At 63.3% G+C, this 57671-nt stretch carries 44 protein-coding genes and 12 pseudogenes (1 of these 56 running past the window's edge); 33 read left to right on the top strand and 23 right to left on the bottom strand.

The annotated features are described in order from the left end of the window. The 8 genes and pseudogenes from L0Z65_RS17705 to L0Z65_RS17670 all read right to left on the bottom strand — a co-directional run. Window positions 1-728: the 5' portion of an amino acid ABC transporter substrate-binding protein gene (locus tag L0Z65_RS17705; protein ID WP_392341705.1), read on the bottom strand. The gene continues 49 nt to the left of window position 1, outside the view; only the first 728 of its 777 coding nucleotides appear in the window; its start codon is at window positions 726-728; its stop codon lies beyond the left edge, outside the window. 245 nt (window positions 729-973) lie between these two features. Continuing rightward, window positions 974-1138 (bottom strand): hypothetical protein, encoded by a 165-nt coding sequence (locus L0Z65_RS17700; RefSeq protein ID WP_392341703.1) that lies wholly within the window; start codon window positions 1136-1138, stop codon window positions 974-976. Window positions 1139-1172: 34 nt separating this feature from the next. Next, a complete protein-coding gene (locus tag L0Z65_RS17695; RefSeq protein ID WP_392341702.1) occupies window positions 1173-3335 on the bottom strand; it encodes an AMP-binding protein in 2163 nt (720 codons plus the stop codon). A gap of 151 nt (window positions 3336-3486) precedes the next feature. Then, window positions 3487-3702, bottom strand: a pseudogene (locus L0Z65_RS17690) (AMP-binding protein); the annotation flags it as partial. 478 nt (window positions 3703-4180) lie between these two features. Further along, window positions 4181-5209: pseudogene (locus L0Z65_RS17685) on the bottom strand (condensation domain-containing protein); the annotation flags it as partial. A gap of 577 nt (window positions 5210-5786) precedes the next feature. Next, a complete protein-coding gene (locus L0Z65_RS17680) occupies window positions 5787-6341 on the bottom strand; it encodes a hypothetical protein (RefSeq protein ID WP_392341700.1) in 555 nt (184 codons plus the stop codon). Between the two features lie 17 nt (window positions 6342-6358). Then, window positions 6359-6745 (bottom strand): hypothetical protein, encoded by a 387-nt coding sequence (locus L0Z65_RS17675; RefSeq protein WP_392341698.1) that lies wholly within the window; start codon window positions 6743-6745, stop codon window positions 6359-6361. Window positions 6746-6886: 141 nt separating this feature from the next. Continuing rightward, window positions 6887-7798 carry a polysaccharide pyruvyl transferase family protein gene (locus L0Z65_RS17670; protein WP_392341696.1) on the bottom strand — a complete coding sequence of 304 codons (912 nt, stop codon included), beginning with the start codon at window positions 7796-7798 and terminating at the stop codon, window positions 6887-6889. A 311-nt stretch (window positions 7799-8109) separates the two neighbouring features. Between L0Z65_RS17670 and L0Z65_RS17665 the strand changes: the two are divergent. Further along, window positions 8110-9355 (top strand): annotated as a pseudogene (locus L0Z65_RS17665) (glycosyltransferase family 4 protein). Window positions 9356-9478: 123 nt separating this feature from the next. On the opposite strand, the gene L0Z65_RS17660 reads toward L0Z65_RS17665, so the two are convergent. Then, a complete protein-coding gene (locus L0Z65_RS17660; RefSeq protein WP_405112662.1) occupies window positions 9479-9775 on the bottom strand; it encodes a helix-turn-helix transcriptional regulator in 297 nt (98 codons plus the stop codon). After that, window positions 9772-10356, bottom strand: a complete 585-nt coding sequence (locus L0Z65_RS17655) for a hypothetical protein (RefSeq protein ID WP_392341695.1) — start codon at window positions 10354-10356, stop codon at window positions 9772-9774. Before L0Z65_RS17655 ends, L0Z65_RS17660 begins: the two co-directional genes overlap by 4 nt. A 974-nt stretch (window positions 10357-11330) precedes the next feature. Here L0Z65_RS17655 and L0Z65_RS17650 point away from each other — a divergent pair. The 9 genes from L0Z65_RS17650 to L0Z65_RS17610 all read left to right on the top strand — a co-directional run bounded on the left by L0Z65_RS17650 (window position 11331) and on the right by L0Z65_RS17610 (window position 19344). After that, window positions 11331-11960 carry a hypothetical protein gene (locus L0Z65_RS17650; RefSeq protein ID WP_392341693.1) on the top strand — a complete coding sequence of 210 codons (630 nt, stop codon included), beginning with the start codon at window positions 11331-11333 and terminating at the stop codon, window positions 11958-11960. After that, a complete protein-coding gene (locus L0Z65_RS17645) occupies window positions 11953-12162 on the top strand; it encodes a hypothetical protein (RefSeq protein ID WP_405112658.1) in 210 nt (69 codons plus the stop codon). The genes L0Z65_RS17650 and L0Z65_RS17645 overlap by 8 nt, the downstream gene beginning before the upstream one ends. Window positions 12163-12191: 29 nt before the next feature. Further along, window positions 12192-12512 carry a helix-turn-helix transcriptional regulator gene (locus L0Z65_RS17640; protein ID WP_392341689.1) on the top strand — a complete coding sequence of 107 codons (321 nt, stop codon included), beginning with the start codon at window positions 12192-12194 and terminating at the stop codon, window positions 12510-12512. Beyond that, on the top strand, window positions 12509-13375 hold the full coding sequence (locus tag L0Z65_RS17635; RefSeq protein ID WP_096873606.1) for a hypothetical protein: 867 nt from the start codon (window positions 12509-12511) through the stop codon (window positions 13373-13375). The genes L0Z65_RS17640 and L0Z65_RS17635 overlap by 4 nt, the downstream gene beginning before the upstream one ends. Window positions 13376-13756: 381 nt before the next feature. Then, window positions 13757-14971: a calcium-binding protein gene (locus L0Z65_RS17630; RefSeq protein ID WP_405112654.1), complete on the top strand. Its 1215-nt coding sequence runs from the start codon at window positions 13757-13759 to the stop codon at window positions 14969-14971. Beyond that, window positions 14952-15626, top strand: coding sequence for a calcium-binding protein (locus L0Z65_RS17625; RefSeq protein WP_405112651.1), 675 nt, complete (start codon window positions 14952-14954; stop codon window positions 15624-15626). Before L0Z65_RS17630 ends, L0Z65_RS17625 begins: the two co-directional genes overlap by 20 nt. After that, on the top strand, window positions 15562-16029 hold the full coding sequence (locus L0Z65_RS17620; protein ID WP_405112649.1) for a hypothetical protein: 468 nt from the start codon (window positions 15562-15564) through the stop codon (window positions 16027-16029). The genes L0Z65_RS17625 and L0Z65_RS17620 overlap by 65 nt, the downstream gene beginning before the upstream one ends. A 208-nt stretch (window positions 16030-16237) precedes the next feature. Next, the gene (locus tag L0Z65_RS17615) at window positions 16238-18019 is read left to right on the top strand and encodes a type I secretion system permease/ATPase (RefSeq protein ID WP_096873607.1); all 1782 of its coding nucleotides are present in this window, start codon (window positions 16238-16240) and stop codon (window positions 18017-18019) included. Next, on the top strand, window positions 18016-19344 hold the full coding sequence (locus tag L0Z65_RS17610) for an HlyD family type I secretion periplasmic adaptor subunit (RefSeq protein ID WP_392341681.1): 1329 nt from the start codon (window positions 18016-18018) through the stop codon (window positions 19342-19344). The genes L0Z65_RS17615 and L0Z65_RS17610 overlap by 4 nt, the downstream gene beginning before the upstream one ends. A gap of 323 nt (window positions 19345-19667) precedes the next feature. On the opposite strand, the pseudogene L0Z65_RS17605 reads toward L0Z65_RS17610, so the two are convergent. Next, window positions 19668-20574, bottom strand: a pseudogene (locus L0Z65_RS17605) (replication initiator protein A). A 604-nt stretch (window positions 20575-21178) separates the two neighbouring features. Between L0Z65_RS17605 and L0Z65_RS17600 the strand changes: the two are divergent. Next, window positions 21179-22594 (top strand): AAA family ATPase, encoded by a 1416-nt coding sequence (locus tag L0Z65_RS17600; RefSeq protein ID WP_392341679.1) that lies wholly within the window; start codon window positions 21179-21181, stop codon window positions 22592-22594. Window positions 22595-22696: 102 nt separating this feature from the next. Continuing rightward, entirely contained in the window at window positions 22697-23824 is a 1128-nt protein-coding gene (locus L0Z65_RS17595) for a ParB/RepB/Spo0J family partition protein (RefSeq protein WP_392341742.1), read from the top strand. An 86-nt stretch (window positions 23825-23910) separates the two neighbouring features. On the opposite strand, the pseudogene L0Z65_RS17590 reads toward L0Z65_RS17595, so the two are convergent. Continuing rightward, window positions 23911-25216: pseudogene (locus L0Z65_RS17590) on the bottom strand (UDP-glucose dehydrogenase family protein). A 281-nt stretch (window positions 25217-25497) separates the two neighbouring features. Then, window positions 25498-26509 (bottom strand): annotated as a pseudogene (locus tag L0Z65_RS17585) (NAD-dependent epimerase/dehydratase family protein). A gap of 154 nt (window positions 26510-26663) precedes the next feature. Between L0Z65_RS17585 and L0Z65_RS17580 the strand changes: the two are divergent. After that, the gene (locus L0Z65_RS17580; RefSeq protein WP_392341740.1) at window positions 26664-26951 is read left to right on the top strand and encodes a glycosyltransferase; all 288 of its coding nucleotides are present in this window, start codon (window positions 26664-26666) and stop codon (window positions 26949-26951) included. A 29-nt stretch (window positions 26952-26980) separates the two neighbouring features. Beyond that, entirely contained in the window at window positions 26981-27709 is a 729-nt protein-coding gene (locus L0Z65_RS17575) for a glycosyltransferase (RefSeq protein WP_405112694.1), read from the top strand. An 8-nt stretch (window positions 27710-27717) separates the two neighbouring features. Here the strand turns inward: L0Z65_RS17575 and L0Z65_RS17570 are convergent, their stop codons facing one another. Beyond that, window positions 27718-28476, bottom strand: coding sequence for an ABC transporter permease (locus L0Z65_RS17570; RefSeq protein WP_338064450.1), 759 nt, complete (start codon window positions 28474-28476; stop codon window positions 27718-27720). Window positions 28477-28743: 267 nt separating this feature from the next. Between L0Z65_RS17570 and L0Z65_RS17565 the strand changes: the two genes are divergently transcribed. The 8 genes and pseudogenes from L0Z65_RS17565 (at window position 28744) to L0Z65_RS17530 (ending at window position 37300) form a co-directional block, all read left to right on the top strand. Beyond that, a complete protein-coding gene (locus L0Z65_RS17565; protein ID WP_392341736.1) occupies window positions 28744-30174 on the top strand; it encodes a sugar transporter in 1431 nt (476 codons plus the stop codon). Between the two features lie 17 nt (window positions 30175-30191). Beyond that, window positions 30192-30850, top strand: a pseudogene (locus L0Z65_RS17560) (ABC transporter ATP-binding protein). A 160-nt stretch (window positions 30851-31010) separates the two neighbouring features. Further along, a pseudogene (gene glf, locus L0Z65_RS17555) lies at window positions 31011-32163 on the top strand (UDP-galactopyranose mutase). A gap of 107 nt (window positions 32164-32270) precedes the next feature. Then, window positions 32271-33083, top strand: coding sequence for a hypothetical protein (locus L0Z65_RS17550; protein ID WP_405112689.1), 813 nt, complete (start codon window positions 32271-32273; stop codon window positions 33081-33083). A gap of 60 nt (window positions 33084-33143) precedes the next feature. Further along, entirely contained in the window at window positions 33144-34430 is a 1287-nt protein-coding gene (locus L0Z65_RS17545) for a glycosyltransferase family 2 protein (RefSeq protein ID WP_392341733.1), read from the top strand. Window positions 34431-34606: 176 nt separating this feature from the next. After that, entirely contained in the window at window positions 34607-35959 is a 1353-nt protein-coding gene (locus L0Z65_RS17540) for a glycosyltransferase (RefSeq protein ID WP_392341732.1), read from the top strand. 4 nt (window positions 35960-35963) lie between these two features. Beyond that, on the top strand, window positions 35964-36284 hold the full coding sequence (locus L0Z65_RS17535) for a hypothetical protein (protein ID WP_392341730.1): 321 nt from the start codon (window positions 35964-35966) through the stop codon (window positions 36282-36284). Next, window positions 36281-37300, top strand: coding sequence for a hypothetical protein (locus L0Z65_RS17530; protein WP_392341728.1), 1020 nt, complete (start codon window positions 36281-36283; stop codon window positions 37298-37300). Before L0Z65_RS17535 ends, L0Z65_RS17530 begins: the two co-directional genes overlap by 4 nt. A 145-nt stretch (window positions 37301-37445) precedes the next feature. Here the strand turns inward: L0Z65_RS17530 and L0Z65_RS17525 are convergent, their stop codons facing one another. Continuing rightward, window positions 37446-38888: a calcium-binding protein gene (locus L0Z65_RS17525; RefSeq protein WP_392341727.1), complete on the bottom strand. Its 1443-nt coding sequence runs from the start codon at window positions 38886-38888 to the stop codon at window positions 37446-37448. A gap of 879 nt (window positions 38889-39767) precedes the next feature. Next, a complete protein-coding gene (locus L0Z65_RS17520) occupies window positions 39768-40544 on the bottom strand; it encodes a sulfotransferase family 2 domain-containing protein (protein ID WP_102906844.1) in 777 nt (258 codons plus the stop codon). Between the two features lie 500 nt (window positions 40545-41044). Between L0Z65_RS17520 and L0Z65_RS17515 the strand changes: the two genes are divergently transcribed. From L0Z65_RS17515 to L0Z65_RS17490, 6 genes and pseudogenes are all read left to right on the top strand, one after another. Continuing rightward, entirely contained in the window at window positions 41045-42286 is a 1242-nt protein-coding gene (locus L0Z65_RS17515; RefSeq protein ID WP_392341726.1) for an ABC transporter transmembrane domain-containing protein, read from the top strand. Next, window positions 42174-42515: pseudogene (locus L0Z65_RS17510) on the top strand (ATP-binding cassette domain-containing protein); the annotation flags it as partial. The gene L0Z65_RS17515 and the pseudogene L0Z65_RS17510, both read left to right, overlap by 113 nt. Window positions 42516-42926: 411 nt before the next feature. Next, window positions 42927-44234, top strand: coding sequence for an HlyD family type I secretion periplasmic adaptor subunit (locus tag L0Z65_RS17505; RefSeq protein WP_082035105.1), 1308 nt, complete (start codon window positions 42927-42929; stop codon window positions 44232-44234). A 171-nt stretch (window positions 44235-44405) separates the two neighbouring features. Further along, window positions 44406-45524, top strand: coding sequence for a GDP-mannose 4,6-dehydratase (gmd, locus tag L0Z65_RS17500; protein ID WP_392341725.1), 1119 nt, complete (start codon window positions 44406-44408; stop codon window positions 45522-45524). A 4-nt stretch (window positions 45525-45528) separates the two neighbouring features. After that, a pseudogene (locus L0Z65_RS17495) lies at window positions 45529-46521 on the top strand (GDP-L-fucose synthase family protein). Window positions 46522-46647: 126 nt separating this feature from the next. Further along, window positions 46648-48071, top strand: a pseudogene (locus L0Z65_RS17490) (mannose-1-phosphate guanylyltransferase/mannose-6-phosphate isomerase). A gap of 31 nt (window positions 48072-48102) precedes the next feature. Here the strand turns inward: L0Z65_RS17490 and L0Z65_RS17485 are convergent. Then, a complete protein-coding gene (locus L0Z65_RS17485) occupies window positions 48103-48579 on the bottom strand; it encodes a peptidase G2 autoproteolytic cleavage domain-containing protein (protein WP_392341724.1) in 477 nt (158 codons plus the stop codon). Continuing rightward, window positions 48567-49355: a DUF2793 domain-containing protein gene (locus L0Z65_RS17480; protein WP_392341722.1), complete on the bottom strand. Its 789-nt coding sequence runs from the start codon at window positions 49353-49355 to the stop codon at window positions 48567-48569. Before L0Z65_RS17480 ends, L0Z65_RS17485 begins: the two co-directional genes overlap by 13 nt. 270 nt (window positions 49356-49625) lie before the next feature. Between L0Z65_RS17480 and L0Z65_RS17475 the strand changes: the two genes are divergently transcribed. Next, the gene (locus tag L0Z65_RS17475) at window positions 49626-51821 is read left to right on the top strand and encodes a calcium-binding protein (RefSeq protein ID WP_392341721.1); all 2196 of its coding nucleotides are present in this window, start codon (window positions 49626-49628) and stop codon (window positions 51819-51821) included. Between the two features lie 85 nt (window positions 51822-51906). Here L0Z65_RS17475 and L0Z65_RS17470 read toward each other — a convergent pair whose 3' ends face one another. The 4 genes from L0Z65_RS17470 to L0Z65_RS17455 are packed head-to-tail and all read right to left on the bottom strand — an operon-like array spanning window position 51907 to window position 53362. Next, complete coding sequence (locus L0Z65_RS17470) at window positions 51907-52098, bottom strand: hypothetical protein (RefSeq protein WP_405112680.1); 192 nt, start codon at window positions 52096-52098, stop codon at window positions 51907-51909. Next, window positions 52095-52343 (bottom strand): calcium-binding protein, encoded by a 249-nt coding sequence (locus L0Z65_RS17465; protein WP_392341718.1) that lies wholly within the window; start codon window positions 52341-52343, stop codon window positions 52095-52097. Before L0Z65_RS17465 ends, L0Z65_RS17470 begins: the two co-directional genes overlap by 4 nt. A 31-nt stretch (window positions 52344-52374) precedes the next feature. Further along, a complete protein-coding gene (locus L0Z65_RS17460) occupies window positions 52375-52539 on the bottom strand; it encodes a M10 family metallopeptidase C-terminal domain-containing protein (protein WP_392341717.1) in 165 nt (54 codons plus the stop codon). After that, window positions 52520-53362: a hypothetical protein gene (locus tag L0Z65_RS17455; RefSeq protein WP_392341715.1), complete on the bottom strand. Its 843-nt coding sequence runs from the start codon at window positions 53360-53362 to the stop codon at window positions 52520-52522. Before L0Z65_RS17455 ends, L0Z65_RS17460 begins: the two co-directional genes overlap by 20 nt. A gap of 217 nt (window positions 53363-53579) precedes the next feature. Here L0Z65_RS17455 and rfbC point away from each other — a divergent pair, with 217 nt between their 5' ends. The 4 genes from rfbC to rfbA all read left to right on the top strand — a co-directional run bounded on the left by rfbC (window position 53580) and on the right by rfbA (window position 57193). Further along, the gene (gene rfbC, locus L0Z65_RS17450) at window positions 53580-54134 is read left to right on the top strand and encodes a dTDP-4-dehydrorhamnose 3,5-epimerase (protein WP_096873589.1); all 555 of its coding nucleotides are present in this window, start codon (window positions 53580-53582) and stop codon (window positions 54132-54134) included. Window positions 54135-54137: 3 nt separating this feature from the next. Further along, window positions 54138-55190 (top strand): dTDP-glucose 4,6-dehydratase, encoded by a 1053-nt coding sequence (rfbB, locus tag L0Z65_RS17445; RefSeq protein WP_392341713.1) that lies wholly within the window; start codon window positions 54138-54140, stop codon window positions 55188-55190. A gap of 267 nt (window positions 55191-55457) precedes the next feature. Further along, entirely contained in the window at window positions 55458-56306 is an 849-nt protein-coding gene (rfbD, locus tag L0Z65_RS17440; protein ID WP_392341712.1) for a dTDP-4-dehydrorhamnose reductase, read from the top strand. Further along, window positions 56303-57193, top strand: coding sequence for a glucose-1-phosphate thymidylyltransferase RfbA (rfbA, locus tag L0Z65_RS17435; protein ID WP_102898524.1), 891 nt, complete (start codon window positions 56303-56305; stop codon window positions 57191-57193). Before rfbD ends, rfbA begins: the two co-directional genes overlap by 4 nt. A gap of 383 nt (window positions 57194-57576) precedes the next feature. Here the strand turns inward: rfbA and L0Z65_RS17430 are convergent. After that, window positions 57577-57671: pseudogene (locus tag L0Z65_RS17430) on the bottom strand (antibiotic acetyltransferase); the annotation flags it as partial.

The raw sequence follows: 57671 nt of genomic DNA, 5'->3' as shown, positions 1-57671 counted from the left end.
GTCTGCGAGATCTCGGCCAGCTTGCCGCTCTCGCGCAGCGTGCTCAGCGCCGCATCCACCCGGTCGCGCAGCGCCAGGCTGTCCGCGTCCTGACGGAAGGGCAGCGCATTGCGGATCTCGGAGAAGGGCGCGCCCGCCAACGCCAGCGGCAGCGGGCTTTCCTGGATCAGCTGGGCCGAGGACACCCGGTCCATCACAAAGGCATCGACCCGCCCCAGGGCTGTATCCTGGGCGATATTGGCTTCATAGGTTTTGATCTCGATCTTATCGGCCTCTGGCAGTTCCCGCAGCAGTTGCTCGAAGTTGGAACCGAGGTTCACCGCCACGGTCTTGCCCGCCAGATCAGCGGGGCCTGCGATGCTGTCCTCATTGCCGCGTTTCACCACCACCTGGGCGCCGTCGATGACATAGGCTTGGGTAAAGGCAAATTTGGCGCTGCGCTCCGGCGTGATGGTGATCTGGTTGGCGATGGTGTCGATGCGGTCGGATTCCAGCGCGCCGATCAGACCGGAAAACGACATGGTGACAAATTCCACCTCCAGGCCGGTTTCCTCGGCCACGGCGTTCATCACATCCACCTCAAACCCCTGCAGCACGTCCTGACGCACAAAGGTGAAGGGAAAATAGCCACCCGACATGCCCACACGCAGCGTGTCAGAGGCAAAAGCGGACGATGCGGCAGTCAGGCTCGCAGCGGCGGCCGCGGCCCAGGCAAATGTTTTCATCATGTCAGAGATTCCTTTTCTTTTCCGCCCCGACCTAATCCCCCTGACGTCGGGGACCAAGATGTCGCGGCACTGACCATGGCAAATAAGCCCGCCTGTTCGCAGGCAGGCCACGGGCGGGGGATCGGTTCACATGACAGACGCCGTAAAGCGGGAGTTTGTTCCCCCCGCGGGCGTGTTTTTGCGGATTTGTTCTGATCAGGGCAGAGAAAAATCCAGGATCCACGGCGGATCCGCTGCCGCCTTGGTCAGGCCTGTCCTTTGATCCCTGATTCATGCGGATCCGGACGCTGCATGATGCGGGCCATATGCCGGGCCATATCCTGCACATTCGGCTCCTGCAGGATCGACAGATGGGAGCCCGGCACCTCGATCAGCTCAAACCCTGCCGCCGCCACCGGCGCCCAGCCCAACCCCTGACGCAGCCCCTCGGGACTGTCAAAGAGATCATCGCCGAGCCCGGAACACGGTCAGCGGTGTGGCCAGCGGTTCCGGCGTGTAGCGTTCCACCGATTGCTGGTTGGCCGCGATCAGCGCCTCGATCGACAGCGCGCCACCGCCGCCGGTCCATTCCAGCCGCCGCCGTTCAAAGGAGTTGCGCAAGGTCTCAATCCGGTGGCGGGCCACATGGCCCAGATAGGCCGGTCCCATGCGCCGGAGCAGCCCCAGATGGGCGCCCAGTCTGGCCCGCCCCTGCACCCGGCTGCGCCCGGCCGGGCCTTCGGCATCAAACAGCGCCACCAATCCCAAGTCGCGCCCCGCCGCCAGCAGCTGACGGGCCAGTTCAAAGGCAAAATAACTCCCCAGGGACACTGCCGCCAGATGCACAACTCCGCTGGGGTAATGGGTCTGGATTTCCTCCAGATACAGTTTTGCGGTGGCGCGCACCCCGGTGGGGGTGCGGCTGTCCAACAGGCCGATGCTCAGCCCATAGACCGGCTGGTCCGGGCCAAGCGCAGCAGCCAGCGGGCGATAGAACTCCTCGTTGCGCCCCAGCACATGAACGCCAAACAACGGCGCGCGCGCGCCACCGTCCTGAATGATCACCAGATGATCGGGCAGGGTGTGGCCCTCCGGTGTTTCCGGGCTGTCACCGCCCTCATCTCCCAGGCTCAGCGCGTCCGCCAGCGCCCGCGGGCTGGGGGTCAGATGCAGCGCCGCCAGGCTCAACCGCTGGCCCAGTTCCGCCTCGATCCGGCCAATCAGCCGCATCGCCAGCAGAGAATGGCCGCCGCGATCATAGAAACTGTCATCCACGCCCAGATCGGGCTGGCCCAGCAGATCCGCCATCATCGCCATCAGCTGCTGCGCCAGTGGCGAGGGCGGGGCGCTGGTGTCAATCGCCGCGCCGCCGTTGCGGCGCAGGCGCAGGCGCAGGCCGCTTGAGGCCTGTGTCGGCGCGGGCAGGGCGGCCATGTCGATCTTGCCCCCGGCGGTGCGGGGAAATGCCGCCACCGGCACCAGCGCCGGGCGCATATGGGCAGGTAGATCGCGCTGCACCACCTGTTGCAGCGCCGCCAGATCCGGGCGGGTATCGCCAGCGCTTTCTTCGGTGCCAGCTTCTCCGGCCTCCCGAAGGCCCCGCACCCAACAGCAGAGCTGCGCCGCAGGGCTGTCCTTGCCATGCACCGCCACCAGCGCCTGCAGCTCCGGATAGGCGCGCTCCAGCACCTGCTCCACATGGCGCAGATCAATGCGAAAGCCGCGCAGTTTCACCTGCCGGTCCTGCCGCCCGAGAAAGGCCAGCGTGCCATCCCCGCGCCAGGCCGCGCGATCACCGGTGCGATAGATCCGGGCGGCGGGGCAGCTGGCGTGGTGCCCGCCGCCCGTATTCTGCGGCGCAAAGGGATCGGGTCGAAACGCCTTTGCGGTGTCCTCCGGGCGGTCGATATAGCCATCGCTCACCGCCGGGCCGCCGATCCACAGATCCCCCGCCACCCCCGCCGGGGCGAGACTGCCATCCGCCGCCAGCACATAGGCGCGGGCATGGGCGGTGGGGCGGCCGATCGGGACATCTTCATGCGCCTTCACAGGGCGCCCCTGATCCAGACCCGGATCATGCAGCGTACAGGTGATGGTGGTTTCCGTCGGCCCATAGCCATTGAGCCAGCGCACCCCCGGCACCAGCTGCTGCCAGCGTGCCAGGGACTGTGGGTTGACCTGCTCGCCGCCGACGATCACCAGCCGCACCGAAGGTGGCAAGCTGCGGCCACTGTCGGCCATCACATCACAGAGCACATGCCAGAAGGCGGTCGGCAGATTGAGCACCGTCAGCTCCAGCGCCGCCACCCGGTCCAGAAACAGCCCCGGTGCCCCGATCATATCCGGCGCACGCAGCACCACGCAGGCCCCGGACAGAAGGCTCGGCAGCACCTCTTCAATGGCGACATCAAAGGACAGGCTGGCAAATTGCAGCATCCGGTCATTGCTCTGCAACTCAAAGGCGGCGGTGATGGCGCTGGCATGGGCCAGCAACGCCCGCATTGGCACCCGCACCCCCTTGGGTTTGCCGGTGGACCCGGAGGTATAGATCACATAGGCCAGCCGCCCCGGATCCGGGGCTGAGCCGCAGCGGCCTGTCCGGCTGTTCCGATAGCTCAGATCCCGCATCAGGGGCCACCCAGACCAAGCCCTCCGGGGTTAGGGCGGCATCGTGCCTATGTGCAGATTGCCCTTTGTTAGAGCCAATATCAGGCCCTGATACCGTGCCATAGTCCGGCCCACCAATGCCCAGCCTGGTGCCGCTGTCCTCCAACATATGGGCAATCACCGCCGCCGGGTAGGTCGGGTCCACCGGCAGGAAGGCCGCGCCGACCTTCAGCACCGCCAGCATGGCAATGATGAACTCCGGGCTGCGCGGCAGGCAGATGGCAATGATATCCCCGGCCATGGCTCCCTGCGCCTGCAAGGCCACCGCCAGATGATCCGCCCGGGCCTGTAGATCGGCATGGCTCAGAACCGCGCCCTCGGGGGCCATCTGCAGCGCCGGGGCCTCCGGCATCCGCGCTGCCGTGGCCTCCAGCCGGGTTGCCATGCAGGGCGGGGCTGCCGCCATCTCCCGCGCCAGAACCTGCGCCAGCGCCGGATCCGGGCGACCCTGTTGCAACAGCTGCACCGCCTCGGCCTCCGGCAACATTTCCAGATCGCGCAGCGCCATATCCGCAGGGGCCGTGGCCAGGCTCTGCAGCAGCTGACACAGATGGTCCAGCATGTGTTCCACCTGGCTGGCTAAGCAAAACTTCGGGGTCATATTCCAGCATCAAAAGCGGCTGGGCATCACCATAGACCGCCAGCGTCAGCGGCATCGCCCCCTCTTCGCGCAGCTCAACGCGGCGCTGGGTCCAGGGGTTATCCGGGTCATCTCCCCCCAGGCTGCGCATCCGCGCATTCAGGCTGTCGCGTTCAAACATCACCATGGTGTCAAACAGCGGCACGCTGCCCGGCAGCCCGCACCAGCGGCGCATATCCGCCAGCGAGGCCTGTTCATGCGGGCGCAGCGCCACCGCATCGCGCCGCAGCGCCGACAGCAGCCCGTCCACAGTTGTGGCCCCGGACAGATGCAGATGCAGCGGCACCGTATTGATCAGACAGCCCACCGTGCGCCCGCAGCCTTCCAAAAGATAGCGCCCGGACCGGGTGACCCCGAAAACAGCGCTTTCCCGGCCGCTCCAGCGCGCCACCAGCAGCCCCCAGGCGGCATGGATCATATTGGCCAGGGTGGCTGGTCCTGCGTCATTCTCTGTCGCAACCCCACCGGCCCGCTGCACCAGCGCGCGGCGCAGCTCGGCCGGCAGCTGCCGCCGCAGGATCTGCTTGCGCCCATGGTCCGCATCCGGCGGTGTCCCAGCAGGTCGATCATCCGGCCCGGTCAGCCGGGCAATCTGGTTCGGAGTTTCAAACCCGTCCAGATGCGCCCGGAAAAACGCCTGGCTGGTCGGCTGTTCAGACACCTGCGCCACGGCGGGGCTAAAGGCCTCAAAGCTGGTCACAGGCGCCGTGGCGGCAGGCAGCTCGCCCCCGATCAGCGCCGCAAAGACATCTTCCAGCACCACCGCCATACTGCGGCCATCGACCAGCACATGGTGAATGGTCCAGACCATCACCGATCGGTTCGCCCCCAGCCGCGCCAGCATCACCCGCCAGGACACCGCCTGTTCCAGCGCGCAGCCCCGATTGCGATCCTCGCTGAGAAACTGCTCCAGCCGCGCCGCCTGATCCTCCGCCTCCAGCCCCTGCCAGTCCTGTGTCTCCACCCCGATCTGATCGGTGGCCGCATCCACATCCGCGACCTGCAAGACCGGCAGCGGGCGGCCCTGCCACAGCACCGCACTGCGCAGCACCGGATGACGCGCGCAGACCTGCTGCCAGGCCACCTGCAGGGCCCTCGGATCTGGCGCTTCGGCGTCCAGATGCACCACGATCTGTTCCAGATTGACCCAAGGTCTGCCCGCGGCGGCGCTTTCATACAGCAGCCCCTGCTGCATCGGGGTCAGCGCGATTTCCTGACCGCTGCTGTGACCATGGTTGCGCTCTCCGGATCCTTCGGCGGGGGGGGCGGAGCCAGGTCCAAAGGAGGCCTTTGTCGCAGCCCGAACGTCGGGTTGGGCCTGCGATTGGGCTAGGCGATGGAACCTGTGGCTGGGCCTGCGAAAGATCACTCATGATGCCCCCTACCTGACACCGGGTTTGGGCCAACCCGGGCCATACCTCTTCATGCTGTGCCGCCCCCGGATCACCCGGGTATCACGTCACTCTTAATATCCACTTTTTAGCGGTCCCCTCAGGCCAGGATCACCCCCATGATCCCAACCGCAGACCCAAGGATACCAGACCCGGGGACGGGCAAGCAACAAAACACCACCGGATTGCACTCACATCTCTGCCCGCCGCCTCATGCCTGCAGCCATGAGGCCCGCGTCTGTGAATAGATCAATCCTCTTAATCTATCTTATGTTAAATTAAGGCATATAGGCCTGATATCTGCAGGCGACAGATGCACAAAAAGGCCGCTCGTGAGAGCGGCCCTTTGGTGTTCACAGTTCCGGTCGGGCGTGGTGCGGATCACTCCGCCGGGGTTTTGTGCGGCACCAATGCGCCCAGCACCTCGTTCAGCGCCGCCGCGTCGCCGCCGCGCAGGCAGGTCAGCGCGGTCCGTGGCAGACGGCGTTTGGCGCGCAGCAACGGGGTCACCGGACGCTTGCTGTCATGGGACAGCTCAGCACTGATCAACCGCGCCCCGAAAGCATCCTGCAACCGCGTCACATGGGCCAGATCCAGCGGATGGTCGCCATGGATGGCATAGATCCGCGCCGCCGTATCACAGCCTGCGCAGGCATCGCGATAAGCGCCGCTCCAGTCCAGCTTGCGCGCGGCCGGGAACCGGGTCTCGCCGGGGATCAGATCTTCGGCCAGCGTGGTGATCGGCTGCAACGCCACCACGTTTTCCGCACCGATCAGATCGGCAAAGGCCATGGCACCAAAGGCCCCCATGCCGGAGCCCAGCACATGCACCTTGTCAAACCCGGCCATCCAGGCGCGGGTGTCCGGTGCCTGGAAATACTGCTCCAGATCCAGCGGACGGTACCAGTTCTGCTGATGCGGCAAGACCGACAGCACCGCATAGCCGGATTTGATCAGGAAACGTTCACCAAAACCCGGACGCAGGGGTCCTTGCGGTCCAGCGCCTGGCCTGCCCCTTCAAAGGTGACCACCAGCTCCCGCGCGCCCTCCGGATGCAGCCGCCGCATGGCATAAGACGGGGTCAGCGTGGTGGTGGGCCACAGCCCCTCCGGCAGCACCTCATCCGGGTCCTGCGGGCTGCGGATCGCGCCCAGATGGCTGCGGCTGTCCACTGCGGGCACCGGCTGAGGCTCCTCCGGCACGATGGTGTCGACCTCCAGGCCATGTTCGGCCAGCGCCGCCACATATTCGGTGTGGCGCTGGCGATAGGTCGCCTTCATCTTGTCCAGCATCTCGGGCGACAGATATTCATCCAGCACCGCCTTCAGCCCTTTGCGCATGAATTTCTGCGTGTTCAGCGCTGAGCAGGCCGAAATGTTCGGTCAGCTCCGCCACCCGGTTGTCATGCTTGAGGAAAATCGCTCAGCTGGCCCGCCTGCAGCGCCGCCACGCCGCCATGGAAACGGTCGCCGATATAGACATCATGCAGCATCGCCGCCTGCCGCCAGGCGCGCAGCCTCAGAGAAATAGTAATAGCGGTTGAAATCGACCTTATGACCGCATTTGCGGCTCAGCCAGCGATTGAGCTCTTCCGGCTGGGCAATATTGTTGCCCTCATTATAACCAAACCGGTCCTTGATGAATTTGCCATAGGCAAAGATCTCATCCTGGAACACATAAGAGGCCTCGATCTTGTCGAACGCCTTGGCCAGTTCGGTGCCGCGTTCAACGATGGCTCCCTCCCGCATGGAGAAATGGCCCGCGGTCATCACATTGGCCTGACGCCCCTTGGCCTGGGCCGCGGTGCCGTCAATGGCCATGATCGACTGCGGATAGACATAAAGACTGGGGCAGCCCAGCACGGTGGTGTTCTCCAGCCCGTTCTGCGCCAGCCACTCTGCCGTCTGGGTGCCACGTACCCCGAACAGATTGGCCCGCTCATTGAGCAGCGCCAGAAGATCGCGGTTGCCCGGCATCAGATCCTCAAACGCATGGCTGCCCTGCATCCCGGCGCCCAGTACCACAAAAGGCACCCGCCCATCCAGCGCCTCAAGCGCGGAAAACAACCGGATACCATCGTGGTTGGGGCGGATGAAATTGGCCAGCGACACCACGATCATGTCGAAATGCGCGGCCATGACTTCGGCATAACCGTCGCCGAGGTTTTTCTGCAGATTGGCGATATTGCCCACCGCAGACCCCTCGGGATCCTTGCGCAGGCTGCGGGCCGGGGCTTCGGCATGAATGATATTGCCGCGATTCCCGGTCAGCTTATGCGCCGGTTTCAGGCCAAACAACGTGTCCGTCACGGTTGGTGGCACGCCCAGGATACTGGACAGCGCCGGATCCGGACGATGGGCCGAAAGCACGGGAGCGTGGAAAAGGATTCTCATATATCACCAGATGTTACTCACCATGGGCCCCTGTAAAAACCGGGGTCATGGCCTGTTGGGAAAGGGGGTCGGCAACCACGCCAAGGCGTCTCCGGCAGCCGCAGCCCCCGGGATTGCTGCGTTGCGCGCATGTTAGCGCCGTGACCTCTGGGAACAAGCCCGGAAAGCCGCGCGCAGACCTCGGGTGGTGAAACCCTGCCCATGGTTTCGCCCTGGGTTTCGCCCTGGCGCGCCCCCTGCCCCGCGATCTGTGCCTGTGCCCACCTGTCGAAAGGGTTGCGCCCGCAGCGCTCTCGCGGCATGGATAGATCATGAAATTTCTCTTTGTGCACCAGAACATGCCCGGCCAGTACCGGGAGATGATCCAGTGGCTGGCCGATCAGGGCGAGCATGAGATCGTGTTTTTGACCCAGCGGAACGATGTGAAGCTGCCCGGCGTCTCCACCGCGACCTACAAAAGCCACCATCAGCCCGCCGCCGATGCCTATGGGCTGTCCAAGGATTGGGAGGCCGCGGCTAAGCAATGGCATTGGCGCCGCCCTCGCCGCGCGCCAGCTGGAGGCCAGAGATGGTTTCAAGCCCGATATCATCATCGGTCATACCGGCTGGGGGGAGCTGACTTTCATGAAAGAGGTCTGGCCGGATGTGCCGATTATTGGCTTCTTTGAATATTTCTACCGCACCACTGGCGGTCTGGTGGGCTTTGACCCGGAAAATCCCCCCGGCGAACACGCCGGGTTTTTCGCCCATGCCCGCAACACCGTGCCCTTTGCCAATATCGATGTGGTCGATCTGGGCCACAGCCCGACCTATTGGCAGCGCGACCGCTTCCCCAAAAGCTTTCACGACAAGATCTATGTCAGCCATGACGGCATCCGCACCGATCGGCTGCAACCGGACGCCAAGGCCAGCATCGGTCTCGGCCGTCTGCCCAAGCCGCTCAGCCGCGACGATGAGGTGATCACCTATATCGCCCGCAATATGGAACGCGCACGCGGTTTTCACGTGATGATGCGCGCCCTGCCCAAGATCCTGTCGGAACGCCCCAATGCGCGGATCCTGATGATCGGCGGCAATGAGACATCTTACGGGCGCGAAAGCACCCATCCCGCAGGTCTGCGTGGCGAGATGGAGGATGAGCTGGGCGACAGCGTCGACTGGAGCCGGGTGCATTTCCTCGGCCGGGTGCCTTACGGCGATCTGTGCAAGATCATCCGCATCAGCCGCTGCCATATCTATCTGACCATGCCCTTTGTGCTGAGCTGGTCGTTGCTGGAATCGATGTCGATGCAGGCCACGGTGGTGGCGGCTGATGTGGAACCGGTGCGCGAGGCGGTGACCCATAATGAAACTGGCATGCTGGTGGATTTCTTTGACCCCGGCGCGCTGGCCGATCAGGTGGTGGATGTGCTGGCCAATCCCGGCGCCTATGCCCATCTGGGCCCCAATGCCCGCGCCCATGTGGTGGAAACCTATGATTTCCTGACCCGCTGCATGCCCGAGCACGCCCGCCAGATCAACGCGCTCCTGCCTGCCAGCAAACAGCTGAAGATCTGACCCCTCACAGCGGGACTGGCAAGACCGATCCCGGGGTGATCTGCGTCGACCAGAGGCCCAGCCCCCCAGCATGGGTGCCCGGCCGACGCAGTCCCGACCTGCCCAGTCCCGCGCATTGCGGGATCAGGACAGGAATTGCTCCGACGCCCAGATCGCTGCCTGGGTGCGGTTCTTGGCGCCGATTTTGCGAAAACAGGTGCGCAGATGCACCTTCACCGTGGCCTCGCAGATGCCCAGCTCATTGGCGATGGATTTATTGGTGGCGCCATCAATCAGCTTGGTCAGGATCAGCCATTCGCGCCCGGACAGCCCGCAGGCCGCCGCCGAGGCCGGCATGCGGCGCAGGTCCTGTCCCGGATGCGCTGCCAGCCCGGCCTCAGCCGGGGCTGGGCTGGCCTCCCCGTTGAGTGTTCCGTTCATTTTCCCAGTGTCAGAGCCTGTTTTGCGAGCAACCCCGCTGCAGCGGTCTCCCCCCCAGCTCCCAGCCCCGAGGATGTCCCAGGGATTGCCCCGGGGATTGCCCCAGAGATCACCCCTGAGGTCGCTCCTGAAGCGGCCCCCTGCCCCAGGGTTTCACCCGCGCGGTCGCCCCCTGATGTGGTCACATCCGCCGCCCGCAGCGCCGCAGAGATATCCGATGGCACAATCCGATAGCCGCTTTGCACCACCCGCAGCGCCGCAATCAGCGCCTCTGCGGATTTGCGTTGCGGGATCACCGCCTCAGCATAGGCGCTGAGCGCAGTCTGCATGCTGGTGGAACATTCCCGCCCCATGATCAGGATCAGCAGAGAGGCGTCATTGCCCTCTTTGAACTGGCGCAATTCCTCCACCAGTTCCGGTCCCGTTTCATGGCTGTAGTATAAAACCAGATCGTCGACCCCCAACCCCGCAAGCGTTGACAGCTCATCGCAGCAGAGTCCGATCTGGTAGTCATTGCTCTGGCAAATGGCCAGAAACATGTCGCGCAACAAGCGACTTTCGCCCACAATATGCACAGGCATGATATACCCCCATACTCTTAAAAATCTGATCCAAACACGATCAGATGGTCTCAATGAATGATCTCCGGAACAGGGAGGTCACCGGGCCCTGGGTGCGGGTTTGGAACATCCCGCCCTGGCCCTCGCGGTGCGGCTGCGACCCCCGTCACAGATGGCACCCCGGTCTTGTCTTATGTGTCTGTCCTGTCCTTTCGATCAGATGACGGCCGGTTTTACGGCCTCGTCTGCCAGGGGGATCCCTCAGCAACCCTTCAGTGATCCCTCAGCCAACGGCCCGGCCAGCGGTGTGATCGGGACTTGCAAAATGACGGGCCCCAATACCTCTGGCCCCTGCCTCCAAATCGCAGCCCATATCGGCGCTGCACCGCTTTGCGGCACTCCAAAATAGCCCGAATCCATCCGTTTTTGTTAAAAAACTTACCTCCTGGAGAGATGTTGGCGCCACCATACATCCCTCCTAAAGTATTGTTTTTGATATAGGCTTTTGTTTTATCAACAGGAATATCCTCATCTGGCCTGACTCCAAAGATGTGGGAATTTCTCAATTTCAGGCCAGTTTTCGCAGGAATCAACAACCTAAGCATGTGTTTTTGGATCAAATCCTCCCGCCAAAGATGGAATCACTCTCCCTTTGCCCCCGCATGGGCGGCGCTCATACCTCTTCTGAGGTAGGTCTCTCAGACCGGGGCTCACAACCGGCGGATCTCCGCCAAAATGCAACCAATTGAAAAATATAAACATTACAGGAAACTCAAAAGGTGGCCTACCCTGTCACTTGTGGATTACCTAGGGTCATCCTGCTAGATATTGATGAAATCTCAATGTCCTGTGGGTTCTCCTATTGGTTGATCATCTGGCAGCCCCCGGATGGCCCGGAATCGCCTCGTCCGAAGGGGTACCCCCTCTGCGCAATTTGACCGCGGCGGCGATATGCTAGGCTGAGACATATTCGTTTTGATATGCCGGGGGGCAACATGAATGTGTTCGGGGGCGCCGTGATCCACACGGGCGAGATCGCTTTTGCGCGATCGTTTCAAAGACAAGTTTCATCCATCACCACCACGGCCATAGCTGAGATCGATTGCACCGGCTGCACCGGGTCCGCATCTGCCGGGCCAGGCCGTTTGCTGCTGACCACCTGCGAGACGGCCAATGGATCTCAGGCCAGTGATGCTCAGACAGGTCCAACGCAGGACAGCCGCAGCAAAGGCACGCTGCAGGCCCTGCTGCGCAGCGGATCGCTCTGCCATTGCACCCAACTGCATGATCCGCAGGAAAATCCCAACAGCTGGCCGGACTGGCTGGATCCTGCCGCCCTGCGCGCGGATGCCTCTGGTCACAGATCGGGCCGCTGGGTGGTGTTTTCCTGCCGTTTTGCCGATGGCAGCGAAGACCGGATCGCGCTGCATCTGGAGGGCAGCCAGCATGATGCCCACTGCATCGAGATCCTGCCTGCGATCTGGCCGCTGGCCCGCGAGGATGCGCTGCGCGAGAGGCTGACCCGCGCACCGGAGCCCAAAACCGCGCGCGACACCTCCGAGGCGATGCTCTGGACCATTTCCACCAAAAGCGACAGCGCGGTTCTGGTGCTGGATGGTGCCTAGCCGCTTGCTGGACTGCAATGAGGCCGGCTGTGACATGCTGGCGGCGGGCAATCTGCTGCGCAACAGCGACGGCGTGCTGCGTTGTGCCAACAGCAGCGAGACCCGCGCGTTTTACGCCGCGGTGCAAGACTGCGCCAAAACACCGGTTGAGGCCTCCGCTGCAGCGGTCATACGCCACGCGGCAGCGCCAGTCAGGAGCTGATCCTGTTCCTGCAGGATGCCAGCACCGGCATGCGGCTGCCGGTCTCGCTCACCTGTTATCTTTGCGCCGACACCCGCCATCCGCTGGTGGTGGCCATCCTGCCGCGCCAGCCCGACCAGCAGCGGATTGAGATGCTGGCCCAGAAAATGGGCCTCTCCCCGTGCGAGGCCCGGGTGGCCGCACTGATCCAGCTCGGCCTCTCGAACCGCGAGGCGGCCCATATTGCAGGCATCAAGGAACAGACCTTCAACACCTATGCCAAGCGGGTGCTGTCCAAGCTTGAGGTTGCCGGGCGCACCGAAATGGCGCAGCGGCTGACCTGGCAGGCCTCTCTGGGGAGAGCGTCATGAACAAGGTGACCCATGAGAGCCTCACCCAGGGGCCACCCGCACCGGTCGCGCCGACCTCCGCCTCGATCGGCGCCGCAGCTCTGGCCGCTCAGACCCGCCGCACGACCGAGGCGCGCGGGGACAAGATGCCCCAGACCGCAGAGGCCCCATCAGACCGACATTCAGACAGACATATGGAGAGCGCCACGGACAGCACAGACAAAAACGGCCCAGATCAACGCCTAGATCAAAACCCGGCAGATCCGGGCCAGACGGAGACAAGTCAGACGGAAGCGGGTCAGACGGAGGCAGATCAGACGGATACCAGCCTGACAGATACGGGGTCCGCCGGGTCGGCTCTGGCGCCGGGCGATCTGGAGCAGCTGGCCGCGCATCTGCGTGGCGGTCCCCAGCCGTTGGGCACCCGGGGCGATCTCATCGAACTGCACAAGCGGATCACCGGGATGTTTGCCACCCTCAATGAGGGGCTGGGCGAGATGTACGCCCAGAAGGCGGAGGCCGACCGCAGGGCACTGAGCGCCCGTATGGACACGCTGGAAGAGGCGGTGAACCGGATGGAAGGCGCGCTGCGTATCGAACTGGAGCCGGTGCTGCGCGACAGCTTTGCCAAAGCGCTGGCCAAGGACACCGCCGCCCGCCGCCGCAGCCTGGGGCAGCGGCTGAAGCGCGGGATCACCAAAGGTGGTGGCTTGGCCCTGATCCTGGCCCTCGGTCTGGCCGCGGGCACGCTCTATCACAGTCGGATCGCCACCACCTCAGGCACCGTCTGGAGCGCGGCTCAGGTCCATTGGGCCAGCTTTGTCGCCTTTGTTGAAACCACAACGGCTGATCCGGGCCAGTCACTGAACAGCACATCTGAATAGACTCTAACAAAGGAAAAAGAGTCTCCCTTTTTCGGGGGCGCCATATCTCTTGCAGGCAGGATCGCTGTCCCAAACCCCTGCCTGGCACAGAGAGCCGTAGAGAGACCCCGTCTGGCTGCTAAGCCTGTCCCACAGATCTCGCAGCGGAGCCAGCCATGCCTCTGACACAGCGCCCCCGAAAACCGACAATTTGAGGAAAATTTGTCCCCATTTGGGGGCATCCGCCCCGCCCGATTTGCGGTGCAATCACCATCAGAGACCCAAGCGGTCTTGTGTCACTGACCAGGTTCCACACCCAATTTTTCCTGGTCAGATTTCTAAAGGGGGTCGCGTCGGGGGGCGCATCAGACTTCCGGTATATTAATTAGGAGGATGTTTAAGATGGGTAGACCAGACGAAGGTTCCGACTGGGAAGTCTGTAATCCTGAATGCGAAATCGAATTCAGCGATGACAAGTTCAATCCCAATTACAACGATGGCACCACCGAGCGTGGTGGTCGCGATGGCAATGTCATCAACCTGAATGACCATGATGCCGGCGACAATGCCGCAGCCGGCGGCGGCAATGATGCTGTCTATGGCAACGCGCGCAACAACCGGCTCGAGGGTCAGTCCGGGCAGGACTATATCGAAGGCCGCGGCGGCAATGACGCCATCAGCGGCGATGGCGGCAATGACACCCTTTATGGTGGCAATGGCACCAATGCGACCCGCGACGGCGATGACTGGATCGATGGCGGCGATGGCTGCGATTACATTGACGGTGAAAACGGCAATGACTCGCTGCTCGGTGGCAAGGACCAGGACACGGTCTTTGGCGGCAATGGCGACGACCAGATCTTTGGCGATGACGGCGACGGCGACGAGACCAACGGCGACGCGGAAGATTACCTCTATGGCGATCTGGGCGACGACTGCATGGACGGCGAAGGTGGCGATGACTGCATGTGGGGTGACCGCGGCGGCCGCGCTGGCGAATCCCGTTTTGACGGGGACGACACCATGTATGGCCGTGGCGGCAATGACCGGATGAACGGTCAGGGCGGTGATGACCGTATGGCCGGTGGTCTTGGTGACGACCTGGTGATTGGTGGCTCCGGCGATGACGAGATGTTCGGTGACGAACGTCAGGCGCAGGGCGACGATCTCGACTTTGGTGCTGACAGCGGTCCGGTTGGCAAAGGCCCCAATGAAGATGGCCATGACTGCATGCTGGGTGGCTCTGGCCATGACACCATGGATGGTCAGGGTGGCCGTGACACCATGTTCGGCGAGACCGGCGACGATCTGATGCAGGGCGGCCGTGGCCGTGACCTGATGGATGGTGGCGAAGGCCGTGACGACGTCAACGGGGATGCTGGCAAGGACACGATCCGCGGCGGCAGCAACAACGACGTCCTCGAAGGTGGTGCCCAGGGTGACCTGATCTTTGGCGACCATGCCCGGGTCAAAGGCTATGATATCGATTGGGATTGCTGCGACGACGACGACAATACGGCGGTTTCTTCAGCGCACACCAGCGATGAAACCGATCTGCGCGGCGTTGACTGCCCCGATTGCTACACACCGCAGGACTATGGCGAGGTCGAGCAATGACCGCATTCGCGGTGGCTCTGGCCATGACACCATGTACGGCGAAGCCGGCAATGATGTCATCATCGGTGGCCGTGGCTTCGACCTCGGCTATGGTGGCACCGGTCGGGACCGTCTTTATGGCAACCAGGGCAATGACACGCTCTATGGCAACGAAGGCGATGACTGCGTCCACGGCAATGTCGGCAACGACGTCCTGTTCGGCAACTCCGGTAACGACACCGTCAAAGGTGGCGATGGCGATGACCTGATCTATGGCAACAACCAGGCCGATACGCTCTATGGCGATGCCGGCAATGACACGATGTATGGCGGACATGGCAATGACCTGATGCATGGTGGCACTGGCAATGACGTCATGAGCGGCGGCGACGGCGAAGACACCGTCAACGGCGATGATGGCGACGACCTGCTGATGGGTGACAATCGCGCCGATGAGCTGAACGGCGGCAATGGCGATGACGTCCTTCTGGGCGGCAACGGCAAAGACGACCTGAACGGCGACGCCAGCAACGACTGCCTCTATGGCGAAGTTGGCGATGACAACCTGGATGGTGGCCGTGGCCATGACTTCCTGGATGGCGGTGAAGGCAATGACACGCTGCATGGCGGGGCTAAGCAACTTCAACGACTACCTGAAAGGTGGCGCGGGAGATGACGATCTGACCGGTGGCAACGGCAAGGATGTCTTCATCATCGATCTGGAGTGGGATGGCAATTCCTTCAGCTCCGGCGATGGCATCGACTGCATCAATGACTTCGACATTGATGAAGACCACGATGTGCTGGCCTTCCGCGTGACCAACGTGGGTGGTGGCACCGGCACCTCAGACGGGGCTGCGTTTACCGCCCTCGATGGTGTGGCCAGCGTCATGGATGATGGCGCCGACACCACGATTTCCGTTGGTGGTGCCACCGTGGTCATCAAAGGTCTGACCAATGTCAACGGCTTCACCTCCCTGGGACAGGACGCCCTGCCCTCCGGTGGTGTTGGTATCAATGCGATCACCACAGGTGATGCTGAGCAGCTACGAAGCCATCCGCGTTGTCGCCAGCGATGACGGCTTTGATGACAGCTATGACAACATCTGGGGTCACACCATCTGAGCCATAAGGAATGATCCTCCCGGGTGGCGGCCGCCATCCGGGGGGGTCTAGCCCTGGTTCAGGACAGCGATTTGGTCCCCGGCCAAGGATTGCCACCTTGGACCAGGGCGCTGATCTGCCAGCTTCAGTAACTTCACATCGTGCAACCGGGGGGTCACGGGTATGAAGACGAAACGGGTCTTTGACGGACAACGGGGTGTCATCACCTCAATTTTTGTAGCGAGTATCTTTGTTAACCTGCTTGTCCTGACAGCGCCGCTGTACATGTTGCAATTGTTTGCCCGGGTCATGGCTTCGGGCAGCATGCCAACCTTGATTGCTTTGACCACCGGCGCGGCGATCGCGCTGGTGTTCTTTTTTCTCTTTGATGTTATTCGCCAACGCCTCGTCGCCCGCCTCGGCTCGCGGCTGGAGGCGCGGCTGAGCCCGGCGGTGCTGCAGGGCATGATCAGCGGCAACCTGCCTGCAAAGCTGCGCACGGCGGAACCGATCCGCGACATTCAGGATCTGCGCAGCTTTGTCACCAGCCCGGTGTTCATCGCGCTGCTGGATGCGCCCTGGTCGCTGCTGTTCATCGCGCTGATCTTTGTGTTCAGCCCGATCCTGGGGCTGGTCTCCGTGGCCGGGCTGCTGGTCCTGCTGGGGCTGGGGGTGATGAGTGAGCTGATGGGGCGGGCCCCGGGCAAGACCTCTGAGGAGGCCGCTCGCGAAACCAATGCCGCGGTTGAGGAAATGATGGTCAATGCCGAGATCATCCACGCCATGGGCAAGACCTCTGCCCAGATCGGCCGCTGGCGCGGACGCGCCTTTACCGCGATCCTCTTTGGCACCTTGGTCACCGACCGGGTTGCGCTGATGACCTCGCTGGCCAAGGCCGTGCGCATGGGACTGCAGATCGCGGTGCTGGGCGTGGGCGTGGTCCTGGTGATCAACAACCAGCTGACACCGGGTCTGATGATTGCCTCCTCGATCCTTCTGGGCCGGGCGGCCGCGCCGGTGGAGCAATCCATCGCCGGCTGGCGTGCCCTGCTGAAGGCGCGCAGCGCCATGGAGCGGCTGAACCTGCTGCTGGCCCATGCCGAGGACACCAGCGACCGGATGGAACTGCCCGAACCCAGCGGGCGGCTGTCGGTGGAAAATGCCACCGTGGTGCTGCCGGGGCGGCAGGATCCGCTGCTGCTGGATGTCACCCTGTCGCTGCAACCAGGCCATGCGCTGGGGCTGATCGGCCCGTCGGGGGCGGGCAAGACCACGCTGGCCCGCGCGCTGGTGGGGCTGCAGCCGCTGGTGCGGGGGCATGTGCGCATTGATGATGCCGCCCTCACCGATTGGGACCCTGAACAGATCGGGTGTCACATCGGCTTTCTGCCGCAGCAGGTGGAGCTGTTCCGCGGCACCATCGCCGAAAACATCGCCATGATGGATCCGAGCGCCAAACCCTCGGATGTGGTGGCCGCCGCCAAACTGGCGCGGGTGCATGAGCTGATCCTGGCCCTGCCCGGTGGCTATAACGCCGAGGTCGGCCCGCGCGGCAGCTTCCTCTCCGCAGGCCAGCGCCAGCGGATCGGTCTGGCACGCGCCTTCTTTGGGGAGCGCAAGCTGATCGTGCTGGATGAACCCAATGCCAATCTCGATCCTGAAGGCGAAGAGGCGCTGGCCGCCGCCATTGAGGAGGCCTGCGCCCGTGGCGCCATCGTGGTGGTGGTGACCCATCGGCTCAACCTGTTGCGCCGGGTCAGCCATGCCGCGCTGGTGCAGGAGGGGCGCATCGCCCGCTTTGGCGAGGCGCGCCAGATCATTGAGGCCGCCGCCCAGCCGATGAGCCGGACACAAAGCGATCCCAAAGTGACCAATTTGACGCCGCACCGTGAGGCCCGGACCGGGGCTGACGCCAGTGTCGCAGCCAGTGCCACAGCCAGCGCCACAGAAGGAGCCCAGTCATGAGCCGCAGCGACAGCAGAGATCTGGTGCCCCGCAGGGGCAGCGAAATTGACATGAGCCGGGGCTTTCAGGACCTGATGCCCGATGGCTTCACCCTGCCCCGCACCCCGCCCACCCGCGTGCGCCAATTGGTGATGTGGATGCTGGTCTGCGGCTTTGGCCTGTTTGGCGGTCTGGTGTTCTGGGCCACCAAAGCCGAGCTGACCAGCGCCGTGGTGGCCTCGGGGGAATTTACCGTGGCGGGCGACCGGCTCAGCGTGCAGCATCTGGAGGGCGGCATCGTCCGCGAGATCAATGTGGCCGAGGGCGACATGGTGGCCGAAGGGGAGGTGATCGCGGTGCTGGACGGGCGCCGGATGCGCGCCAGCCACGCCATTCTGACCAGCCAGATGGCCAGCCTTCTGGCCCAGCAGGCGCGGCTGCAGGCCGAACTGGCCGAGGCCGATCAGATCGAGATCCCGGCAGAGCTGGACCAGCTGATGGCCGCAGATCCGCAGCTGATCTCCCTGTTTGAGGTGCAGCGCGATGTCTTTGCCAGCAACCGCGCGCTGTATGAGGGCCAGGTGCAGATCCTGCGCGACCGGATTTCTCAGCTGGGCAAGCAGCTCGACGGGCGGCGGGCGCGGATCACCGCAATTGAGGATCAGCTGACCCTGATCAAGGGCGAGGTCGCCGATCTGCACAAGCTCTATGAAAAAGGGCTGGTGCCCAAAACCCGGCTCAGCGACCGGCAGCTGCAGGAAACCGGGCTGATGGGCACCTTTGGCGCGCTGGAAAGCGACAGCGAGAATATCCAGGTGCGCATCGCCGAAACCGAAGAACGCATCCTGCAGGTGCACCGCGATACGGTGAACCGGATTTCCAGCGAAACCCAGCTGGTGCAGGAACGCATTCTGGATCTGCGCCAGCGGCTGGATGCGGCGGAGGATGTGCTGGAGCGCCAGACCATTCGCGCACCGCACGCAGGCCGGGTGGTGGAACTCTCCATCAACACCCTGGGCCAGGTGCTGAACCCCGGCCAGAATGTGCTGGAGCTGGTGCCCTCGGGCAGCGATCTGATTGTCGAAACCCGCGTCTCTCCCACCGACATTGACGAGGTGGTGACCGGCGGGCAGGCCCGGGTGCAGCTCACCGCCTATAGTTTCCGCTCCACCCCGCCGGTGAAAGGTGAGGTGGTCATGGTGGCCGCTGACAGTATCGCCGATCTCAACAGCGGCATTCCCTATTACCGCGTTCACATCCGCATTCCGCCCGAAGAGCTGGCGGCGCTGCCCAATGTCAAAACCCTGCCCGGCATGCCCGCGCAGGCGATGATCGAGACAGGCTAAGCAGACATTGGCGGATTACCTGCTCAGCCCGGTGCTGCGCAGCATGTCGAACGCCTTGAGAGAGGGGAGTGGCTGATCAGGGATGCGCGGCCGGTAAGACGTCTGGCGTTTCATACCTGGGGGGACCTGATCATCCATCCTTTCGTCCCGCCTGGCCTCTGGCCGGGCGGGTCTTTATGTGGGCAAACACCCCCTGGTGGCGCGTTGCAAATTAGGTCCGGTTCGGACCAAATGTTTCGCGTGCGAAACATTTAGACAGAAATGCTGACCTATATCTGAGGGTATATGCGGCTCTGACAAAGGAGGCAGCCGCCCGCCCTGCCCTATTCTGCCGCGCGTTTTCTGACCCAGCCAAGGAAGGCCGCATCCGGGCGCCGCAGCCGTGGCGCGCCAGAGCGCACCCACATCGTGCGCCAGTCGGCCTCCAGCGCATAGACATCCACGCCGGGGATCAGGCTGCGGGCCTGCTCCAGCGTGCGCGCGCTCAGCACCGGCGGGCGCTGGCTGTTGTCCAGCACCGCATGTTTCTGGGAAAACCGGATCAGATCCCCCGGCAGCTCCTCCATCGCGTAATCCGGCAAGGGCTGGGCCGCAATCATGTCGCGCAGCATCTTGCGAAACACCCGGCGCGGCGAGGCCGAGCCGGATTTCTTCAACAGCACCTCCACCGAGATCTGCCAGCTGTCCTGCCGCCCGCAATGTTTGCGCGCCAGCTCATAGATGCGCCGCTCCAGCGGTTTCCTGAGCCGGAAGTAATCGCGGCTGAGGGTCAGCACCGATTTCGACAGCACCGCGCGGTAGATCCATTCGCTGAGCGTCACCACCACATTGACCATCCGCCCGCCGCGCGCCTTGCGTACGATCTCCCAGCTCTCGATCAGGCCAAAGCCACTGGTGACCTCCTGCCCGCCGGTGACGATATTGGTGGTGATGCGGGTGCTTAGCCAGCCGCTCAAACGCTTCGCGCAGGCGGCGGTAGGCATCGCCCGAGGTTTCCCGGTTGGTCGCCACCAGCAGATCATGCGCCGTGAGATGCAGCGTGCGGCTGACCTGTCGGCCCGCGTTCACCGCCGCCATCAGCTGGCTGATGCAGAAGATCAGAATGTCCTTGTCGTGGATCGTCGCCAGCCCTTTGACCGAAGGCACCACGGTGATCTCGGCGCCATTGTGCTCATAATTCAGAATGCGCCGGTCCGGCCGTGTGCCAAGCGAGAACAGCGGGTGTTCCATCGAGGCGAGATCGTTTTTCGGGATCGCATCAAAGATATCGCAGAGGAAAAAATCCCCGCCCTGCGCCCCGCCGCCTGCGGTCATCTGGCCTGAAATCTGGCCTGCCATGTCACTGTCCTGTCTGCTCTGCCGCCCCCCGTCTGTGCGGGCCTTATGGCCTCTTTCGGGGTGACTCGCGTCTTCGTGGTTTTGATTACGCCCACCCTAAAGTTATCCACACCAGTTCTCAACGGGGGTTCAGAGTCACTGCTTCGGGGGATCAGAGTCAGTCTATCGGGGTTTCAGAATCGCAACGGCCTGAAAAAAGTCCCGCATCGCCAATGAAAAAAGGGCTTTGCGCCGATGGGTGTTGCGCCTTAACTTATATATAACTCAATAATAACAGGTAGAAAAAATCGACACGGGGAAAATCGCCCCCGGAAGCGCCCCAGAGTCACCCGATTTTGACGCCGCAACCCCCGGATTTGCTTAGAAAATTCAAAAGAGATGCGCATATATCTTTCATGTGCGCTGTTTTCTGCTATCATCCGCAAAAGGCCGCACATCAGGGGTGCCCTTCGGGGGCAGTCCGGATGGAAGGGGCGCAGGCAGAGGCATGAGAGCAATGGCACGAGAGACCCAGAAGAAAGACCCAAGCCGCGGCGCGGCCGGGCTGCCCCCCTATTTCAACATCGATCCCGACAGCGCGCTCAGCGATCTGGATGCGCCCACCAGCACCGGTGGCTTTGCCGATATCGCCGAGGCCTGCGCCCGGGGCCGGGCGGATCTCTCCAGCCGGGGCATGAACGAAGAGGGGCGCAAAGCGCTGCGCCTGTTCTCCACCTGGGAAATCACCCGCTATCTGATCCCGGTTGCCCAGGCCCATTTCCGCCGGGTGCTGAAGGCCAACCCCGAACTGCCGCAGGGGCGCTCTGAAACCGAGGGCGGCGCCAAGTGGTTCACCCTCGACGAGGTGCTGCGGCTGCGGGCGCATTTCGCCGCACAAGGCTCCAAGGCCAAGGATTACACCCCCTACCGCCCCGAAGGACTGCCCGCCAAAATGGTCGCTGTGGCCAACTTCAAAGGCGGCGTGGGCAAGACGTCCACGGCGGCCCATCTGGCAATGTCAGCCGCGCTGGATGGCTACAAGGTGCTGGTGATCGATCTCGATAGCCAGGGGTCGATGACCTCGATCTTTGGCGGCCGCGTGGAGGATGAATGGCAAACCGCCTTCCCGCTTTTGGCGCGCCATTACGGCGATCATCTGCGGCTGGAAAACCAGCGCCGTCTGGATCGCGGCGATGCGCCCCAGCCGCTGGACGACAGCCTGTCGGCCGCGATGGAGATGACGGCGGCCGATGTGATCCAGCCCACCCATTGGCCCAATATCGATCTCATCGGCGCGCAGCTGAACCTCTACTGGGCGGAATTCCAGATCCCGGTCTGGCGCATGGCGGCGCGCTCCTGGAAGCTCTGGGATGCGCTGACCGAACGGCTGGAGGCCGACGGGGTCTTGGACCAATATGACGTGATCTTCATCGACACGCCGCCGGCCCTTGGCTACCTGACCATCAACGGGCTGTCGGCGGCGGATATCCTTTTGGTGCCGATGGGCGCATCCTTTCTGGAGTTCGACAGTACGGGGCGGTTTTTCGATATGCTGCATTCCACCTTCGCCTCCATCGAGGAGGGCGAGAACCTGGCCGCGCGCGCGCTGGGGCGGCCGGAGATTGCCTTTGAATGGGATGCGGTGCGCACGGTGATCACCCGCTATGACAGCGCCCAGCAGGGGGAGCTGGCAGCCCTGATGCAGGCCTATCTGGGCCCCACCCTGTCGCCGCACCGGCAGGATTACACCGCGCTGATCGGTCAGGCCGGCGAGCAGGTCAATGGCATCTACGAGGCCGATTACCGCGATTTCAACCGCGAAACCTATGCGCGGGGGCGCGAGACCTTCGATGCCACCTATGCGGCCTTCAAGCGGCTCCTGCTGGCGGTCTGGCGCCGGGATGAGTTGCAGATGCAGCGCGCGGCGCAGTAACGGGCTAAAAACACACCGCGCCTCATACTGTGTATCCGGCGGCCCCCAAGGGCAGACAGGACCGCAGAGATCAGACCAGGCGCGACAAAAAAGGACAGGCAGATGGCAAAACGCAAACGGCTTTCCCCGGCACAGCCGACCTATCTCAGCACCGCGCCGGAGAGCAAATCCGCCCTCGGCGGTCCCGGTTCGCTGTCAGCGCCCCCGATTGCGCAGGTCGCCTCCGAAGCCGCCACAGAGGGCGCGCTGCAGGAGCTGACAGCGGTGCTGGAGACCGCCCGCGCCAAGGGGCTGATGATCGAGGAGATCGCGCTTGAGGCCATTGATGAGACCCATCTGGTGCGCGACCGGCTGGAACAGGACGAAGAGGAAATGGGGGCGCTGGTGGGATCCCTGCGCGCCCGTGGCCAGCAGACCCCGATCGAGGTGGTCGAGCTGGGCCAGACCGCAGATGGCAAGACCCATGGGCTGATTTCCGGCTGGCGCCGTCTGCGGGCGATGCGCAGGCTGCATGCCGAGAGCAATGATTCCGCCTTTGCCACCATCAAGGCGCTGGTGATCCAGCCCGATGGCGCTGAGGGCGCTTATGTGGCGATGGTTGAGGAAAACGAAATCCGGGTGAACCTCTCCCACTATGAACGGGCCCGCATTGCGGTGCGGGCGCTGCGCGAAGGGGTCTACAGCAGCCAGAAATATGCGCTGCAATCGCTGTTTGCCAATGCCACCCGCGCCAAACGCTCCAAGATCGGCAGCTTTGTCACCCTGGTTGAGGCGCTGGATGAGGATCTGCTGTTTCCCACGGCGATCCGCGAGAAACTTGGGCTGGGGCTGGCGCGCGCCTTTGCGCATACGCCCGGCTTTGCCGATGAGGTGGTCGCGGCCCTGCGTGCCACCGCCCGCCCCACGGCAGAGGCGGAACAGGAGGTGCTGAGCCAGCTGCTGGCGGCTTATGAGGGGACGGAGATTCCGGTTTCCGCTGGGGATCAAGCGGCCTCTGCCGCCCCGACGCCTGAGCGGGTGCCGGCTCCTGCGGAGCAGCCTGCCCTGACGCCCCGGGTGCGCAGCCTGGATCCGGCGGATCGTATTGGCGCGGATGAGCGGGTGACCATAGAGGCCGCTGCGGGCGTGCGGCTGGGGTTCACCCCCGGTCAGCAGCGGATCGAACTCACCGGCACGGCAGTGGATACGACACTGATGGAAGATCTGAAGGCCTGGCTGCGCCGCCGCTGAACGGAGCCTGACAAGAGCATGCAAAAAGACCCTGATACAGGCGTATCAGGGTCTTTTTCGTTTCCGGGGGAGAGGCCTCGGCGGGCTTATCGGCCCACCCCGACATAGGTTTCAAACCCGGCGCGTTTGGCGGCTTTGGCGGTGTAGATATTGCGCAGATCCACCATCCGGGGCTGCGCCATCTTGCGCGCCAGCGCCTTCAGGTCGAGGGCGCGGAATTCATTCCATTCCGTCAGCAGCACCACCAGATCCGCATTGCGCGCGGCCTTATAGGGATCTTCTTCCCATTTGACACCGGGCAGCAGATCGCGGCCTTCGGCCTCGCCCTGCGGGTCGACCACCCGCACCTTGGCGCCGCCTCCAATGAGGGCCGGCACGATGGTGAGGCTGGGCGCTTCGCGCATGTCATCGGTATTGGGTTTGAAGGTGACGCCCAGCACCGCGATGGTCTTGCCGTTGAAATTGCCGTCACAGGCGTCGCGCAGCTTCTCCAGCATCCGCGCCTTGACCTCCTGATTGACCCGCATCACGGTTTCGGTGATCTGCATCGGATAGGCATGGTCCTGACCAATGCGGGCCAGCGCGGCGGTGTCCTTGGGAAAACACGACCCGCCATAGCCAGGACCGGCATGCAGGAACTTATTGCCGATGCGCCCGTCCAGCCCGATGCCACGGGCGACTTCCTTGACGTCGGATCCCACCCGCTCACAGAGACCGGCGATTTCATTCATGAAGGTGATCTTGGTCGCCAGAAACGCATTGGCGGCATATTTGATCATCTCGGCGCTTTCGAGATCGGTGGTGAGGATCGGGAAATCGCGCAGATATAATGGCCGGTAGATCTCGGCCATGACCTCGGCGGCGCGGTCGTTCTGCACGCCCACAACCACCCGGTCGGGGCGCATGAAATCATCAATCGCCGCCCCTTCGCGCAGGAACTCCGGGTTGGAGGCCACATCAAACTCCGCCGCCGGATTGGATTTGGCGATCACCTGTTTCACCTGCCGGTTGGTGCCGAGGGGGACGGTGGATTTGGTGACCACCACGGTATAGCCCTGCAGGGCGGCGGCAATTTCCTCGCTGGCGGCCATCACATAGGTGAGATCGGCATGACCATCGCCGCGCCGCGTCGGCGTGCCAACGGCGATGAACACGGCCTCGGCCTCGGCGACAGCAGCGGCCAGATCATCGGTAAAGGAGAGCTAGCCAGCCGCCACATTGCGGGCCATCAGATCCTCCAGCCCCGGCTCATAAATCGGCACCTCGTCGAGCTTGCAGCCGGGCGATCTTGGCGGCGTCCTTGTCGACGCAGACCACGTCATGGCCAAAGTCGGAAAAACAGACGCCGGAGACCAATCCGACATATCCGGTGCCAATCATTGCAATGCGCATGGGGGTCCTTTGCTGTTGCCTCATGGCCCTCGCTTGGGGGAGGGCTTTGGATATCAGACATATACGGGCGCGCGGGGGGCGGGAACCGGAATTTTGGGCCGCTGACGGGGGTGGGCAAAATAGGTCCGGTTCGGACCAAATGTTTCGCACGCGAAACATTTGGTCAACTGTGCTGACCTAATATTGAGGGGTGTCTTGATCCCGATTTCTATGAAATCGGGAGGCCTGCGGCGCGAGTATTTAGGGAAAGGTGACAGGTCAGCGGCGCCTGTCGCCCCGGATCAGCCTTCCGCGTCGTTGTAATACGCCCGGTACCAGGCGACAAACCGCGCGACACCCTCTGCGACGCTGACTTGCGGTTCATAGCCGGTGAGCTGGCTTAGCAAGCTGGTGTCGGCCCAGGTGGCGGGCACGTCCCCGGCCTGCATCTCCATCAGGTTTTTCTCGGCCGGGAGTCCCAGCGCGGTTTCCAGCGCCGCGATATACTCCATCAGCGGTGTTGGCCTGGAGGCGCCGATATTGACCACCCGGAACGGTGCGACAGGGCTGAGATTGTCCTGTTCCGAGACCGGCTGATCCCCTGGCACCGCGTCGATCAGCCCGGTGATGCCGGTCACCAGATCGTCGATATAGGTGAAATCCCGGCTCATGCGGCCGTGGTTATAGACGTCGATTGGCTGACCGGCCTGCATCGCCTTGGTGAATTTGAACAGCGCCATATCCGGTCGGCCCCAGGGGCCATAGACGGTGAAAAACCGGAACATCGTGGTCGGCAGCCCATAGAGATGGGCATAGGAATGGGCCATCGTCTCGCCCGCCTTTTTGGTGGCGGCGTAAAAGGACATCTGATGATCCGCCTGCTGGCGCTCATCAAAGGGCATCTGGGTGTTGGCGCCATAGGCCGAGGAGGTGGAGGCGATCAGCATATGTGCGGGCGGATGGGCGCGGGCGGCCTCCAGAAGCTCAAAGGTGCCGATCAGATTGGCCTCAAGATAATCGCGCGGCGCATCGATGGAATGGCGCACCCCGGCCTGGGCGGCGAGATGGATCACCGCATCCGGTTTATGGGTGGCAAACAGCCCCATCAGGCGGTCGGGATCTTCCAGCTTGCCAATGATTGGCATGAAGCCGGGGTGTTCCGCCAGCCGTGCGTGGCGGCACTCCTTCAGGCGGACATCATAATAGGGCGAGAGGCAATCCAGCCCAATGACACGCCAGCCTGCGGTCAGCAGCCGGTCTGCCAGGTGATAGCCGATAAAGCTAAGCCGATCCGGTGATAAGAGCGGTTTTCATGCCCCTTAGGTGGCGGCTTGGGCGCGGGGTGTCAATGCGTCCTGCGGCGCAGGAAAGCGACCTGTAACCGGCAGGTGAATTGACAGCACGGTCTATTTATGAGCTTTGCGCTCTGAACCAAAATACCCCGCCGCCCGCAGGAGCCGCTGTCGCTGTGAATGAAACCCTGATCCCCGAGCCTGCGCTTCAGGCTGATATGCAGGCCAATATGCAGCAGGCTGGCGCCGGACGTCTGGTGGCGGTGGTGGTCACTTATAACCGGCTTGCGAAACTCAAGGTGACATTGGCGCGTCTGTTGGACAGTCCCGCGCAGGAGCTGGCGTCGCTGGTGGTGGTGGACAATGCCTCCAACGATGGGACCGGTGACTGGCTGGCTAAGCTGGGCGGCGGATCATCCGCGTGTCGATGTGGTGACCAGTGCCACCAATCAGGGCGGGGCTAAGCGGTTTTGCCTTGGGAATGCAGCGCGCGATGGAGGCCCATACACCAGACTGGCTGGTGGTGATGGATGATGATGGCCGCCCGGAACCCGGTGGGCTGGCGGCGTTTCATGCCATGGGGCAGAGCGGCGCGCTGGCCCATTGGGACGCGGTGGCGGCGGCGGTCTATTTCCCAAGCGGCGAGATCTGCGAGATGAACCGCCCCTCGCGCAACCCGTTCTGGAGCCTGTCGCATTTCCTGTCCACCGCCCGCAAGGGGCGGGATGGGTTCCATATTCCGCGCCGCGCCTATGACGGCGGGCTGAGCGCGATTGATGTGACGTCTTTTGTGGGGTTCTTCATCTCAGCAGAGGCGGTGCGGCGGGTGGGCTATCCGGATCCAAAGCTGTTCATCTACGGCGATGATGCGCTTTATACGCTGGGGCTGAGTGCGGCGGGCGGGCGCATCTGCTTTGCCGCCGATGTGCGGTTTGAGCATGATTTCTCCACCTTCACCGGGGGCGACAGCGGTCAGCGGTTCCGGCCGTTGTGGAAGGTCTATTACCATCACCGCAATCTGCTGCTGCTGTACCGGCAGGCGGCGGGCTGGCTGTTCTGGCCGGTGCTGTTGCTGATCCTGCCCAAGTGGGTTCTGAAAGTGCGCCACCATCCCGGTGTGCGCCGGGCCTATCTACGGCTCACCTGGCTGGCGGTGCGGGACGGGCTGTTGCGCCGACTGGGGCGCAGCCACGCCGACGTGCTGGCAGAGGCCCGCGAATAAAGCGCAGATCAGCGGTTCAGGATCACCCGGTGATAGCGGCGCATCAGGATCAGACCGAGGGCGGTCAGCGCCAGGCCGATCAGCAGCACATAAGAATGGCTGACGTAATCGGCATTATAGGTGGGGTAGAACCCGGTGCGCATCAGCCCGGTGATATGCAGCAGCGGATTATACCACAGCACGTCCTGCGCCACCGGCGGCAGATCCTCGTAGATATAGATCACGCCGGAGGCCAGAAACAGCGGTCGGGTGATGATCGACCAGGCCACATCCCACAAGGGAAACAGCCCCATCAGCACCGCATTGATGCAGCCCACGCCCAGTCCCAGCACCATGGCGAGGGTGATGGCTTCGACCAGCGGCGGCAGGTCGATGGCGGTGCGGCTGTCGATCACCGCAAGGATGCCGGTGATCAGCAGGGTGGTGATGACAATCCCGGTCAGGCTGTTCAGCACAAAGCGCGCCAGGATCGCATCCAGCCAGGTGACCGCGGGGTAGCGCAGCAAGGGGCGGGAATAGGCCAGCGCCCGCGCAACGGTGCCGGAGAGAGTCTGATACAGGTTAAATGGCAGAAATCCTGTGGCGTAGAACAACAGGAAACTGGTGCCGAGCGAGGGCGTGCGGATCACCAGCGAAAACCCCAGTGACAGGAACAGGATCGCGGCGAGTGGTTCCAGAATGCCCCAGAGGTAGCCGCCGGGGGTGCGCCCGTAGCGGGTCGACATCTCGCGCAGCACCAGTGCCGCCACGGTGCGCAATGTCGCCATGCTGCGGCGGTGGCGCTGGTGCGGATTGGCGGCGGGGCTGGTGGGAATCTGCGCTCGGCGTCTGAGCGGATATCTGTGTCGTACCCTGTGTCTTTGGCGGGCTTAACGGGCGGGGCTGAGCCGGGGGCGCAGAAGAAGACAGGCTGGCCATGAACACCCCATGAATACCCATTGTGAAACGCGGATCGCGAACGGTATTATGAGAGAAACAAAAGACAATGACAAACGGCTTGGGGCAGGGTGCTTTTGGGCCAGGACAGGTTGATCATGACACAGACGCCCCCGTCGGCCCTGACCGGACGCCCCGCTTCAGATGAGGCGACATCAGAGGAGGCGGCTGCGGCAGAGACCGCAGCAAGCACAGCAACCGGTACACCCGCGGCCTCTTCTGCTGCCACTGCATCGGACAGCGCCCCGGATGCGGCAGAGGCCGCCGCCCCCGCCCAGCGGGTGCCGGATCCTGTCAAACAGCTGAAACGGGTGCGCCGCAAGGCGCGCAAGGCGGAAGCCGCCGTGGCCGAGCTGGAGGCGCGCATTGCCGAGGCCGAGCAACGCCCGGCCTATCCGTTGGCGCGGCCCGCCAGTATGAAAAAACGCCACTGGGGGCTGGTGATCAGTTTTGTGGCGCTGGTGCTGGCGCCGCTTCTGGCGGTGATGATCTACCTCTGGACCTTTGCCGAGGATCAATATGCCTCCACCGCCGGCTTTACCGTGCGCAGCCAGGAAAGCAGCGGCGCCAATGATCTGCTTGGCGGTCTGGCGCAGTTTGCAGGCACCAGCAGCGCCTCGGACAGTGATATTCTCTATGAATTCATCCAGAGCCAAGAAATGGTGGCCGCGGTCGATGCGGCGGTGGATCTGCAGGGGCATTACAGTGCGCTCTGGCCGCGGGACTGGGCTTTTGCGCTCTGGCCGGAGGCCTCGCTGGAGGATCTGACCTGGTACTGGCAGCGCATTGTCGGCATCTCCTTTGACAGCGGCTCGGGGCTGATCGAGGTGCAGGCGCTGGCCTTTGATGCGGCGACCGCGCAGGCCATCACGCAGGCCATCGTGGCGGAGAGCCAGACCCGGATCAATGCGCTGAACGAACAGGCGCGCGCCGATGCGATGCGCTATGCCCGCGCCGATCTGGACGAGGCGCTGGAGCGGCTGAAGGAAGCCCGTCAGTCGCTGACCCAATTCCGCACCCGCACCCGGATTGTCGATCCCGAGGCGGATATCCAAGGCCGCATGGGGGTGATGAACAATCTCCAGCAGCAACTGGCCGAGGCGCTGATTGAGCAGGATCTGTTGCTGGCCTCCGTCAGCCCATCAGATCCCCGGATCAAGAAAGCACAGCAGCATATCGACGTCATTCGTGACCGTATCAATATCGAACGGCAGACCTTTACCTCCAACAACACCGACACCGGGGGCGTCGGGGAGGATTACCCGTCGCTGATTTCCGAGTTTGAACGGCTGACGGTGGACCGCGAATATGCCGAGGAAAGCTATCGTGCGGCGCTGACGGCGCTGGAGGTGGCGCGCGATGATGCCGCCCGTCAGAGCCGCTATCTGGCGACCTATATCAACCCCACCCGTGCCACCGAGGCGGAATATCCCCGCCGCGCGGTGCTGGCCGCCCTGGCCGGGCTGTTCCTGCTGCTGACCTGGTCGATCTTGACGCTGATCTACTATTCGATCCGCGATCGCAGTTAAGTCGAGGGGGCAGGGCGGTGATCCGGTTTGAAAATCTGACCAAGAGCTTCTGGCTCAAGGGCGAGCGGCGGGTTGTCATCGACAATCTGAACCTGACCTTGCCGACGGGGCGGTCGCTGGCGCTTCTGGGGCGCAATGGCGCGGGCAAATCCACCCTGCTGCAGCTGGTGGCGGGCACCATGCGCCCCGATCATGGTGAGATCATCTCCGACGGGTCGATCTCCTGGCCGGTGGGGCTGGCGGCGTCGTTTCACGGCGATCTGAGCGGCGCGGAAAACGTCCGCTTCATCGCGCGGATTTACGGCGTGGATACCGATGATCTGGTGGGGTTTGTGGAAGATTTTGCCGAATTGGGCAAATTCTACCACATGCCGATGCGCAGCTATTCTTCCGGCATGCGGGCGCGGCTGACATTCGGCGCCTCCATGGGGATCAAGTTTGACACCTATCTGGTGGATGAGGTGACGGCGGTGGGCGATGCCGCCTTCAAGCGCAAGAGCCGCGATATCTTCACCGACCGGATGCGCCATTCCAGCGCCATTCTGGTCAATCATTCGATGCGCCAGCTGCGCCAGTTCTGCAATGCTTAGCCTGGTGCTGGACAATGGCTAAGCTGCGCTATTTCAGCGATCTGGATGAGGCCATTGCCGAGCATCACCGCCTGATGGCGGTCTGACGGGGGCTGAGATGTCCGGGAGGTGTTCCCGTAGTGCCCTGATATAAAAGCAAAATGCAGGTCTTTGTCGGCACTGAAACCGATCCTTGTATGCTTTTGGATTGTTTGACAAAAAGGGCAGGGGACGCAAACAGGACGGGGTGCCGGGGTGAATATACTGATGGTGGGCGCAGGGCTTTCGGGCGCTGTGATCGGACGGCATCTGGCCGAAGCAGGTCACAAGATCACGGTGCTGGACAGCCGCGACCATATCGGCGGCAATTGCCATACCGCGCGCGATGCGGAGACCGGCGTCATGGTGCATGTCTACGGGCCGCATATTTTCCACACGGATGACGCGGAAGTCTGGGACTATGTGAACGGGTTTGAGACCTTCCTGCCCTATAAAAACCGGGTAAAGACCACCAGCCTGGACCCCGAAGGACGGCGCGGGGTGTTCTCGCTGCCGGTGAACCTGCACACCATCAACCAGTTCTTTGGCAAGACCCTGCGCCCCGAAGCGGCGCATGAGTTCATCACCCAAGAGCAGGCCGACACCTCCATCACCGATCCGCAGACCTTTGAAGAGCAGGCGCTGCGCTTTGTGGGCCGCGATCTTTATGAGGCGTTTTTCAAGGGCTACACCATCAAGCAATGGGGCGTGGCGCCAAGCGCGCTGCTTAGCCTCGATCCTGAAACGGCTGCCGGTGCGGTTCAACTACGACGACAATTACTTCTTCCATAAATATCAGGGCATGCCGGAGAACGGCTATACCGCGATGATTGAAAAAATCCTCGATCATCCGGGCATAACGGTCAAGTTAGAGACTGTTTTTGACCAATCGCAGGCGGCAGATTACGATCATGTGTTCTACTCCGGACCGTTGGATGGGTATTTCGACTACCAGCTGGGGCGGCTGGGGTACCGGACGCTGGATTTCGAACGCTTCACCCATCAGGGCGATTACCAGGGCTGCGCGGTGATGAACTACGGCGAGGAATCCGTGCCTTACACCCGCATCACCGAACACAAGCATTTCGCCCCCTGGGAAAGCCATGACGGGTCGGTCTGCTACCGTGAGTTTTCCCGCGCCGCAGAGCCGGAGGATATCCCCTATTACCCGATCCGCCAGGTCGAGGAGAAAGCGCTGCTGGGAGAGTATGTGGCGCTGGCCGAACAGGCCGAAGGCGTCACCTTTGTGGGGCGTCTGGGCACCTATCGCTATCTCGATATGGATGTGACCATCCGCGAGGCGCTGGACACCGCGCGCGGCTTTCTGGCGGCGGCGGAGGCAGGCAACCGGGCGCCTGCGTTTTTCGTGGCGCCGCTCTGAGCGGATCGGCGGGCTGTGGCAGGTGGCTTGGTCTGGACCCGTACCGGATGTTAGAGTAGGGCTTGGGCGCCGGAAAATAAGGCTGATGAAGTAACGAGATGGAGCCGATGAGCGACAAGACCGGAGCCAGACCCAAGACGCTTGTGATTCACATCGGCGACCACAAGACCGGGACCACCACCATCCAGAACGCGCTGGCTGTGGGGAGCATTCAGCTGCATGACGCCAAGCTGCTCTACCCGGCCAAGATGAACCACAATTATCTGACCGGGTTTATCACCAGCTATCGCAAGGGCACGCCCCTGCCCAAACATCTGGAGGATCGCGACGGTCTGACAGAGGTGGCCGCTCAGATCGCGGCCTCGGATGCGGATTATGCGGTGCTGTCTGCCGAGGCGTTTGAGAATATCCCGGCACCGGAATTTCACGATCTGGTCGAGACCTTCTTTCGCGGCTGCGCCGATCGCATCCATATCGTGGCCTATGTGCGCCCCCATGCGCAGCGGATCCTGTCGAGCTATGCCGAGCAGATCAAGATCGGCTGGTACCGGGGCAGCATGCAGGAGTTCTTTGACCACAATCTGCAAAACGGCCGCTTTCACTACGCGCCACGTTTTGCCCAGTGGCGCCAGCTGTTCGGCGAGGATTTCACCCTGCGCCCGATGATCCGCAAGGAGCTGAAAAACGGCTCGGTGCTGGATGATTTTGCCGAGGTGGCCTTTGACGGGCGGCCCTGCACGGTGGAGGAATTCGAGCCGGAAAACCAGGCCATGACCGTGCGCGAGCTGGCGTTGATGTATTTCCTGCAAGGTCAGTTTCAGGAACAGGACCCTGGCTGCGCCATACGCTGGGCTGGGAGCTGTCGCGCCAGCTGGACCGCTCGCGCGGCGACAGCGAGGCCAAGGTGCGCAAACTGGTGATGGCACGCGATCTGGCCGAGGCCGCCACCGCCGCCTATCGCTGCGATGCCGAGGTTATGGATGCCGAATTCTTCGGCGGCTAAGCCGCTGTTGCGCAATGCGCTGCGTGACATGGAAAAACAATCCGCCCCGCGCGCGCCCTCGCTGGATCCGAGCCAGTTTTTCAGCCCCGAACATCTGCGCAACCTGACCGTCATGGCCAAGATCATCGAAGGCATGCTGGAGCGGCAGGGCAAATGGCCCTCCTATTTCCACAGCCACCGGATCAAGGATATCGAACGGCACAAGAACGCGCGTCTGGGGCTGGATGAAAATGGCGATCCGCTGGAGCCTGAGGTGGATGCAGAGATGCCTGCCGGATCCGATACCGCAGCCTCTCCCGCCACCCAGAGCGCCACACCCACATCTGACACGCCGAGCCCAGACACCACCGTCACCGCCCGCGCGCGTCCTCGCAGATGCCGCCGCAGGCGCTGCGCCACAGAAGGATCAGCCATGAATATCCGTTCCTCCCTTGCTGCGGTCATCGTGACCTACAACCGGCTGGACAAGCTGAAGCGCGTGATCGCGGCCCTGCAGACGCAGACCTGCCTGCCGGAGCGGGTTTTTGTGATCGACAATGCCTCCACCGATGAGACCGGCAGCTGGTTGACCCAACTGCAACAGGACGACCCCCGGTTTCAGCATGTGCGGCTGCCGGAAAACATCGGCGGCGCTGGCGGCTTTTACGAGGGCGCGCGGGTGGCCTATGAGGAAGGCTATGATTACATCTGGTTCAGCGATGATGATGCCTACCCAGAGCCCAATGCCATCGAGCTGCTGCTGACCGGCATCAAGGATTTCGAGGCGCGGTTCACCTGGCGGCCGTCTTTTGCCTGTTCGGCGGTGAAATGGACCAATGGCGATCTCTGCGAGATGAACACGCCTTCGACGGTCTGGGACTGGCCGCGGTTCTACAGCCCCGAGACGCCTTATTTCCTGGTCGGATCCTGTTCCTTTGTTTCGGTGCTGGTGCCGCGTTGGGCGATCCAGAAACACGGTTTTCCGATCAAGGAATATTTCATCTGGTACGATGATGCCGAATACACCCAGCGGATCGCCAAATCCTATCCTGGCATCTACTGCCCCAACAGTGTGGTGGTCCATGATGTGCCGGAAAACAAGGGCGTGAACTATTCGCTGGTGAACCAAGCCAATATCTGGAAATTCCGCTATGGCGCGCGCAATGAGGCGTCGTTCCGCCGCCGTGAACAGGGCTGGGCCGGGGTGGCTGTCTTTGCCCGCGGGGTGCGCTTAGCAGATGCGCCAGGGCAATGTGGAAAAATCCCTGCGCCGCGAGGTCTATAAGGCGATCTGGCAGGGCTGTTCCTTTAATCCGCCCATCGTGCGCCCCGATCCCGACACCGGCGTCTGAAACAGGACGTCTGAAACCCAGCATCTGAAAACGGCGTCTATATAGGCCCGTTCCCCACAGATCGCACAAGCCGACAGGCAGGCAGACAGAGCACGAGGCAGGAGCCCCCATGTCCCAGGACAGAGAGTATATCGATCAGGAGATCGCGCAGATCCGTTTCATCTATGAAACGCTCTATCCCGAGACCCCGGTCGAGACCCATATGTGGTGGGAAAAGGCCAAGCTGCCGACCCCGGCGGTGCAGCCGCAGGAGATGGCCTATGGCGCCGAGATGATGGCGCTGACCTATATCGGCAACCTGCGCACCGGACCGCAGGAGACCCCGGCGTTGCCGGGCAAACGGGTGTTTGTCACCATTCCCTCGCCGCGCCAGGTGGCGGTGCGCGAAAGTGCTGGCGGCGTGCCCTGGCACAAACGGCCGCGCAAATACCGGGCCATTCATGCGCTCTCGCCGATATTGGCGGAACAGATGAAATATCAGATCGAGGCGCGGCGGTTCCGCAAACTGCCCGCCCGGCATAAATTCTCCCGTCTGGCCTGTTCGCGCGGCATCTTTGAAACCCAGAAAATGGCCCCTGAGGGGCGCCATGGCGGCAAGGATCCGGCGATCCTGATCGGGCTGCACTGGCTGGATGTGGGCGGTGCCGAGAGCCTTGGCATCGACAGCATTCAATGGGCGCTGGACGCCGGGTTGCGGGTGTTTGTCATGGTGGGTCAGCAGGGGCCCGAACGGCTGCTGGCGAAACTGCCCGATGATCCGCGCCTGCAGTTGATCCGCACCGACCGTTACCTGCCGCGCAGCCAGACCAGCGGTTTTGTCAGCCAGCTGATCGCGCAGGAAAACATCATCCTCACCCACAATCATCACTGCGTGCCGCTCTATGATGCCTTGCCCACGATCAAGCTGCGCCATCCGCATGTGGTCAATATCGACAGCACCCATATCGTGGAATACGCCGACGGCGGCTATCCGCGGATCTCGGGCGTCTGGAGCAATTACATCGATCATCACCATGTGATCAGCGGCGATCTGGAACGCTTCTACAAGGAGCAGTTCCGGGTCTATGGCAGCAAGCTGGTGCTGGGACGTCTGCTGGATGACAGCCGCCGCGGGGCGGAGGTGGCGCCTGTGCGCATCAAGGCCGGGCAGAGCCGCTGCCGGGTCGCCTTTGTCGGGCGGATGGTGCATCAGAAACGCCCGGTGGTGGCGCTGTCGATCATCCGGCGGCTGCGCGCCTGGGGCAAGCGCAACGGCGTGGAATTCCGCTTTGATATGGTGGGCGAGGGGCCCTATCGCGGCGCGGTGGAACATCTTTTGACCCGCTACCGGCTGACGGATGTGGTGCATCTGCATCCTGCGGGCACCGATGTGCCGACCCTCCTGGGCGAGAGCGATATCCTTCTGGTGCCGTCGTCGAACGAAGGGCTGGCGCTGGTCTGTTATGAGGCGATTGAGGCCTAGCTGCGTGCCGATCTGCTCCGAGGTGGGGGCGCAGGCTGAGATCTGCCCGCCGGAAACGCTGGTGGCCTGGTCGCCGCTGCAGGCGGTGCGCGACAGCGTCGCGGTGGTGCAGCGGTTGTTGCGCGAGGAGGGCTTTGCCGAGGCGGTGGAGACTGGCCAGCGCGCCCGGATGCAGGCCTTGCAGGATGAGCCGTCGGCGCGCGAGGTGCTGGACCGGCTCTATCGCGATACGCTGGCGGCGGCGCAAGCCGCGCCTCAGAGCCAGAGCGAGACACCCCAGCCTGCTGCCGCCAAACGCAAGACAAAAGGCAAGGCCCCGGCATGACCCGTCGGCTGTGGCTGCATATCGGCTCGCATAAGACCGGGTCGACCTCGCTGCAGACCGCGCTGCGACAGGGGCAGAGCGACAAGACCCTGGGCCGCTGGAGCTATCTGCATGCCCGCCCGCGGGTGGATTTCAATCCGCTGGTGCGCTGCCATGGCATGGGCGCGGGGATGCACACCGAATTGCGCTGGCCGTTTCTGGAGCGGCGCATGGCGGATGCCGATCATCGCGGCCATGGTGACTGTATCCTGTCGAGTGAAATGCTGTTCTGGCTGATGGATGTCGCGGATCTGGAGGCGCTGCGCCAGCAGCTGCTGACCCATTTCGATGAGATCAGCGTGGTGGCCTATCTGCGCCGTCAGGACGCGCTGGCGCTGTCGCACCGCAAACAGGTGGTGATGGGGCGGGCGGCCTATCAGTTTTACGGCGCGCAGATCCAGGGGCTGCCGGAGTTTCAGCCGCATATGATGCGCTATTTCGACTATGCCACCAAACTGGCGCGCTGGGAGCAGGTGTTCGGGGCCGAGAATGTCACCGTGCGCCGGTTCCAGCGTGGCGATCTGGTGGGCGGCGATACGGTGCTGGATTTCTACCATCTGGTGGGGCTGACGCCGCCGCCGGAGCTGCCGCAGGAAAACGCGGCCTGGTCGCGCAGCCAGTTGCTGGCGGGGCTGTGGCTGCGCCAGCGTGGCTATCCGCGCCAAAGCTTTGCCGAGGCGGTGCAGGAGCTGCCGGATGATGGCCGTCTGATGCCCGCGCGGGCAGAGGCGGCGGCGTTTCTGGCGCGGTTTGACGCGATCAACCGGGCCTTGGCAGCGCGCTATGATCCGCAGGGGCCGGAGATGTTTTTTGACTGTGACCTCAGCCGTTATCCGGAACAGGGCAATGGCGAGGGGCTGGAAGGCGACGCGGTGGTGACGCCTGAGGTGCTGGCGGATCTGGAGGCGCGGGCGCAGGCGGAAATGGCGGCGCGGGAGCTGCCGCTGGATCCGCTGAACCCGGAAGATCGGCTTTAGGCTGCCGCAGGCCGATTATTGATCTGGCATCCCCCCCGCAAGAGATTGCGGGGGGATTTTTTATGCGCGCGCGGGTCATCAGATCCGCGCAAAAGAAAAAGGCCCCGCAACGCGGGGCCTTTCCGAAGACATGTGACAGCGCCAATTAGGCGAAGTCGAAGTCCGCTGCGGCCAGATCGGTCAGGTCCAGCGTGCTCAGAAGAACTGTGGTGTCCGCATCGATCGCAATGGTGACACCAGCGTCGGTTTCGTAAGCAACTGCCAGAACGTCGTCCAGGTCGTTGTAACCCAGCTCTTCCACGTTCAGTTTGTCAGCGCCTGTGCCGAAGTCGGTGATGGTGGTCGCGCCTGTGCCCGCTTTCAGGACAAAGGTGTCATCGCCAGCCAGACCGGTCAGCTGGTCGCCGCCGAGGCTGGTGTAGATCATGTCTGCATCAGTACCACCGGTCACGGTGTCGGTACCTGCACCGCCACGCAGTTCGTTGGCACCGGAAGTGCCGGTCAGGCTGTCGTCGCCGTCGCCACCCTTCAGGGTGTCGTCGCCTGCGCCGCCAACCAGGGTATCGTCGCCTGCACCACCGTTGATGACATCGTTGCCTGCGCCACCGTCGAGGTCATTGTCGTCACCGTTGCCACCGAAGATGGTGTCAGCGCCGTTGCCGCCGGTGATGTCGTCTGCACCTGCGCCACCGCCCAGGGTGCTGCCGTCGTCGTCACCGTTGGTGATCACGTCGTCGCCGTTGCCACCGCGGATCACGTTGACGCCGTCACCGCCTGCCAGAACATCGTCGCCATTGCCGCCAATGATGGTGTCGTTGCCGAGACCTGCGGTGATGGTGTTGTCCTGATCGTCGCCGTTGAAGGTGTCGTTACCCTCATCGGTGGTTCCGTTCTCGTCGATGCTTGCGGCACCTTCGGAAGCGTTCCATGTGTCGTCACCGGTGGTGAAGGGGATGGTTGCTTCGTAGGTCACGGTTACGGTGCGGGTTTCGGTACCAGCCGCGTTTGCCACAACAACTTCGTAGGAGAAGGACGCGGTGTCGCCGACGTTGCCCTGTGCGGCGATCGCTGCAGTGTTTGCAGTGAAGGTCACTTGCTCAGCAGCGCTGTTCACGGAGAAAGCGCCATCCGCGTTGACAAAGTTTGCACCAACGGTGGCGATATCCTGGCCATCAACGCTGACGATAGATGCCGCGGTGAAAGCATTGACAGCCGCGTCTGCGCCGTCCCAGTCGTAGCTGTTGATGGTGGTCAGGGTCGCTGCTGCGCCGCTGTTGACAGTTGCGGGCTGGATGATGCCTTCGGAGGCAACGCCTGCTTCGATGGTCACGCCGTCAGACAGAGTAACAGAGGTGAAGCCTCCGGTCAGCGATGCACCGGAAACAGTCCAGGTATCGGTCCCTTCGTCATACGCCAGGGTGGCGACTTGTGCGACAAAAGTGTCTGCTGCGTCGGTCAGTGTCAGCGTGTCTGCGCCGCCGTTGCCGGTTGCGTTGTTTGCGCCGATTGCGTCGGTCAGGGTGATTGCGTCGTCACCAGTTGTACCGCCTTCAAAGACAACACCGGTCGCTACATTGATATTAGCCATTTTCTACTCCGTAGTAATGCTCGTCGATTTCTGCGAACAAACGCGCCTGCCTTATGCCCGCAAAGGTTTTACCGCTCTCTGTCTCTCTGGATGGGTGTCTATTGTCAAGGAAACTTGCGCAGGCGGGCTCAGGAATTGCGGGGATGTCGAAATCGTGCCCTGCGTGCCACGCTGCCCCGTTGTGGGAAACGGGCGGCTTGCAGCGAATTTAACCATTTTAGGGGTTGAAAAGGCGGGGTCTTTTTGCAAATTTCTTGCCCGATTGGGGGTGCGTTGCGGCGGGCCTGCGTGAGCTATGGCGGTTTTATGTGTGATTTCGCCGGTAAACTTGACGTTTTGCGAAGCGCCTGCGCATTTTGTTAACTCTTTCTTAATACATCTTATAAGGGTAGGGAATACCTGACCCATGCCATTCCCTCTCCCTGAAGGTGTGTGGTTTTTGCCACCCTGGCCGAAGCGGGTTTTCATTTTTCAACATTCCGCCCCGACGTTTTAAAAGAGCGGTGCGATTTCTTTCACTTCTCATTCGCGAGAATAAGAGTGCGATTTAAATTAATCCGCTTTTTACCCCCTCATTTCTGGCAGTGTGCAGGGTAAAATATCACTATCTCCACACTACCACCTTCGGTGTATGAAGGTGGTAGCGCCCCGAGGCGGGGAAAATCCCGCTCAAACCGGTCAGATTTGACGTAAGGGCAGGGGGGTGGCCGGAGAATCTCTGCGCCACAGCGCAGGGCTGTGGCCGCCCGCAGTGGGCGGGTGGAATCGGCATGGAATCGGGGAAGGCATCGGGAGAGACGTCGGGGGAGACGGGGATTCTCTGGCAGGGGCCTCAAGTAGAGGTTTCAGGCAGAGGCTTGAGGCAGGGCGCGCCGCGGCTCAGCCGTAGCAGCGGCTCACCAGCTGATGCAGCCGGGCGTCGTTGCGGCTTTTCTCGGCCACCAGATTGCGCACCGCATCGGGGATGTCCTCGGCGGCTTTGGCCTTGGTGCCGGTGTTCTCGCGGTGCTCGGTCAGCTCCGCCAGCCCATGGCTGCGGCGGAAATGCTGCAGCGAGGCGCCCAGATGTTCCGTGACACCAATAAAGCTGTAGGCGGCGTTCAGTTTCTCCAGCGCGTGGTCAAAGGAGTAGAAGGCCCCGGCCATCAGCGACAGCTGATAATCATAAGGCAGCACGCGGGCATAGGATTCCAGCGTCGGATAGCGCGCGGCGAAGCTTTCGTGCTGCGGGTGTTTTTCGGAGGTGTTGTAACGGTAGTTGGAGACAAAGCGATCCAGCGGGTCGCGGATGATGGTGGCACATTTCAGCGGCAGTTCCTGATGGCGCCAATACATCACGTCAGACCAGGCGAAATGCCCCATCAGCACCTGACGGCAGGGGTTGGCCTCATCGCTGCGCCGGTAGAGCGCCTTGCGCGTCTTGTTGCGGAAGGACTGGTTGGTGTTCTCCCAGGAGACCGGATGAAAGATGTCAAAGGCCGCCTGCAGCGCCTTGCCCACCGACATGCCTGCGGTCTTGGGAATATGCATGAACAGGATCACGTCATTGGGATCGTGATAGGTCTCTGCCGCCACCAGCCGGGGGGAAAACCGGGCCTCGAACGCGGTCTCGGCAACGGTTCTGCTGCCGGAGGGCTGAGAGGAAACCTGTGACATGATAAGGGCTTGCTCCAGTTTGGTCGGTAGGTGCCGAATGCGCTGTCGGGCCTTAGCGAAGGGGGGGGGCGGATGTCAATCTGAGCAGGGCGGAGCGGCGGGGTTTGCGGGGGTCTGTGGCGGGGGTGCCCGCCGATGGGGAGGCGAGGGTCTGCCGATGGCGGCGGCAGATGCGGGGCCAGTTCCGGATCAGCTTCTGAGCCTGATTTGGAGTCTGGGTTTTGAGTTTGGCGGGTGATGCCGACCCGCCGCGCCTGTCGGCTATTGTTGCGGGGGCGGAGGGAGCTGTTTGACAAGCCTCTGACGGCTGTGCTTTTGACCCTGTCAAAGATGTCCGGACGTCGGTGCCGCAGGGAGCCATTGTGCATCCGGGCCTGTCCGGGCATATCCGCCCCTGACCCCGGTCCAGCCTGTCCAGATCTCTGTTGCGGGTGGCCGGGTCTTTTGGTCCTCTTACTTTCGGGTGCCCCTCCGGGCGCCCCCGACAAAGGCAATATGTCATGGCACGCACCTCTGCACAGCATTCCGGATCCGGGCATAAGTCCGGCCTGGGTGAGATCCGCAAGGCCCGCAGGGGCAATCGCGGTGCCTTCTGGCTGATTGGCGTGTTCAGCTTCTTTGCCAATCTGCTGATGCTGACCAGCCCGCTCTATATGATGCAGGTCTATGACCGGGTGCTGGGCAGCCGCTCGCTGGAGACGCTGGTGGCGCTGACGGTGCTGGCGGGGTTCCTGTTCCTGATCATGGGGGTGTTGGACTATGTGCGCGGCCGGATCCTGGCGCGGGTCGGGGCGCGGTTCCATGACCAGCTGGAAACCCGGGTGTTCAACGCGGTGCAGGACAAATCGGCGGCGGGGTTTAATGACGACATCGCCAAAGTGGGGCTGCGGGATCTGGAAGCGATGCAGAAGGCGCTGTCCTCGCCCATCGTGTCGGCGTTCTTTGATCTGCCCTGGACGCCGCTGTTTCTGGGGCTGATTGCGGTGTTTCATCCGCTGCTGGGGCTTTTGGCGCTGATCGGGGGCGCGGTGCTGGTGGTTTTTGCGCTGGCCAATCAGATGATCTCCAAGGCGGCGGTGGAAAACGCAAGCATGATGGCGGCTTCGGCGCATCAGGTTTCCGACGGGATGCGCAACAATGCGGAGCTGATCCAGGGGCTGGGGATGCGCCGCGCGGCCTTTGCCAAATGGCGGATGCTGCGCAGCCAGGCGGTGGGGTCGGAGCTGAGTGCGGCGGATATGACCGGCGGCTTCAGCACGGCCACCCGCACCTTCCGGCTGGCGCTGCAATCGGCGATGCTGGGCACGGGTGCCTATCTGGTGCTGACCGAAGGGCTGACGCCGGGGGTGATGATTGCCTCGTCGATCATCATGGGGCGGGCGCTGGCCCCGATCGAGACGCTGATCGGACAATGGGCGCTGGTGCAGCGGGCCATGCAGGCGCAGGAGCGTCTGGCGCAGATGCTGACCGAAACCCCGGAACGCCCGGCGCCGATGAAACTGGCCCGCCCGGCGGCCAAACTGGAGGTGCAGGGCGTGGCTCTGGTGCCGCCGGTGGCGCCGGGGCAGGTGGCCAAGCCTGGCCTTGCAGGGGTTGAATTTCAATCTCCAGCCCGGTCAGGCGCTGGGGGTGATCGGCGCTTCTGGGGCGGGGAAATCTTCGCTGGCACGGGCGCTGATCGGGGTCTGGCATCCGGTCTCGGGCAAGATCCGGCTCGATGGGGCGGCGCTCAATCAATATGACATGGATGATCTGGGCAGCTATATCGGCTATCTGCCGCAGCAGGTGACGCTGTTTGATGGCACCATTGCCGAAAACATTGCCCGCCTGTCGATGATGCCGGACCCCGATCAGGTGGTGGCGGCGGCGCGCAAGGCAGCGGTGCATGATATGATCCTGACCCTGCCGCAGGGCTATGACACGCCGGTGCGGGTGGCCAGCAACCGGCTGTCGGGCGGGCAGGTGCAGCGTATCGGGCTGGCGCGCGCGCTTTATGGCGATCCGGTGTTGCTGGTGCTGGATGAGCCGAATTCAAATCTCGACAATGAGGGCAGCCAGGCGCTGAACCTGGCGGTCTCCCATGCCAAGAAGGACGGGCGCGCGGTGATCATCATGGCGCATCGCCCGGCGGCGATCCAGCTTTGTGACCTGATCCTGATCCTGGACAATGGCACCCAGCGCGCCTTTGGTCCCAAGGATGCGGTGCTGGGAGAGCATCTGCAGAACCCGCAGATGGCGCAGAAGAAACCGGCCCAGCAGCAGGCCTCGAAGCCGCGCGGCCCAGCAACAGGCTGCCGCCCCGTCCGCAACGACACCGTCTACACCGGCGCAATCCACGCCCCCCCAGAAACAGCCAGCCCCAAAGCAGGCAGAGGCAAAATCATGAGCGATACATCCAAATCCTACCCGATCCGGGGGCTGACCATTGCCGGGTTGCTGGCCATGGGGCTGCTGGTCGGCGGCCTTGGCCAATGGGCCGCCACGGCAGAAATCTCCGGCGCGGTGATTGCCTCCGGTTCCATCAAGGTGGAACAGAACCGGCAGGTGGTGCAGCACCCCTATGGCGGTGTTGTCGATGAGGTGCTGGTGAGCGAGGGCGATCTGGTTGAGGAAGACGCGCTGCTGCTGCGGCTGGAGCCGTCGGAGCTGCTGGCCGACCGTCAGATCGTCGAAGGCCAGCTGGCCGAAACCCTGGCCCGGCGCAGCCGCTATAGCGCCGAACGGGATGAGGCCGAAGAGATCACTTTTGCCGAGCTGCTGTTTGAGCTGAAGGGCACCCATGTGCAGACCGAAGAGCTGATCAACGGGCAGAAACGCCTGTTTGAGGCGCGCCTGGTCAATCTGCGGGCCCGCATCAGCCGCCTGCAGGAACGTATCGGCCAGATCCAGAGCCAGATCGACGGGATCGAGGCGCAGCAATCGGCCCTGCAGGAACAATTGGTGCTGATCGGCAAGGAGCTGGAAAACCAGCAGAGCCTGCTGTCGCAGGGGCTGGCGCAGTCCAGCCGGGTGCTGTCCCTGCAGCGTGAACAGTCGCGGCTGCGCGGTCAGGCCGGGGCGCTGACCGCCCAGAAGGCCCAGGCCGAAGGGCAGGTCACCGAATTGGGTCTGGAGATCCTCAACCAGAAAAGCGCGCGGCGCGAAGAGGCGATCACCACCCTGCGCGATCTTCAGGTGCGTGAGCTGGAGCTGATCGAGCGGCGCAATGTGATCCTGCAGCGGCTGTCCCGGCTGGAGGTGCGCGCGCCGGTGGCGGGGGTGGTTTATGACCTCAATGTCTTTGCCCGCAAATCGGTGATCCGGGCGGCGGATCCGCTGATGTATCTGATCCCGCAGAGCCAGCCTCTGGTGATCTCGGCGCAGGTGGCGCCCTCGGATATTGATCAGGTCTATCTCAATCAGAAGGTCAGCCTGAATTTCTCCAGCTTCAACCAGCGCACCACGCCGACGCTGTTTGGCTCGGTGAGCACCATCTCGGCAGATTCCTTCATCGATCCGCAGACCGGGCGCAGCTACTACGTGGTGGAGGTGCGGCTGAACAAAGGCGAGGCCGCCCGCCTGCCCGAGGGCAATGTGCTGGTGCCGGGGATGCCGGTGGAGACCTTCATCCAGACCAACAGTCGCACGCCCTTTGCCTATCTGGTGCAGCCCTTCACCGATTATCTCAACCGGGCTTTCCGCGAAAGCTGAGCCTGCCAGCCTGGATCTCGCACCCCGCCTGCCAATCCGGACAGGAGGGGATGCCGGGGGGATTGGGGCGGAAAATCGGCTGCCACTCCGCCGCAACATGTTTTAAGCTGAGGCCACCCCGCGCCCAGGTGCCAAACCGCGGCTAAGCCGCATAAGATTTAAGGATAGCAGATGAAAAAAGCCCTCATCACCGGTGTAACGGGTCAGGATGGGTCCTACCTTGCGGAGTTTCTTCTGGAGAAGGGCTATGAGGTGCATGGGCTGAAGCGGCGGGCGTCGTCGTTCAACACCCAGCGGGTGGATCACATTTATCAGGATCCCCATGTGGATCATGCCCGGTTCAAACTGCATTACGGCGATCTGACCGACACGTCGAACCTGACCCGGCTGCTGAGCGAGATTGAGCCGGATGAGGTCTATAACCTCGGCGCGCAGTCCCATGTGGCGGTCAGCTTTGAGGCGCCGGAATATACCGCCGATGTGGATGGCATCGGCACCCTGCGCCTGCTGGAGGCGATCCGTTTTCTCGGGCTGGAGAAGAAGACCCGCTTCTATCAAGCCTCCACGTCTGAGCTCTATGGTCTGGTGCAGGAAACCCCGCAGCGCGAGACCACGCCGTTTTACCCGCGCTCGCCCTATGCGGTGGCCAAGCTGTATTCCTACTGGATCACGGTCAACTACCGCGAGGCCTATGGCATCTATGCCTGCAACGGCATTCTCTTCAACCACGAGAGCCCGCGCCGGGGCGAGACCTTCGTGACCCGCAAGATCACCCGCGGTCTCGCTAATATCGCCCAAGGTCTGGAAGAGTGTCTGTATATGGGCAATATCGACGCGCTGCGTGACTGGGGCCACGCGAAGGATTACGTGCGCATGCAGTGGATGATGCTGCAGCAGGAGGCGCCTGAGGATTTTGTGATTGCCACCGGTAAGCAATATTCGGTGCGCCAGTTCATCACCTGGTCGGCGCAGGAGCTGGGGCTGACGCTGGCGTTTTCGGGCGCAGGTGTCGAGGAAATTGCCACGGTGACCGCGATTGAGGGCGATATGGCCCCGGCGCTGAAAGTGGGCGATGTGGTGCTGCGCATTGACCCGCGCTATTTCCGCCCCGCCGAGGTGGAGACACTGCTGGGCGATCCTTCTAAGGCCAAGGAAAAACTGGGCTGGGAGCCGGAAATCACCACCCAAGAGATGTGCGCCGAAATGGTGCGCGAAGACCTCAAAACCGCCCGCCGCCACGCCCTGCTGAAAGACCACGGCATGGATCTGCCGGTCAGCACAGAGGGCTGAGACCATGGGCACCAGCGCTGTAAAAATCTATGTGGCTTAGCCATCGTGGCATGGTGGGCGGCGCCATCCTGCGCCGCTTGCAGGCGCGTCAGGATGCGGGGGCAGACATTCAGCTGATCACCCGGACCAGCGCCGAACTGGATCTGACCAATCAGGCGGCGGTGCAGGGTTTTTTTGCCGCAGAACGCCCCGATCAGGTGGTGCTGGCAGCGGCCAAAGTGGGTGGCATTCATGCCAACAACGCCTATCCGGCGGAGTTCATCTACGAAAACCTGATGATGGAATGCAATGTGATCCATGCCGCCCATCAACAGGGTGTTGAGCGGCTGTTGCAGCTGGGATCCAGCTGCATCTACCCCAAACACGCCCCGCAGCCGATGGCCGAAGCGGCGCTGCTGAGCGATGTGCTGGAGGCCACCAATGAGCCTTATGCCATTGCCAAGATCGCTCAGCATCAAGCTCTGCGAGAGTTACAACCGCCAATATGGCCGCGATTACCGCTCGGTGATGCCGACCAATCTCTATGGGCCGGGGGATAATTTTCACCCCGAAAACAGCCATGTTCTGCCTAGCGCTTATCCGTCGCTTTGATGCGGCGGCGCGGGCCGACGAGGATCATGTGACGATCTGGGGCACCGGTACGCCCCGGCGCGAATTCCTGCATGTGGATGACATGGCGGCGGCCTCGCTGTTTGTGCTGGATCTGGATCCGGCGACCTACCGGCGTGAAACCAGCCCGATGCTAAGCCATATCAATGTCGGCTGCGGGCAGGATATCTCGATCCTGGAGCTGGCCCGGATGGTGGCCGATGTGGTGGGCTTTGACGGTGAGATCCGCACCAATCCTGATCAGCCCGACGGCACCCCGCGCAAACTGATGGATGTCTCGCGGCTGGCGCGTCTGGGCTGGCAGGCGAAGATCGCGCTGCGCGACGGGATCGCCCAGACCTATGCGTGGTACCGCGCGCAGGATCAGGCCAGCCTGCGCAGCAAATAACCTGCCTGCTGGCCATCGCCGCAAAAAAGGTCCAGAAAAGACAGGGAGATGGCCCGAAAACCGGGCAGACATTTGCCTCAAACGGGTCAGACTAGAACCCAGAGACCGGTCGGAAAGGGACAGCTCATGATCACCCCCATTCTCCTGTGCGGCGGCTCCGGCACACGGCTGTGGCCGCTCTCGCGTAAGAGCTATCCAAAGCAATTTGTCCCCCTGGTGGGGGAGACCACGCTGTTTCAGGCCTCCGCCCTGCGCCTGTCGGGCGAAGGATTTGCCGCCCCGATGGTGCTGACCAATTCGGATTTCCGTTTCATCGTCACCGAACAGCTGGCGGAGGCGGGCATTGATCCCGGCGCCATTCTGATCGAACCGGCCGGGCGCAACACCGCCCCTGCGGTGCTGGCGGCGGCGCTTTGGCTGCGGGCGCGCGATCCGGAGGGGCTGATGCTGGTGGCGCCCTCGGATCATGTGGTGCCCGATGCGGCGGCCTTTCGCGCGGCGGTGGCAGCGGCAGAGTCGGCGGCGCGCGCAGGCCAGCTGGTCACCTTCGGGATCAAACCGGACCGGGCTGAAACCGGTTATGGCTATCTCGAACTGGATGGCGATCCCGGTGATTTCAGCCCAAAGGTGATCGGGCTCAAACGGTTTGTCGAAAAACCGGATCTCGCCACCGCCGAGGATATGCTGGCCTCCGGGCAGTTCCTGTGGAATGCCGCAGCATCTTCCTGTTTTCGGTCAAAGCCATCATCGCCGCCTTTGAGGCCCATGCGCCGGATCTGATGGCGCCGGTGCAGGGCGCGGTGGACAAGGGCGAACCTGATCTTGGCTTTCTGCGACTGGACCCGGACGCCTGGGACGGGGCGGCGGATATCTCCATCGACTATGCGGTGATGGAGCGGGCCGACAACCTCGCGGTGGTGCCCTATGCGGGCGGCTGGTCCGATCTTGGTGGCTGGGATGCGGTCTGGCGTGAAAGCGGCCCCGATGGCGATGGCATCGTCACCCAGGGGCGCGCGACGGCCATTGAGTGTCGCAACAGCCTGCTGCGCTCGGAGGATGACGGGCTGGAGGTTGTCGGCATCGGGCTGAAGGATGTGATCGCCGTGGCGATGCCGGATGCGGTGCTGGTGGCCGATGCCTCCCGCGCGCAGGACGTCAAACAGGCGGTCAGCGCACTGAAGGCACAATCCGCCCGCCAGGCCGAGGCTTTCCCCAAGGATCACCGCCCCTGGGGCTGGTTTGAGAGCCTGGTGGTGGGCGAGCGGTTCCAGGTGAAACGTATCCATGTGCATCCCGGGGCGGCGCTCAGCCTGCAGAGCCATCACCACCGGTCGGAACATTGGATCGTGGTGGAAGGCACCGCCAAGGTGACGGTGGATGACAGCGTCCAGCTGGTGAGCGAAAACCAGTCGGTCTATATCCCCCTGGGCGCAGTGCACCGGATGGAGAACCCCGGCAAAGTGCCGATGGTTCTCATCGAAGTGCAGACCGGCAGCTATCTCGGCGAGGATGACATCATCCGCTACGAGGACATCTACGCCCGCAAGTGACGGTTGGGTCTGCCCCCCGCACGCCCTGGTCCTAGCGGATCAGCCAGTCTTCCAGACCTTCGGGCGGCAGCGCGCGCAGGCGGATCCAGCGGGGATCGGTGGGCTGGCCTGCGCGCAGGCGCAACCGGCCCAGAAGCCCGACCATATCCCATTCCACCCGCTCAGCCCGGCTGTGGTAGGGGCGGGTGGGGTCATAGGCCGGATTGAGGCAGGGCGCGCCACCGGCATCGCGCAGGATGGCGCCAAAGCCATCGCGCAGGCTGCGGCCCTGCCAGCGCCCGCCATCATCATTGCCCAGAATGGACGGGGTGGTGGAGATCACCCCCATTGGTGTCTCGCCGGGCTGGGCGGCGCGGATCCGGTCGCCCTCCAGCACCACGGAGATCCCGCGCCGGTCCTCCCCGTCCGGGTTGCCATCCAGCCATTCGAAAAACTCGGCATAATCTGCGCCGCCGCCGCTCCAGGCGCCATCGCAATAGCCGTTGCCATTCTGGCTCAGCCGGAACATCGCGCCGCTGCCATCGCCGGCATGGTCAGGTAATCCTGCCCGCTGCCCGTCGCGGTGAGCGCCAGAAGCGTGTTGTCATCGCCGCTGACCTCCAGACGGGCGCCGGGATCATAGGTGCCAAAGCCGACCCGCCCAGTGGCGGATTTCAGCACCATGGCGGCCTCCCAACTGCTGCCATCGGGGGAGAGTTTCACGGTGAAATCGGTATTGCCCGCCAGCCCCATCTCGGCATGGCCCGCCCAGTTGGATTGAAACAGCAGGCTGGCGGTGTCACCGCCTGAGGCCTTGTTGATCTTCAGCTGATGGCCGCCGCCATCATGGCTGAACAGGCTGGCGGGGCTGCGCAGGGACAGGCGGTTGTTGGCATCGGCATCGGTGGCAATGCCCAGACGTTCCAGCCGGTCGCCAGTCAGGGGCGGCAGCACCCAGGCGGTGCCATCCCAGATCCGCAGCGCCTGATCCGTCGGCACCCAGGCGCGCCAGCCCGGCTGCGGTGTCAGAAACTGCCAGGCAGCCTCCTGCCAGATCGCCAGACGGCCACCCTGACCGGCCCAGGCATCCGCGGGGCTGTCGGCCAGCCCATAGGTGGCGCCCGCGGCCGGGGTTGCGGGCGGGGTGGTGGCGTCAAACGCTTCAAGGCGCAGCTGCACCAGCGCATCCAGCATGCGCAGCGCCTCGTTATGGGTCACATGTTTCTGCGCCTGCGCGGGCATCAGATAGGGCAGGGCAAGGCGGGGCGAGGTTTCGGGCAGGGTCTGTGGCAAACTCTCTGACATTCTGGCGGCTCCTGATCACGGGGGGATGGCGCCATCCTGCCGCAACCACATCACCCACCCCCTAAGAGCGCGCGCGCCGCCTGCGCAACACCTGCGCGGGGATTGTTTCTCATGCCGGAACCACAGGGATTGTCTTCAATATGTAAACAATCTCCGCGTTTCTGCCCCATTCCCGTCCGCTCTACCGCCGTGACCACCCGTGAGGGTTGATCTCGACCCCGGGCAATCGCCCCGACGGGTCGGGTGATGACACAGCGCGGGAGCAGTAGGATGGATCTACAGTTTGCAGGACGGTTCGGGGCCAATGATCACCTGCTGGACAGCGATCTGCGCGATCTGGAACTCCATCAGGCGGCCAATGGCGCGGTGCAATTATTTGCGGTGAGCGGGCTCAATGGCGGCATTGCCAGCTACAGTCTGGGTGGCGGTGCGCCGGTGCTGCGCGACAGCCTGTATCATCGCGCGCTGGGGCTGGCGGGGGGCGAGGCGACCTTGGCCGAGATCGGCGGCGAAACACGTCTGCTGGTGGAGGGCAGCACCCGCAGCGCGCTGGCGTTTCACCAGATCGGCGGCAATGGCCAGCTGTCGGCGCAGCAGCAGGCCAGTCTGCCGGGCGCGGGTGCTGCCGGGCTGACAGCGACGGTGGCGGGGGATCTGAGCGGTGGCGGATCGGTGATCTACGGTCTGGCCAAGGGCCAGCTGAGCGGTTGGCAGCTGGGCGTGGGCGGCACCCCCGGCGCAGAGGTCGCCACCCTTGGCGCGGCGGCGGCCTACGCCCGCCCCGGCGCGGTGGCGCTGGAGCTGGCGGATCTGGGCGGCGGCGCGCAGCTGCTTTTGCTGGCGGACCGGATTGAGCAGGGGGTGCAGAGCTACCGGGTGGATGCTGCCACTGGCGCGCTGAGCGTCGCGGACAGTCTGGGGGCGGCGGATGGGCTGGGGCTGGCGGAGCCCACCGCGCTGGAAAGCTTCACCGCCTTTGGCACCAGCTGGGTGGTGGTTGCGGCGGCGGGCAGTGGTTCGCTCAGCCTGATTGCGCTGGCGGCCAATGGCCAGATGAGCCTGCGTGATCACGTGCTGGATACGGCCGCGACCCGTTTTGGCGGGATCACCGCGCTGGAGGTGGTGGAGGTCGCAGGCGAGGTGCTGGTGCTGGCGGCGGGCAGTGACGACGGGCTGGCGCTGTTTCGGATCCTGCCCGAAGGCCAGCTGGTGCATGTCACAAGCCTGGCCCAGGCCAGTGGCACTGAGGATGCCGGGCTGGGGCTGGAGAATGTCACCGCGCTGGCCGCGGCGGTGGTTGGGGAGGAACTGCAGATCTTTGCCAGCTCCGGCAGTGCCGAAGGGCTGTCGCAGTTCACCCTGTCGCTGGCAGAGCTGGGCGATGTGATCACCACCGCAGGCGGCCGGATCAGCGGCACTGGCGGCGCGGATGTGCTGGCCGGTGGCATCGGCGCGGTGCTGAGCGGGGGGGCGGGGGCGGATGTCTTTGTGCTGCGCCCCGCCGAGGAGGGGCGCAGTGGCAGCCTGCGCATTACGGATTTCGAGGCGGGTCAGGACAGTCTGGATCTGTCGGGGTTTGACGGGCTGCGCAGTCTTGAGGGGCTGCAGATCCGCAGCCGCAGCGATGGCGCCACGCTCACCCATCAGGCGGCGGATGGCAGCCGCACCGAGGTTGTGGTGCAAAGCCGCGATGGCGACAGTCTGGATGCGGCGGATCTCTTTGCGGATGGCTTTGTCTTTGCCGATCGCATGCTGCCCCCGGCGGAGGCGCCGGATCCGATGCGCTATGGCAGCGGCGGCGCCGACCGGCTCACCGCGCGCAGTGCTGGCGATCAGATCAACGGTCTGGGCGGCAATGACACGCTGCTGGGCGGCGACGGGCGCGACAGCCTCTGGGGGGATGACGGGCATGACCGGCTGATCGGTGGCAAGGGCGTCGACCGGCTGCGGGGGCAGGCGGGCAATGACGTGCTGCTGGGGCAGGATGCGCGCGATCTGCTGGTGGGGGGCCTCGGGCGTGACACGCTGGATGGCGGGCGCGGCGGGGATCGCTTATTGGGCGGGGCTGATGCGGATCTGCTGCGCGGCGGCGGGGAGAACGACCTGTTGCGCGGCGGCGCCCAAGGTGATCGCCTGCTGGGGCAGAGTGGCCGGGACAAGCTGTTTGGCCAGAAGGGCAATGACCTGCTGGATGGCGGCGGCGGGCATGACACGCTGACCGGCGGCGCAGGCGCGGATGTTTTTGTGTTCGGGGCGGGTCATGGCAGTGACCGGATTCGGGATTTCACCCAAGGCGAGGATGTGATCCATTTGGGGCGTCTGGCGCGGGCGGGCATCTCTGAGGATATGAGCGATCTGATCCTGCAGCAGCAGGGAGATCACACGCGGATCCAGACCGGGGCCGGGGACATCCTGCTGCTCAATCAGAGTGCGGCAGAGCTGAGTGCGGATGATTTTATCTTCTGATCCCGGCCCATCTTCCGGGGCCAATCCGAAAGGCGTGTCGGGATCAGATCAGATCAGATAATAATGTCGCGACACTCCGGCGCCTTCAAAACAGAAAGTCATCCGCCCTGAGAGCGTCAAGCGCGATGTCCTGCAGGGTCAGGGACCAGCCGTTGTCATCCCGGATCACCAGATCTGTGCCCCGGACCTCAAGGTGATCATCGCGCAGATCGGCAAAATCCGAGATCCCGGTGGTGGCGCGCATATCAAGGCGGTCGTCGCGCTGAAAATCAATCACCACATCGGCCCCTTGCGAGAACACAAAGACATCCGCACCGCGCCCGCTGCAGCCATTCGGTCATTGCCGTCGCCGCCGTCCAGCCTGTCTTGTCCGGCGCCACCTTTCAGCGTGTCGCGTCCGCGCCCGCCCGTCAGCGCGTCATGGCCCTTGCCGCCTTGCAGCCGGTCGCTGCCCTGACCGCCGCTCAACTCATCCCCGCCGCGCGCCCCGGCCAGCGTGTCGCGCCCGGCGTTGCCCAGCAACTCATTGGGAGCGCCATTGCCGATCAGATGGTCATGGCTTAGCCCCGCCCCAGGCGTCTTCGATCAGATTGAGGGTGCGGCCCTCCAGGCGCACGGCGGCGGCCATGGCGACATTGTTCTCCAGCGCCCCGATGCTGGAATACTGCCCCGGACGCAGATCAATCCGGCTGTTGGTCTCAATATCGGAGGCATCCATCAGATCCTGCCCGCTCGGCATCCCAGATCGTCAGGCTCACATTGCGCGCCACCCCGTCGCCGCCCTGCACGGTCATGCCATCCGCGCCATATTGATAGGCCAGGGTGCCGCGCCCATCACCATCGCCCAGATAGACCGTGGCCTCGGTGCGGGTCTCTGTATTGGCGCCATAAAGCGCCTGCATCGCCTGAATGTCCCACAGCATTGGTGTCAGCGCCCAGCCCTGCGCCTCCGTGTCCAGATCCGCTTCACCAGGGTGCGGCAGGTATGACATCACTGTGAATTGGCCAGGGGTTGTGGGGTTCTCCGGCATCTCATTGGGGTGATGCAGCCCGAGGGCATGGCCCAGTTCATGCAGATAGGTGTTCCAACTGGTATGGCCCAGTATCGGCCCGATGCCCGGCACATATTGATTGGGGTTGCTGTTGTTGAGCCAGAGATCCCCCGCAGCTGACGGGCGGGCGCCCAGATCCGCAGGCGCGGGAAAATCGGCGATGAAACCAAACAGCCCGGCATCCGCAAAATGCGCGCTGGCAAAGGTCAGATCCACCACCCCGCCCCGGGCCGGGATCAGGTTCAGATTGGCCACCTCATTCCAGGCCGCAACCGCCTGCAGCATCATCTGCCGCTCGGCGGGGTCCATATTCACCGTCGCCCCCTCGGGCAGGTATTCTCCGCCGACGTCATAATCGCCAAAATCCGGGTCATAGTCGTAATAATCCGGTACCGAAGAGAGAAAGTGATAGCGAATGACCTCGCCGCCTTCATGCCAGCCGTCGGCTCCGTCTACCAGAAGCGCCCGGTAATCCTGATAGGTTGGCATCTGCGTATCCCTTGTTTTTAGGTCTAACCTGTGGCTCCGGACAGCTTAGCAGGGCGTTGCGGAGATAGGTTTAATTGCTCATGAAATCATATGTCGTCGCATTGTTTAACCTGCGCAAGGCGGAGCAACAGGCAAAATGTGCCTTTCCCGTGGCGTCACGCGCGTCTGGGCGTTAGGACAGAAGACAGGACCACGGCAGCAGATCGGGGGAGAGGGCATGCAGATTGAAGACACGGACCTGCCAGGGGTGAAGATCCTGACACCGGCGCGGTTTGGCGATGCGCGGGGGTTTTTCTGCGAGAGCTGGAACAAGGCGCGGATGGCCGAGGCGGGGCTCAATTTCGATTTCGTGCAGGACAATCATTCGCTGTCGATGGAGGTTGGCACCCTGCGTGGGCTGCATTTTCAGGCGCCACCCCATGCCCAGGCCAAGCTGGTGCGCTGCGGCCAGGGGGCGCTGTTTGATGTGGCGGTGGATATCCGCAAAGGCTCGCCCACATACGGGCGCTGGACCGGGGTGGAGCTGTCGGCGGCAAATGGCCGTCAGCTGCTGATCCCGGCGGGGTTTCTGCATGGGTTCATCACCCGCAGCCCCGGCACCGAAGTCCTGTATAAATGCGATGCGTATTACGCGCCGGACTGTGACGGCGGGGTGGCCTGGGACAGCTGCGGTATTGACTGGGGCTTTGACGGTACACCGGTTCTTTCTGAAAAGGATGCTGCGGCGCCCCGGTTTGAAGACTTCGACAGCCCCTTCGTGTGGGAAGGATAAGAGATGAAGATTTTGGTGACAGGTGGCGCTGGGTTCATCGGCTCGGCCGTCGTCCGACTGGCGGTGGCGCGCGGCCATCAGGTGGTGAACCTCGATGCGCTGACCTATGCGGCCTGTCTGGACAATGTGGCGGATGTGGCGGGCAACCCCAATTACGCCTTTGAGCAGGTCGATATCCGCAATCGCGCCGCATTAGACACTGTTTTTGCCCGGCACCGCCCGGATGTGGTGATGCATCTGGCCGCGGAATCCCATGTCGACCGCTCCATCGACGGGCCCGGTGATTTCATTGAGACCAATATCACCGGCACCTATCAGATGCTGGAAGCGGCGCGCAAATACTGGGCCGAGGCGGGGCGTCCGGAGGCCTTCCGGTTCCATCATATCTCCACCGATGAGGTCTATGGCAGCCTGCCTGCTGACCCGAGTGTGATGTTCACCGAAGAGACCGGCTATGATCCGCGCTCACCCTATTCCGCCAGCAAAGCCGCCAGCGATCATCTGGTGCGCGCCTGGGGCGAGACCTATGGCCTGCCGGTGGTGCTGACCAATTGCTCCAACAACTACGGTCCCTATCATTTCCCCGAAAAGCTGATCCCGGTGGTGATCCTCAATGCGCTGGCGGGCAAACCGCTGCCGATCTACGGCGATGGCTCCAATGTGCGCGACTGGCTTTATGTAGAGGATCATGCCGATGCGCTGCTCTTGGTGGTCTCCAAGGGGCGCGTGGGGCGCAGCTACAATATCGGCGGCGAGAATGAGCGCAGCAATCTGGAGCTGGTCGAGACGCTCTGTGCGATCCTCGATGAGAAACAGCCTCGGGAGGACGGGGGGTCTTACAAGGACCAGATCACATTTGTGACGGACCGGCCGGGCCATGATGCCCGCTATGCCATCGACCCCTCCCGTATCCGCGACGAACTGGGCTGGCGGCCCAGCGTCACCGTGGAGGAAGGTCTGGAGAAGACCGTGCAGTGGTATCTGGACAATGAGAGCTGGTGGCGCGCGCTGCAAAGCCGCGACGGCGTTGGCCAGCGGCTGGGGACGGGAAAGTGACGGCAGATAGGCCACAAAGGGCAGCGCCCGAGCCTGGGCGGGTGCGAAGCGCCCTCCCGTGGGGAGGGTCGGGCGCTGCCCGGCCTAACGGCCAGGCGGTATTTCTTCCGGATAGCGCTCCCTCATGCTGACCGCGCATCTGCCCTCCGGCTATGTGCCTGCGGCCCAGTCCCATTGGGTTTTGTCTTTCCTGCTGCATTGGACCTTTGTTCTGGAACTGGGTATCTGGGCTCTGGCCTTGTACCTATGGCGTAAAAGGAGCCGCATATGATCCTTGTTTTTGGCAAAACCGGTCAGGTGGCGCGGGAGCTGGCGGCGGAGGAAACCGTCGCCTGCCTGAGCCGGGATCAGGCGGATCTCACGGATCCTGCGGCCTGCGCCGAGGTGATCCGCGCCCATGCGCCTGTGGCGGTGATCAATGCCGCCGCCTATACGGTTGTGGACCGGGCCGAGGCGGAGGAGGATCTGGCGACACTGATCAATGGCACCACCCCCGGGGTCATGGCCGAAACCTGCGCCACGCTGGGCATTCCCTTTGTCACCCTCTCCACCGATTATGTTTTTGACGGCAAGGGCAGCAGCCCCTGGCATCCGGATGAACCGGTGGCGCCGCTCAATGCCTATGGGCGTTCCAAACAGGTGGGCGAGGCGGCCGTGCGCTTGGCGGGGGGGACGCATGTGATCCTGCGCACCTCCTGGGTGGTGTCGGCCCATGGCAGCAATTTCGTCAAGACCATGCTGCGTCTGGGCAAGGCGCGCGAGCGGATGCGCGTGGTGGCCGATCAGATCGGCGCGCCGACCCCGGCGCGCGCCATCGCCGCCGCCTGTATCGAGATTGCCCGCCAGCTGATCGCAGACCCTGAAAAATCCGGCACCTATCATTTTGCAGGCGAGCCGGAGACCAGCTGGGCCGGGGTCGCGACCGAGATTTTCACCGCGGCGGCCATCCCCTGTGCGGTGGCGGAAATCCCCAGTTCCGCCTATCCGACCCCGGCGCCACGGCCATTGAATTCACGGCTGGATTGCAGCACGCTGGAGCGGGTTTTTGGCATCACGCGCCCGGACTGGCAGGCCGGGCTAAAGGATATTCTGAAAGATCTGGGAGAGCGGGCATGACCACAGGCACATCCGGCGCGGGACGCAAAGGCATCATTCTGGCAGGCGGCTCCGGCACCCGGCTTTATCCGATCACCATGGCGGTCTCCAAACAGCTCTTGCCGCTCTATGACAAGCCGATGATCTACTATCCCCTGTCGGTGCTGATGCTGGCGGGCATTCGCGAGATCTGCGTCATCACCACGCCGCAGGATCAGGATCAGTTCACCCGGCTTCTGGGTGATGGCAGCCAATGGGGCATCTCTCTCACCTATGTGGAGCAGCCCAGCCCCGATGGTCTGGCGCAGGCCTTTGTGCTGGCCGAAGAGTTTCTGGATGGCGCCCCCTCGGCGCTGGTGCTGGGCGACAATGTGTTCTTTGGCCATGGCCTGCCGAAACTCCTGGCGGCGGCGGATGCGCAGACCAGCGGCGGCACCGTCTTTGGCTATCACGTGGCCGATCCCGAACGCTATGGCGTGGTGGATTTCGACGCCGAGGGCCGCGCCCGCGAGATCATCGAAAAACCCGCTGTGCCGCCGTCGAACTATGCGGTGACGGGGCTGTATTTCCTGGATGGCAGCGCGCCGGAACGGGCGCGGCAGGTCACCCCCAGCCCACGTGGTGAGCTGGAGATCACCGATCTGTTGCAGATGTATCTGGACGAAGGCGCCCTCCGGGTGGAGACCATGGGCCGCGGCTATGCCTGGCTGGACACCGGCACCCATGGCTCGCTGCTGGATGCGGGCAATTTCGTGCGCACCCTGCAGGAGCGTCAGGGGCTGCAGACCGGCTGCCCTGAGGAAATCGCCTATGAGGCTGGCTGGATTGATGCCACCCAGCTGCGCACCCGCGCCGAGATGTTCGCCAAAAACGCCTATGGCGCCTATCTGGAACGGCTGCTGGACTGATCAGAGCGCGACACGGCTCCGCCTCAGGTCGAGCGCAGCAGCTGTTTCAGCTGTCCGGAGACACGGGCGATCCGGCTGGAGGCCTAGCTGTGGCGGGCGGCTCTTTTTCTGTGGCAGTGATGTTGGGGTATCTGTGCCACCGCCCTTGGCAAGGTGGCTGAGGCTGTCTGGGGCAGCAATGGCGGCCCGGGACAGCAGATCCTCGGCCGTGATCCAGCGATCCTCGCGTTTGGGTAGGTTGTCTTTCTCTTTTTCGAAGGCTTTGCAGAACCGGCGCGGGTGTCCCATGGTGAAGGCGGCCAGCGTTTCCAGCGAATAGTCCCACCAGGCTGAGGCCTCCAGCCGCGCCACCAATGGGGCGACAAAGCGGTATTTCAGCACGCGGGCTAAGCACGCCGCCAACAACGGCATAGGGGGGCACATCCTTGGTGACGATGGCGCCTGCGGCCACCACTGCGCCATTGCCGATGGTGATCCC

Source organism: Phaeobacter sp. BS52 (genome assembly GCF_045040595.1).
GTDB lineage: Bacteria > Pseudomonadota > Alphaproteobacteria > Rhodobacterales > Rhodobacteraceae > Phaeobacter > Phaeobacter piscinae.
This window is presented reverse-complemented; position numbering and strand designations above follow the sequence as displayed.

Bases quoted from the DNA above. Each gene is read 5' to 3' on its own strand.
- L0Z65_RS17695 (WP_392341702.1), bottom strand. From the start codon at position 3,335: ATGCGGGATCTGAGCTATCGGAACAGCCGGACAGGCCGCTGCGGCTCA.
- L0Z65_RS17675 (WP_392341698.1), bottom strand. From the start codon at position 6,745: ATGCGCAAAGGGCTGAAGGCGGTGCTGGATGAATATCTGTCGCCCGAG.
- L0Z65_RS17670 (WP_392341696.1), bottom strand. From the start codon at position 7,798: ATGAGAATCCTTTTCCACGCTCCCGTGCTTTCGGCCCATCGTCCGGAT.
- L0Z65_RS17660 (WP_405112662.1), bottom strand. From the start codon at position 9,775: ATGAACGGAACACTCAACGGGGAGGCCAGCCCAGCCCCGGCTGAGGCC.
- L0Z65_RS17655 (WP_392341695.1), bottom strand. From the start codon at position 10,356: ATGCCTGTGCATATTGTGGGCGAAAGTCGCTTGTTGCGCGACATGTTT.
- L0Z65_RS17650 (WP_392341693.1), top strand. From the start codon at position 11,331: ATGAATGTGTTCGGGGGCGCCGTGATCCACACGGGCGAGATCGCTTTT.
- L0Z65_RS17640 (WP_392341689.1), top strand. From the start codon at position 12,192: ATGCGGCTGCCGGTCTCGCTCACCTGTTATCTTTGCGCCGACACCCGC.
- L0Z65_RS17635 (WP_096873606.1), top strand. From the start codon at position 12,509: ATGAACAAGGTGACCCATGAGAGCCTCACCCAGGGGCCACCCGCACCG.
- L0Z65_RS17630 (WP_405112654.1), top strand. From the start codon at position 13,757: ATGGGTAGACCAGACGAAGGTTCCGACTGGGAAGTCTGTAATCCTGAA.
- L0Z65_RS17625 (WP_405112651.1), top strand. From the start codon at position 14,952: ATGGCGAGGTCGAGCAATGACCGCATTCGCGGTGGCTCTGGCCATGAC.
- L0Z65_RS17620 (WP_405112649.1), top strand. From the start codon at position 15,562: ATGACACGCTGCATGGCGGGGCTAAGCAACTTCAACGACTACCTGAAA.
- L0Z65_RS17615 (WP_096873607.1), top strand. From the start codon at position 16,238: ATGAAGACGAAACGGGTCTTTGACGGACAACGGGGTGTCATCACCTCA.
- L0Z65_RS17610 (WP_392341681.1), top strand. From the start codon at position 18,016: ATGAGCCGCAGCGACAGCAGAGATCTGGTGCCCCGCAGGGGCAGCGAA.
- L0Z65_RS17600 (WP_392341679.1), top strand. From the start codon at position 21,179: ATGGCACGAGAGACCCAGAAGAAAGACCCAAGCCGCGGCGCGGCCGGG.
- L0Z65_RS17595 (WP_392341742.1), top strand. From the start codon at position 22,697: ATGGCAAAACGCAAACGGCTTTCCCCGGCACAGCCGACCTATCTCAGC.
- L0Z65_RS17575 (WP_405112694.1), top strand. From the start codon at position 26,981: ATGGAGGCCCATACACCAGACTGGCTGGTGGTGATGGATGATGATGGC.
- L0Z65_RS17570 (WP_338064450.1), bottom strand. From the start codon at position 28,476: ATGGCGACATTGCGCACCGTGGCGGCACTGGTGCTGCGCGAGATGTCG.
- L0Z65_RS17565 (WP_392341736.1), top strand. From the start codon at position 28,744: ATGACACAGACGCCCCCGTCGGCCCTGACCGGACGCCCCGCTTCAGAT.
- L0Z65_RS17550 (WP_405112689.1), top strand. From the start codon at position 32,271: ATGAGCGACAAGACCGGAGCCAGACCCAAGACGCTTGTGATTCACATC.
- L0Z65_RS17545 (WP_392341733.1), top strand. From the start codon at position 33,144: ATGCCGAATTCTTCGGCGGCTAAGCCGCTGTTGCGCAATGCGCTGCGT.
- L0Z65_RS17540 (WP_392341732.1), top strand. From the start codon at position 34,607: ATGTCCCAGGACAGAGAGTATATCGATCAGGAGATCGCGCAGATCCGT.
- L0Z65_RS17530 (WP_392341728.1), top strand. From the start codon at position 36,281: ATGACCCGTCGGCTGTGGCTGCATATCGGCTCGCATAAGACCGGGTCG.
- L0Z65_RS17525 (WP_392341727.1), bottom strand. From the start codon at position 38,888: ATGGCTAATATCAATGTAGCGACCGGTGTTGTCTTTGAAGGCGGTACA.
- L0Z65_RS17520 (WP_102906844.1), bottom strand. From the start codon at position 40,544: ATGTCACAGGTTTCCTCTCAGCCCTCCGGCAGCAGAACCGTTGCCGAG.
- L0Z65_RS17515 (WP_392341726.1), top strand. From the start codon at position 41,045: ATGGCACGCACCTCTGCACAGCATTCCGGATCCGGGCATAAGTCCGGC.
- L0Z65_RS17505 (WP_082035105.1), top strand. From the start codon at position 42,927: ATGAGCGATACATCCAAATCCTACCCGATCCGGGGGCTGACCATTGCC.
- gmd (WP_392341725.1), top strand. From the start codon at position 44,406: ATGAAAAAAGCCCTCATCACCGGTGTAACGGGTCAGGATGGGTCCTAC.
- L0Z65_RS17485 (WP_392341724.1), bottom strand. From the start codon at position 48,579: ATGTTCCGGCTGAGCCAGAATGGCAACGGCTATTGCGATGGCGCCTGG.
- L0Z65_RS17480 (WP_392341722.1), bottom strand. From the start codon at position 49,355: ATGTCAGAGAGTTTGCCACAGACCCTGCCCGAAACCTCGCCCCGCCTT.
- L0Z65_RS17475 (WP_392341721.1), top strand. From the start codon at position 49,626: ATGGATCTACAGTTTGCAGGACGGTTCGGGGCCAATGATCACCTGCTG.
- L0Z65_RS17460 (WP_392341717.1), bottom strand. From the start codon at position 52,539: ATGGATGCCTCCGATATTGAGACCAACAGCCGGATTGATCTGCGTCCG.
- L0Z65_RS17455 (WP_392341715.1), bottom strand. From the start codon at position 53,362: ATGCCAACCTATCAGGATTACCGGGCGCTTCTGGTAGACGGAGCCGAC.
- rfbC (WP_096873589.1), top strand. From the start codon at position 53,580: ATGCAGATTGAAGACACGGACCTGCCAGGGGTGAAGATCCTGACACCG.
- rfbB (WP_392341713.1), top strand. From the start codon at position 54,138: ATGAAGATTTTGGTGACAGGTGGCGCTGGGTTCATCGGCTCGGCCGTC.
- rfbD (WP_392341712.1), top strand. From the start codon at position 55,458: ATGATCCTTGTTTTTGGCAAAACCGGTCAGGTGGCGCGGGAGCTGGCG.
- rfbA (WP_102898524.1), top strand. From the start codon at position 56,303: ATGACCACAGGCACATCCGGCGCGGGACGCAAAGGCATCATTCTGGCA.